The 54,238-nt window shown below is 35.2% G+C and carries 52 protein-coding genes; 8 read left to right on the top strand and 44 right to left on the bottom strand.

Translation table 11 applies throughout. The annotated features are described in order from the left end of the window. Positions 1–310: 310 nt before the first annotated feature. From RH95_RS06965 to RH95_RS06905, 12 genes are all read right to left on the bottom strand, one after another. The gene (locus tag RH95_RS06965; protein ID WP_001224320.1) at positions 311–1,246 is read right to left on the bottom strand and encodes a conjugal transfer protein; all 936 of its coding nucleotides are present in this window, start codon (positions 1,244–1,246) and stop codon (positions 311–313) included. Next, on the bottom strand, positions 1,243–2,238 hold the full coding sequence (locus RH95_RS06960; RefSeq protein WP_001842741.1) for a bifunctional lytic transglycosylase/C40 family peptidase: 996 nt from the start codon (positions 2,236–2,238) through the stop codon (positions 1,243–1,245). The genes RH95_RS06965 and RH95_RS06960 overlap by 4 nt, the downstream gene beginning before the upstream one ends. 2 nt (positions 2,239–2,240) lie before the next feature. Then, positions 2,241–4,418 carry a CD3337/EF1877 family mobilome membrane protein gene (locus tag RH95_RS06955; protein WP_000804748.1) on the bottom strand — a complete coding sequence of 726 codons (2,178 nt, stop codon included), beginning with the start codon at positions 4,416–4,418 and terminating at the stop codon, positions 2,241–2,243. 2 nt (positions 4,419–4,420) lie between these two features. Continuing rightward, entirely contained in the window at positions 4,421–6,868 is a 2,448-nt protein-coding gene (tcpF, locus tag RH95_RS06950; RefSeq protein ID WP_000331160.1) for a conjugal transfer ATPase TcpF, read from the bottom strand. After that, the gene (locus RH95_RS06945; protein ID WP_000723888.1) at positions 6,852–7,244 is read right to left on the bottom strand and encodes a conjugal transfer protein; all 393 of its coding nucleotides are present in this window, start codon (positions 7,242–7,244) and stop codon (positions 6,852–6,854) included. The genes tcpF and RH95_RS06945 overlap by 17 nt, the downstream gene beginning before the upstream one ends. An 88-nt stretch (positions 7,245–7,332) precedes the next feature. Continuing rightward, the gene (locus RH95_RS06940; protein ID WP_000342539.1) at positions 7,333–7,830 is read right to left on the bottom strand and encodes an antirestriction protein ArdA; all 498 of its coding nucleotides are present in this window, start codon (positions 7,828–7,830) and stop codon (positions 7,333–7,335) included. Between the two features lie 116 nt (positions 7,831–7,946). Next, positions 7,947–8,168: a hypothetical protein gene (locus tag RH95_RS06935; protein ID WP_001009056.1), complete on the bottom strand. Its 222-nt coding sequence runs from the start codon at positions 8,166–8,168 to the stop codon at positions 7,947–7,949. Positions 8,169–8,210: 42 nt separating this feature from the next. Beyond that, positions 8,211–9,416: a MobT family relaxase gene (gene mobT, locus RH95_RS06930; protein ID WP_000398284.1), complete on the bottom strand. Its 1,206-nt coding sequence runs from the start codon at positions 9,414–9,416 to the stop codon at positions 8,211–8,213. Positions 9,417–9,593: 177 nt separating this feature from the next. Continuing rightward, a complete protein-coding gene (locus RH95_RS06920; RefSeq protein ID WP_000813488.1) occupies positions 9,594–10,979 on the bottom strand; it encodes an FtsK/SpoIIIE domain-containing protein in 1,386 nt (461 codons plus the stop codon). A gap of 28 nt (positions 10,980–11,007) precedes the next feature. Next, on the bottom strand, positions 11,008–11,394 hold the full coding sequence (locus tag RH95_RS06915) for a YdcP family protein (protein ID WP_000985015.1): 387 nt from the start codon (positions 11,392–11,394) through the stop codon (positions 11,008–11,010). A gap of 15 nt (positions 11,395–11,409) precedes the next feature. Continuing rightward, on the bottom strand, positions 11,410–11,724 hold the full coding sequence (locus RH95_RS06910; protein ID WP_000420682.1) for a YdcP family protein: 315 nt from the start codon (positions 11,722–11,724) through the stop codon (positions 11,410–11,412). Positions 11,725–12,064: 340 nt separating this feature from the next. After that, the gene (locus tag RH95_RS06905; protein ID WP_010247058.1) at positions 12,065–12,538 is read right to left on the bottom strand and encodes a TetR/AcrR family transcriptional regulator; all 474 of its coding nucleotides are present in this window, start codon (positions 12,536–12,538) and stop codon (positions 12,065–12,067) included. Positions 12,539–12,846: 308 nt separating this feature from the next. On the opposite strand from RH95_RS06905, the gene RH95_RS06900 reads away from it, so the two are divergent. Together RH95_RS06900 and RH95_RS06895 are read left to right on the top strand one after the other, a co-directional pair. Beyond that, on the top strand, positions 12,847–13,203 hold the full coding sequence (locus RH95_RS06900) for a plasmid mobilization protein (RefSeq protein ID WP_000013547.1): 357 nt from the start codon (positions 12,847–12,849) through the stop codon (positions 13,201–13,203). A gap of 2 nt (positions 13,204–13,205) precedes the next feature. Continuing rightward, on the top strand, positions 13,206–14,537 hold the full coding sequence (locus RH95_RS06895; RefSeq protein WP_001018662.1) for a relaxase/mobilization nuclease domain-containing protein: 1,332 nt from the start codon (positions 13,206–13,208) through the stop codon (positions 14,535–14,537). Between the two features lie 68 nt (positions 14,538–14,605). Here the strand turns inward: RH95_RS06895 and RH95_RS06890 are convergent, their stop codons facing one another. The 26 genes from RH95_RS06890 to RH95_RS06770 all read right to left on the bottom strand — a co-directional run bounded on the left by RH95_RS06890 (position 14,606) and on the right by RH95_RS06770 (position 45,328). Beyond that, on the bottom strand, positions 14,606–15,265 hold the full coding sequence (locus tag RH95_RS06890; protein WP_000384996.1) for a single-stranded DNA-binding protein: 660 nt from the start codon (positions 15,263–15,265) through the stop codon (positions 14,606–14,608). Between the two features lie 40 nt (positions 15,266–15,305). Further along, a complete protein-coding gene (locus RH95_RS06885) occupies positions 15,306–24,023 on the bottom strand; it encodes a helicase-like domain-containing protein (RefSeq protein ID WP_010247056.1) in 8,718 nt (2,905 codons plus the stop codon). Positions 24,024–24,104: 81 nt separating this feature from the next. Beyond that, positions 24,105–25,136 carry a PDDEXK nuclease domain-containing protein gene (locus RH95_RS06880; RefSeq protein ID WP_001030694.1) on the bottom strand — a complete coding sequence of 344 codons (1,032 nt, stop codon included), beginning with the start codon at positions 25,134–25,136 and terminating at the stop codon, positions 24,105–24,107. Between the two features lie 28 nt (positions 25,137–25,164). Continuing rightward, complete coding sequence (locus RH95_RS06875; protein ID WP_000389423.1) at positions 25,165–25,344, bottom strand: AbrB/MazE/SpoVT family DNA-binding domain-containing protein; 180 nt, start codon at positions 25,342–25,344, stop codon at positions 25,165–25,167. Positions 25,345–25,424: 80 nt separating this feature from the next. Beyond that, positions 25,425–27,137 (bottom strand): DNA topoisomerase 3, encoded by a 1,713-nt coding sequence (locus RH95_RS06870; protein WP_007391818.1) that lies wholly within the window; start codon positions 27,135–27,137, stop codon positions 25,425–25,427. Positions 27,138–27,231: 94 nt separating this feature from the next. Then, entirely contained in the window at positions 27,232–28,776 is a 1,545-nt protein-coding gene (locus RH95_RS06865) for a CD1107 family mobile element protein (protein WP_000858450.1), read from the bottom strand. Then, on the bottom strand, positions 28,751–28,990 hold the full coding sequence (locus RH95_RS06860; RefSeq protein WP_000817944.1) for a hypothetical protein: 240 nt from the start codon (positions 28,988–28,990) through the stop codon (positions 28,751–28,753). The genes RH95_RS06865 and RH95_RS06860 overlap by 26 nt, the downstream gene beginning before the upstream one ends. Positions 28,991–29,001: 11 nt before the next feature. Further along, entirely contained in the window at positions 29,002–31,134 is a 2,133-nt protein-coding gene (locus RH95_RS06855) for a CHAP domain-containing protein (protein ID WP_000516790.1), read from the bottom strand. A gap of 3 nt (positions 31,135–31,137) precedes the next feature. Next, positions 31,138–33,567, bottom strand: coding sequence for a VirB4-like conjugal transfer ATPase, CD1110 family (locus RH95_RS06850; RefSeq protein WP_000653488.1), 2,430 nt, complete (start codon positions 33,565–33,567; stop codon positions 31,138–31,140). Further along, positions 33,479–33,868, bottom strand: a complete 390-nt coding sequence (locus RH95_RS06845; protein WP_000332203.1) for a PrgI family protein — start codon at positions 33,866–33,868, stop codon at positions 33,479–33,481. Before RH95_RS06845 ends, RH95_RS06850 begins: the two co-directional genes overlap by 89 nt. A gap of 3 nt (positions 33,869–33,871) precedes the next feature. Next, positions 33,872–34,135: a hypothetical protein gene (locus RH95_RS06840; RefSeq protein ID WP_000595841.1), complete on the bottom strand. Its 264-nt coding sequence runs from the start codon at positions 34,133–34,135 to the stop codon at positions 33,872–33,874. A 17-nt stretch (positions 34,136–34,152) separates the two neighbouring features. Next, complete coding sequence (locus RH95_RS06835) at positions 34,153–35,016, bottom strand: VirB6/TrbL-like conjugal transfer protein, CD1112 family (RefSeq protein ID WP_000466907.1); 864 nt, start codon at positions 35,014–35,016, stop codon at positions 34,153–34,155. A gap of 19 nt (positions 35,017–35,035) precedes the next feature. Next, entirely contained in the window at positions 35,036–35,251 is a 216-nt protein-coding gene (locus RH95_RS06830) for a Maff2 family mobile element protein (protein WP_000394208.1), read from the bottom strand. A 3-nt stretch (positions 35,252–35,254) separates the two neighbouring features. After that, positions 35,255–35,566, bottom strand: a complete 312-nt coding sequence (locus RH95_RS06825) for a hypothetical protein (RefSeq protein ID WP_000807037.1) — start codon at positions 35,564–35,566, stop codon at positions 35,255–35,257. Further along, positions 35,547–35,678 (bottom strand): hypothetical protein, encoded by a 132-nt coding sequence (locus RH95_RS09885; protein WP_019034762.1) that lies wholly within the window; start codon positions 35,676–35,678, stop codon positions 35,547–35,549. The genes RH95_RS06825 and RH95_RS09885 overlap by 20 nt, the downstream gene beginning before the upstream one ends. 53 nt (positions 35,679–35,731) lie before the next feature. Further along, on the bottom strand, positions 35,732–37,516 hold the full coding sequence (locus RH95_RS06820) for a VirD4-like conjugal transfer protein, CD1115 family (protein ID WP_010247013.1): 1,785 nt from the start codon (positions 37,514–37,516) through the stop codon (positions 35,732–35,734). Then, positions 37,513–37,998 carry a PcfB family protein gene (locus tag RH95_RS06815; protein ID WP_000606570.1) on the bottom strand — a complete coding sequence of 162 codons (486 nt, stop codon included), beginning with the start codon at positions 37,996–37,998 and terminating at the stop codon, positions 37,513–37,515. Before RH95_RS06815 ends, RH95_RS06820 begins: the two co-directional genes overlap by 4 nt. After that, positions 37,995–38,846 (bottom strand): ATP-binding protein, encoded by an 852-nt coding sequence (locus tag RH95_RS06810; RefSeq protein WP_000817919.1) that lies wholly within the window; start codon positions 38,844–38,846, stop codon positions 37,995–37,997. The genes RH95_RS06815 and RH95_RS06810 overlap by 4 nt, the downstream gene beginning before the upstream one ends. Continuing rightward, positions 38,843–39,622, bottom strand: coding sequence for a replication initiator protein A (locus RH95_RS06805; protein ID WP_010247004.1), 780 nt, complete (start codon positions 39,620–39,622; stop codon positions 38,843–38,845). Before RH95_RS06805 ends, RH95_RS06810 begins: the two co-directional genes overlap by 4 nt. An 83-nt stretch (positions 39,623–39,705) precedes the next feature. Beyond that, positions 39,706–40,011 carry a CD1845 family protein gene (locus tag RH95_RS06800; protein WP_023055163.1) on the bottom strand — a complete coding sequence of 102 codons (306 nt, stop codon included), beginning with the start codon at positions 40,009–40,011 and terminating at the stop codon, positions 39,706–39,708. After that, positions 40,004–41,560: a 23S rRNA (uracil(1939)-C(5))-methyltransferase RlmD gene (rlmD, locus tag RH95_RS06795; protein WP_010247000.1), complete on the bottom strand. Its 1,557-nt coding sequence runs from the start codon at positions 41,558–41,560 to the stop codon at positions 40,004–40,006. Before rlmD ends, RH95_RS06800 begins: the two co-directional genes overlap by 8 nt. Beyond that, positions 41,547–42,374: a CvfB family protein gene (locus tag RH95_RS06790; protein WP_010246999.1), complete on the bottom strand. Its 828-nt coding sequence runs from the start codon at positions 42,372–42,374 to the stop codon at positions 41,547–41,549. The genes rlmD and RH95_RS06790 overlap by 14 nt, the downstream gene beginning before the upstream one ends. Beyond that, complete coding sequence (locus RH95_RS06785; RefSeq protein WP_010246997.1) at positions 42,365–42,937, bottom strand: hypothetical protein; 573 nt, start codon at positions 42,935–42,937, stop codon at positions 42,365–42,367. Before RH95_RS06785 ends, RH95_RS06790 begins: the two co-directional genes overlap by 10 nt. Before the next feature lie 66 nt (positions 42,938–43,003). Beyond that, a complete protein-coding gene (locus RH95_RS06780) occupies positions 43,004–44,479 on the bottom strand; it encodes a VanW family protein (protein WP_235777718.1) in 1,476 nt (491 codons plus the stop codon). Next, complete coding sequence (gene nth, locus RH95_RS06775) at positions 44,391–45,035, bottom strand: endonuclease III (RefSeq protein ID WP_010246993.1); 645 nt, start codon at positions 45,033–45,035, stop codon at positions 44,391–44,393. Before nth ends, RH95_RS06780 begins: the two co-directional genes overlap by 89 nt. Positions 45,036–45,046: 11 nt before the next feature. Beyond that, positions 45,047–45,328, bottom strand: coding sequence for a DUF503 domain-containing protein (locus RH95_RS06770; RefSeq protein ID WP_010246991.1), 282 nt, complete (start codon positions 45,326–45,328; stop codon positions 45,047–45,049). A gap of 183 nt (positions 45,329–45,511) precedes the next feature. Here RH95_RS06770 and RH95_RS06765 point away from each other — a divergent pair, with 183 nt between their 5' ends. From RH95_RS06765 to RH95_RS06745, 6 genes are read left to right on the top strand one after another with little or no spacing between them, the layout of a single operon-like run. After that, positions 45,512–47,032, top strand: coding sequence for an ABC transporter substrate-binding protein (locus tag RH95_RS06765; protein ID WP_010246989.1), 1,521 nt, complete (start codon positions 45,512–45,514; stop codon positions 47,030–47,032). Then, positions 47,025–47,354 (top strand): ABC transporter permease family protein, encoded by a 330-nt coding sequence (locus RH95_RS09820; RefSeq protein WP_010246987.1) that lies wholly within the window; start codon positions 47,025–47,027, stop codon positions 47,352–47,354. The genes RH95_RS06765 and RH95_RS09820 overlap by 8 nt, the downstream gene beginning before the upstream one ends. Then, positions 47,345–47,965: an ABC transporter permease gene (locus tag RH95_RS06760; RefSeq protein ID WP_235777717.1), complete on the top strand. Its 621-nt coding sequence runs from the start codon at positions 47,345–47,347 to the stop codon at positions 47,963–47,965. The genes RH95_RS09820 and RH95_RS06760 overlap by 10 nt, the downstream gene beginning before the upstream one ends. A 1-nt stretch (position 47,966) precedes the next feature. Next, entirely contained in the window at positions 47,967–48,782 is an 816-nt protein-coding gene (locus RH95_RS06755; RefSeq protein WP_010246983.1) for an ABC transporter permease, read from the top strand. After that, on the top strand, positions 48,779–49,768 hold the full coding sequence (locus RH95_RS06750; RefSeq protein WP_010246980.1) for an ABC transporter ATP-binding protein: 990 nt from the start codon (positions 48,779–48,781) through the stop codon (positions 49,766–49,768). The genes RH95_RS06755 and RH95_RS06750 overlap by 4 nt, the downstream gene beginning before the upstream one ends. Continuing rightward, positions 49,746–50,525: an ABC transporter ATP-binding protein gene (locus tag RH95_RS06745; protein WP_010246978.1), complete on the top strand. Its 780-nt coding sequence runs from the start codon at positions 49,746–49,748 to the stop codon at positions 50,523–50,525. Before RH95_RS06750 ends, RH95_RS06745 begins: the two co-directional genes overlap by 23 nt. Before the next feature lie 45 nt (positions 50,526–50,570). On the opposite strand, the gene RH95_RS09815 is transcribed toward RH95_RS06745, so the two are convergent. From RH95_RS09815 to RH95_RS06720, 6 genes are all read right to left on the bottom strand, one after another. Further along, the gene (locus RH95_RS09815; RefSeq protein ID WP_235777716.1) at positions 50,571–50,735 is read right to left on the bottom strand and encodes a hypothetical protein; all 165 of its coding nucleotides are present in this window, start codon (positions 50,733–50,735) and stop codon (positions 50,571–50,573) included. Next, on the bottom strand, positions 50,726–51,073 hold the full coding sequence (locus RH95_RS06740; protein WP_010246976.1) for an acyl-CoA thioesterase: 348 nt from the start codon (positions 51,071–51,073) through the stop codon (positions 50,726–50,728). The genes RH95_RS09815 and RH95_RS06740 overlap by 10 nt, the downstream gene beginning before the upstream one ends. Continuing rightward, positions 51,054–51,977: a pseudouridine-5'-phosphate glycosidase gene (locus tag RH95_RS06735; RefSeq protein ID WP_026038608.1), complete on the bottom strand. Its 924-nt coding sequence runs from the start codon at positions 51,975–51,977 to the stop codon at positions 51,054–51,056. Before RH95_RS06735 ends, RH95_RS06740 begins: the two co-directional genes overlap by 20 nt. After that, positions 51,967–53,046 carry a carbohydrate kinase gene (locus RH95_RS06730; protein ID WP_026038607.1) on the bottom strand — a complete coding sequence of 360 codons (1,080 nt, stop codon included), beginning with the start codon at positions 53,044–53,046 and terminating at the stop codon, positions 51,967–51,969. The genes RH95_RS06735 and RH95_RS06730 overlap by 11 nt, the downstream gene beginning before the upstream one ends. Before the next feature lie 51 nt (positions 53,047–53,097). Further along, the gene (locus RH95_RS06725) at positions 53,098–53,700 is read right to left on the bottom strand and encodes a thymidine kinase (protein ID WP_010246970.1); all 603 of its coding nucleotides are present in this window, start codon (positions 53,698–53,700) and stop codon (positions 53,098–53,100) included. Positions 53,701–53,708: 8 nt separating this feature from the next. Continuing rightward, on the bottom strand, positions 53,709–54,238 hold a 530-nt coding region (locus RH95_RS06720), incomplete at its 5' end, for a peptidylprolyl isomerase (RefSeq protein ID WP_010246968.1).

The raw sequence follows: 54,238 nt of genomic DNA, 5'->3' as shown, positions 1-54,238 counted from the left end.
ACGTACTGTGTGCATAACCATAGGTATACAAAGCATACAGATATTCTCTGGATACTTTAGAATCACATGATAAAGGTATTCTTAAACTGGGTACAAAAAACTAAGCCCTCCTAAAAAAGGACATCCAATTATTTGTTCCCACTATCAAATTGACAGTTTATTTAAGAATACCTTGCCGCATATTTATTAACTCCTTTTAAATAGATACTTAAATAATAGCACGTAAGAGCATATTTGTAAAGGAATCTCCAATTTTTTATCAAAGAGAGTACGTGATTACAAAATAGCTGTAATAATGTACCAATATTTGTTATTCTATAATCTTCCAATTACTCCCGTTCTTTTCAAGTACCAAATCAAATTGAGATACCTGCGTTGCTTTGGTCTGCTGGTCGATATACTCCACTGTCAGCGATACCGTGACTTGATTATCCTTACGATTGTGAATAGGATTTACCAGTTCTTGAAAGATGTACTCTTTTCCGATTGGTTTTAATATCCCGTCATTCACATAGTAGGAAAGTTCACTGGCTGTCGCTGTAGGATAGAGCTTGAAGAACGTCGTTAAAAACTCATTGATTTCATTGGTTGTAATGGAATCAACCGTCCCCTCACTTTCAATGGCTTTTGGTTTATAACTTGATTTCTTAGGTATGTTGGTAATGGTCGGATTCTTAACCAGTACCATATTTCCAGAACCATCTACATAGACACTCACTATATAAGCAGAGTGGACGGTCTTTGTATTTTCTCCCTCTGTAATGAGCTGGTCTACACTGTAGGTTACATTAAACTCATTGTCGCCAGTTGGCTCTACCGTCCATATCTGAAATCCTCTTACAGAAGACGATACAGGAATATCTTTGCGTACTGTATCAACATTGAGAGCTTGAAGTTCATCTGTCAGATAGCCTTTTAGACTTTCCATTCGATTATCAATGGACTTATCGGATTGCTCCCATGAATAGTAGACTTTCGCAAAGTTCTCTACAAAATTTTCTACATGATGAGTATCAACGTATTCCTTTTCTATGATAGTTGTTTCGTGAATAGTATGAGTATCTATAGCTGTAAAGTGCTTGAATATCGCAAAGCTGAAACTAAGCCCTAAAAGTACCCACAAGGCAATCACAACCTTTTTATGAGGATTGACCTTATAGTAGACACGAGGTTTCTTTTCCTTTGGTATCTGTTTTTCTTTATTCTGATTTTTTCTAAATTTCATCATTAAATCTTCCTTTCTCATTGTTTGATTCGTCCTGCTCCCACTAAATGCTGTTGCCAGTAGGGGCTTGTTAAGTCGGCATAACCGATTGGGTCGCCTGCATGAAACATACGGTTATTGCCAAGGTATATCCCAACATGAGTAATATAAGAGCCAGCGTTATAGGTAGAATGAAAGAAAACCAAATCGCCAGCTTGTGCTTCCGATAGTGGGATATGCTGGGTCACATCATATTGCTGTTGTGCGGTTCGTGGTAAGTTAATTCCAGCTTTTCCATACGTCCATTGTGTCAGTCCGCTACAATCAAAAGAAGTAGTCGGGGAAGCTCCACCGTAAACGTATCGCCAGCCCTCATATTTCAGTGCTTCGTCCATGATGGCTTGTACCGTATCATCATCAAACTCTGTTGTGACAAGATACTGCGTTACCAGTTGCACATAAAACATATTGCCATAGTTGTATCGCCAGCCCCCATTGATAGGTATGGCTATGGGATTGGGGTAAGACACTTTTTCGCCACCTGAATACTCTTTTGAGAAACTTTGAGCCAGTTCAAAGGTATATTTATTTCCACGATTAGCCACATACCCTAAGAAACCACCACCATAATTGTAGGACTGGATAACCGATTCTAAATCTACACTGAGCCTTTCGCTACTGGCTAATAATTCACTGAAATACTTCACACCTTGCTTAATGGATTCTTCTGTACTCAATGAATTAGGTGGAAGACCGAGGGATTCCGAGGACTGCATAACATCTTCCGCAGTACCGCCCGATTCCACCTGTATAATCGCAAGAAGTATGTTGACATATTCTTCAACGCCATATTCTTTGGCATATTTTTCTACCATAGGCTTATGAGCCAGCACTTCTGCGGAAACATTCACACCTCCATAATGAATATTGGAAATTCCGCTGTCCTGTTCATCTGAAAATAAAATGGCAACAAACAGAAGCAGTGAGAAGACCATCAAGAATAATCCAGAACCACCAATCACTAAAGTTTTCAACTTCATGGTTTCTTACCGACTTTCTTAATGGTGGCGGTTTTGATTGGTGGTCTACTTCTTGTATTTTGTAGTGGTACTCTTTGAACAGTAGACGGACGTTCTTTTGTGATTGGACGTTGTGAAGTTCTATCTGCTGTAGTGGTTGAAGTTGCTGGCTTTTGAACGGTTTTTTCTTGAACGGTATTGCCTTGGCGTTCCACTTTTGGACTTGAAAAATCGGACTTAACTGCTGGACGCTCTTGTTTGGCTTGTTGAGATTCCTTATATGAAGTCTGAATATTAGACTGTTTTGAGGTCTGTTCATCATGATATTGTTCTTGTCTTGTAGTCGGTCTTTCATGAACAGAAGAAGCAGGCTGTTTTTTCTGTTTGACCTGTTCCATTTCAGAGCGACGCTTCGCAATGGTTTTTCGCCTTTGTTCCTGCTGTTCCTTGCGTCCACTGGCTCTGTCCGCTTTGGTTTGAGAAATACTACTGGTTAAATCACGGACATTCTCTTTTACTTTGGATTTTCCTTGATATACTGCATATCTTGCATTGGTCGGCAAATCTTTAACCTGTTCTTTCAAACCACTAGCAGTGTCTACCATTCTGTCTTTGGTATCAGCTACTGTACCGATGGTTTGACCGATACGTTTTCCAAGTGTTGATTTTTCCTTTCCGTCTGGTCGGGAGTGATCTGCTTGTGTCCTTGCAGAACTCCCCGAACCCGACTGTCCTTTTTTACCTGTAACAATGGCAGACCCAGCCCCTAGAGTAGTCATGGAACGTCCAAGTTTCCGCTGTAGACGGTGCATGTGAGCGTGCATAAGCATACGAGGTTTTCTCATCACACGACTTCCCACACTTTGAGAATCGTTACTCTGTAGAGAAAACATACTCATTAAATCGCCCAGCTTGAAGTAGATTCCTGCAAAGGTCACAATCTGTAGAAAAGCAATCAAAAAGAACGGATAACCAGCCGATAAGGTATAGAGCATGGTTGAAATACTAAATGCTGTCGTAATAATCAATGTGATTCCAGCTCGTGTCAAAATGGTATTAAAGAGCTTTGTTATGGCTCGTTTTGACATACCATCAAATGATGGAATCATACTTAAAATAAAGCTCACAGGCAGAAACATAGCATAGATGATAAAAAGTACCTGCGAGAAAATCATGATTCCTGTTAATAGGAATACAAATATGGAAATCCCAATATTGAAGACAAATAGGAAGAAGACTGTACCTAAACGGTTAATGGTCTTTGTAATGGTTAGATTGGTATTGCTTCTGTCTTCAATTTCTTCCGCAACAATTTTTTCTCTGTCTTCGCCATTGTTGGAATCTGGGCTGGTGGAGAGCAGGCTTTCCACACGGTCAATACCGATACTTTCAATGTCTGAACTGTTGTATTGAAGCAGTAGCCACGGTTGCTGAACCTGTATGGAAAACAGGCTATCTCTGATTAAGTCCACGCTGTCCTTGCCTTGACTATCGGAATGGGGCATGACAATCTTCGTGCCAAGTGATAAACTGGCATTACTGATGTCTGATGAAAAGTCATTGATTTTTTTAATGTAGTCGGGAGCGTAGGCAATAAAGGAAGCCGATAGGATAAACACCAGCACAAAATTCATAATGGCATGAATTGCCTTTGTGGTTTCTCTCTTTATCAGTCCCGTATAGGCAACATAAACCCCAAGAACCAAAATCAAGAGTAAGAGGAATCCAACATAGAAACCCTCTGTTGAAAATCCGTTTGCACTCACACCAGCTAAGGTCTGCATATTCTTACCAATGGAATCTGCTGTAGCGGAAATGAAGTCTAAGGAATAGGCTTCCTGTACTAAGTAACCTGTCGCATTGGAAACATACAAACTGATTGTCCAAATAAAATTGGTAATGGCATATAGTCCATACATGACCTGTTTTCCAATCCCGTCCGACCAGTTCCACGGAAGCCAGCCCCAGCTATTATCCACATAAAAATCCAGTTGATAGTTTTCAAGTGGGTATCGGCTGTATTCATTTGCCACATTGACCGTATCATCTACCAAGCCCGCAGCTTGAACCACCGTTCCCAGCATGGCTAAAAGAAAAATGGCAATCACAAGTGTGAAAGCCACTGTCATTGCCACTTTACCTAGACGTTTCAGCGTCCAGTTTGATTTTATTCTGTTTACTATTGATGGTTTCACATTTACACCTCTTTTCGCACAGGTGGTCTGGTATCAAAGGCATGGAGCAGTTCTTCAAATACAGGGTGGAACTGTATCACACCGACACGACCATATAAATCACTGATAAGGCATTGCCCGTTTTCCAAATCACGCAATCGCTTCTGATTGTTTTCGTCCTCTGGGTCTACACCAAAAAAGGCTAAGGTCTTTTTAATCTCGTTAAGGTCAGTGGAACGAAATGCAAATTTTAAGCCGAGGTTATTTTTCAGTTTTTCATCTAAGAGGTCGTCTGTATTTTGGGTCACGAAATATACCCCAGCGTTCATAGCACGACCAGCCCGAACCAGCTTCATAGATAGTGTTTTTCCTTGTGCTACCTGTAAAAAGCTCCATGCTTCGTCTAAATCTACAATCTTGAAAATGCTTCGGTCTGTATGGATAAAGTCTAAAGCAAAGGTACTAATGACAATCAGCATAGCAACGGATAAAAGCTCCATAGTGGTATATTCCTCAAAGGAAGTTTCCTTGTCGGGAAGTACCAAGTCCGCAACCTGTATAATGTTCAGTTGTTTTTCTAAGCTGATAGACTGCTCCACATAACCATTACTGAATAATAAATGTGCAAAGTCATAGTCTGTAAAACTTTCGATATGGTCGGCTATACTGGTACTTAGTGGCGTATTCTCAACCCGTAATTCCTCAATCACTTTCATCAACCCTCGTACTTCACTATTGGTTACTGCACGAATGGCTTTTCTAAGGATTGGGAAGCGTTCCCCATCACGAGAGGAAATCCCCGTAAGGAATGTCAGAATATCAATAGCCAGTGATTCAGAATCTTTGGGATTTTTCATAATCACATAAGGGTCAAGTAAGCCTTTGTTTTTCTCATCAGAAGTCAGAGTGACGATATTGATTTCATGGGAAATCTCTGGCAAGGTTTCTTTCCATCTGCCACGTTCTGCTTTTGGGTCTACAATCACTGCTTGTGCCCCATAAAGCACCGCATAATAGACGATAAGGTTATTCGCAAAGGATTTACCACCACCCAGCGAACCAACAAAAGCCGACGCTAACGCATTGGTTACTGAACCCTTAACCCCTTGACTGGCAAGAGCAGGTTTCAGATAGACATTGCGTCCAGTATCTAAGCTGTAGCCAACATAAATCCCCTCATTTTCCCCCAGCATTTGAGTAGCACCAAAACCTAAACCAGCGAGGAAATCAGAGGTCACGTATTGAATATAATCATTCATATAACGCTTGCTGGCAGGTAAAAATTCTTCATGTAAGCCGAGCATATCCCCAAATGGTCGTACCAGTTTTACGCTTAAATCGTCATAAAAATCTTTCACTTCATTACAACGACGTTTGAGTTCGTCAAGATCATTTGCTGATACCCTTACCACATAAGACAGCTTGTACATAGATTCCTTGCTTTGGTCTAAATTGGTTTCCAGCTCATTCACACTTTCCAGAGCTTCCGCCACATTGGAGCTGGTTTCATTATCACTTTGCCAAGCGTGGTTATCCAAGTCTTTCAGTTCTTTCTTTTTATTGCGGACAGTAGATAGGGCTTTACGATTCGCTACAATTTCCACATTCATTGACGTATCAATCGGGAATGTAAATTGCTGTTGCTGGTAGTAGAAGATTTCAGAGGACGGGAAGTCCAGTTCTCCGACAATGCTGTTAATGGTAAAGTAAGCTACATAGACGGTTTCATCTTCCTGCTGGATTTTCAAATATCGCTGTTTTTCTTCCACCAAACAGCGAGTAGGCTTAATCAAGTCATAGTATTTAATCAGCGTTTCATTATCCAGCTTTTTCTTTGATAGATGGTACTCATACTCTTCATAGGCAGTGCCTGTCTGTCCGTAAAGGTGTTCAATCAGATAGCCGAAGTCGTCCTTATCTAACCTGCGGATTTTGAAACGACGAGAGATTTTATTTTCTAAGAGCTTTTCCATCTTCTGAAAACGCAGGATTTCATCATTACTCATACTAACAAAATCGCCCATCAGCTTATGGTTCACATCATAGACAAAATCAGACAAAGCATTTTTTGCTTCAACGGTAAGACTTTTCATAGAAAACTCCTGATCGTTGAGAAGCAACTTAAAGCCGATAAAGAAACGGTAGTTCACTTGATTTTCGCCAATCATGGATATTAAAGCGTCTGTCTGTTGGTCGATTTTGTCATAGGCAACCGCTTTGAGCTTGCCAGTGACTTCATTTTTGGAACGCTCTTGTGCAGAACGTATGCTGGATTCTGTACTGATTTGTAAAGCATGAATTTTGCCATCACGATTTTGTGCGATAAGCTGTCTGAAAGAATCATGCACTTGTATTTTCTGTTCTGGACTTAGAAATGAGTAATTGTAAGGAACAAGCTCATAGTAAGCATAACATTCCCCGTCTTTATTCCAGACGAGATTGTTTTCAATGTATTTAATTGGATATGCCATAAAATTCACTCCTAACTGCTGTAATGGCTTCTTGTGGCTGGTTTCTGCCAAGCGTTACTTTTTTTCCTGCATAGGTCAGCTTTGGTCGCAGTGCATAAGCAATGACAGACTTCAAAAATCCATAAGGCTTTTTACCATCAAAAGTTTTTGTAGACATAAACCATGTGAAAGCCACAGGAATCCCAAAGTATTTGAGAAATGCTCCCTCTATCATGGAAAGAGGGGGCAAGTTGCCAAGTATCATCACTGCAAAGAGTGACACGACAAACCATGTCATTTGCGTAAAGGTTATGGGAAACGGAAGTCTAAAATCATTGATAGAATACAGTACCTTTTCCACAGACCAGATACTGGTATAGCTTCGTATTTTCTTCATGTAATCAATCCTTTCATAAAAAATAGGGGTAGCTGATTGAGCCACCCCGTAAAATAGAAAATCTGCCAGTAGTAATGTACCGACAGATTTAATAGACGATTTCAAAAATCCCATGATTGGTTGAGATAAACGTTCCTGAAAGGTCTAAATCCCGACCATAGGCTTGATAATCAATATAGTTTTGAAGACTAGCTGGTACTTCGCCTAAAGCACCCGTTTCTTCAATGTAGTAGCGTGCCACGTCATACATATCATCACAATCGGAATGAATGATAATATCCTCTTGATGTTCGCTTAGTTCTTCAATGCTTGAAAAATGAGTGAGCAGAGCAGATAGCTCCGATTGTAATTCTTCGGGTAATTCCGATACCATTTCCCATAGTCGATTGAGTTCGCCAATGGAAGTGTATTCGTCAACCGTAAAGGGTAACTCGTAGTCATGAATGGCGTATTCCTCATATTCATCATTCAAGCCGATTTTCTCTTTGACTTCCTCAAAGTCAATGGGAAAGGTAAACCACGCACCGACCAATTCGCCCTCATTGTATTTGCCTAAATTCGCAATATAGACTTGCATATCGTCCATATATTCACGTCCTTTCTTTGTAGAGATTCAAAAATCCCTACCGCACTTCGTTTGGTGTACCATTCCTTTGCGGAACATAAGAAAACCACTTATATTCCACAAAAGAACGGTTTTATTTAAGCACCAATAATGCGATTGAATAGCTCTAGTAAAATGTCTTTTACTCCAGCAGCGTTGAAGACTAAGCCAACCGCAATAATCGCAATAATTAAAAAGCCAATCAGTTTGCTAAACTCACGCTTGAAGCCAAGATACAAGCCAATCACAACGATTGCTAAAAGCACCAGTGATTGAGCGTTTGATAGAAACCAGTTATAAAGGTTTTGTCCAAAATTCATAAAAATGTTCTCCTCTCTATATTCAATGAATTTGTATTTGAGTTATTTTTTTGTTGTTATCACGTCCTGTTCTTTTACTGACTGTTGCTTCAAAATCTGCTTGTGTCGGTCTGTCAGTTTCGCATGGTCGAGAATGTCTTTTACAACCTGCGTCTGGTTGATTTCATCAAGTTTAATCGCAACCTTTAAGGTCGGGGCAACTTGATGAGATAGCCAGTTCAGCGTCCTTTGGAAGGAGTAAGGCTCTGGTTTTGTGGTTAGTTTTAATCGTTCACGATTGTTCCCAATAAACCAAGCCCATTCTTCATTCAGTTTCCAATCAGAACGAGGTTTGGAATCGTCTTTATCTACAAAACGGATATACCGATTGATAATTTTAAAGGCGGTATGCTCTGGATTGTCATAGACGAGTAAATCACGGACTGCATAATAGGCACGCTCATTTTTCAATCGAATCTCAAAACGGTTTTTTACTTCTGCGTCTTCAATGGGAATATCATTTTTCTTGTACTGCTCGTAGTCCTTTTCATAGATACAGAAATAAACTTCACTTTGTAATGAACCGATATAGAGGGTGTTTCCCATACATTCCTTTTCCTCTTTGCGTACCAGTTCGCCACTGCGATAGCTTTTAAAACTGCGGAAGACGGAGATACATTCTTCCTGTTGGCACTTTTCAGTGAGTACAGGGATATTCAAAATCCCTGTCTTATCGTTAATGGCAAGGTCAAGGCGTTTCATCACACCGCCAGCCACCAAAACGTCCATAAAGAACTCATACCAGCTTCTTTGTTGTGCCAGAAGATAGCTTTCAAATTGTCTGCACCCACGACCTTTCAATTCCACCAGAACTCCTTTGTCCAGTTCATGGGAGCAAAGGACGAATATGTCGCCTAAAGCATAATGCTCTGAATAAGAATAGAAACCATAGTCCTCATGAAGAAAATAGGACAGTTTCAGTTGTAAGATGTTTTCGACCACCTGCTGTACGTCTGTTGTCGGAAAGCGAATCCTTACATAATCAAACAGCATTTCAAGGGGAGCGTCGGGATTGAAGCGTTCCAGAGCTTCCCAAAGGGACTGCTGTAAATCCTCTGATGGCTTGACTTTTCCTGTTTCAATATCGCTTAGATACTGCCTTGTAATACCAGTCGCAACAGCTAAACGGTTTTGAGATAGTCCATAAGCCAAGCGTTTTTCTTTTAAATGCTGTAACCAAGTTTGTTCATTCAGTAAAAATCCCTCCAATCAAAAAGGCGTATGTCAACTTTTAAAGCCCATTTGACATACGCTGAAATTTTGTAAATCCCTTGTAACCAAAGGATTTTCTAATGTTTTTTTGACTGTTTCCTGTCGATTTGTACCCCCCTGTTAGATACGGGGGGTTAAGTGCTGGCGTGGCTATTGCCACACCAGCCAGCAAGATCAGTCCACACCTGCGACTTCCGCTTCGCACGTCGCCTGCGTGGACTGTCTGCTGTTGGATAACTTTTTAATTTCCTCCAAGAAATCATATCCTTTTGGTACAAGGGGAGTATAAAACTCTGATATGACACTTGTTCCTACATCAACATAGCCACGACCTTTGATTCGCTTTAAGAAGAAATCCTTTTGTACGTCACTGCCAAACATCATGCCATAGCCCATTTCAGACATACGACCTAAAGCCACTCTGAAATTAAACTGATCACGGATTCCGTCGCCTAAATATTTTGCGTCTGGACGTTGACAAGCCAGTATTAGAAAGAAGCCAGCTTGACGACCTAACATGACAATCTGTTTCAGCTTATTCATAACTGCGGTGTTTTCTTTTGTTCCCAGCATTTCCATGAAAGCGACGTATTCATCAAAGATTAAGAAGTGTGCCGGGAGACCTAAGTAAGCATAATTTTTGCCAGTCTTATAGTTCTTCATCTGCTTCATTTCCTCACTACGTTTCATCATTTCTTCATAGAATGTTTCAATGCAAGAAAGCAAGTCTTCTTTTCTATAGTAGACATTTGCCATCACAGAACCTAAGTCCGCAAGGTCAGCATTTTTCGGGTCAAGAATATACAGTTTTGAATCTGTATGAAGCAAGGCTTCAATCAGTGTCAGTATAAAGTAAGTTTTACCGCCACCTGTACCACCAGCAATCAACATATGAGGGAGCTTATCATATTCCCACCATACGTTTTTCATTAAGCGAAGTTTACCATCTTTAGCTTCTACTTCATCAATAGAAATACGACTGGCTATGGTGTCATAGAGCAAAGTATATTCCACATAGGAATCCTTTAACTCTTTATCCGTCAGCTCACAGTACAAGCCACTCTCTAATTTCTTTTCCAAGTGTAAGAGTTGGTCTTGATATTTTCCCAGCGTGATTTCCACCCGTATCTGTATCAAGCCATTTTTAAGTCGATAATACATTTTAGGGAAGTAGGTTATCTTTTCCTTTGTACGACCAGCACTATCTTTAAAGAAACCCTCTGTTTTGACCTGTTCAGATTCATACCACTTGTTTTCAAGTATCATCTTTGCCAGTTTTTGACGGTGGTAAAGTTGTTTAACCGTATCATAGCGAACCCGTTTGAATACAAACGCTACCAGCAAGCAGATAAGAATTGCGACACTGAAACTGATAATTAAATAGGGAATGTCAATCTTATCTGCTTGTGATAGGTTAAAATCCTGCCAGTTGATCTGCTGGATTGTCTTCACATGAAACAGTCCGACAACCAGCAGGAAAACAGGCAGGAGTGACGCTATCGTAAAATGAAAGACTAAATCTTTACCAGATGGGCGAATCCTTTTACCACGCTGTTTCATGCGAAAAAGTCTCCTTTCTACCTAGCGACTATTTGTCTTGTGTCGGTTCTTTCTTTGCTTGTGGTTGAGCTTTGAATGAACTAGAATCCTTTGTCAGCACAATATCGTCTGCCTTGATATACCAGTCAACATCTGCTCCTTGATAGGTGGCAGTAGCAACGGTGTCCGCAATGGGATTGATAAGTTCCACCCGTGCGTTATAATCAAACTCTTTCAAAGGCACGCTGGCAGGAATACTTACTTGAATCATGCGTCCTTGTCCTTTGGATTTTAAGTCATAGGTACGTTCCTTGATTTCATCTGAAACCGACCCGTCTTCATTTTGGATTCTCACTTCACGACGTAGAGCAGAGAATTTCAATTCTCCAAAAGTCGTGTCTTTATCTAATACAATGCCATTTGCTAATCTCATCATTTTTCCTCTCTTTCTTTATTCTTTTATCATGTCGTCAGCATGTAAAAGGTAATTTGTAAAACCACGAGTGCCGATTTTGTAGCCCTCTGCGGTAATACGTGGATTGACTAACTTCACACGTTCCTCAAAGCCGAAATGTTTTTCGCCAGCTTCAGCAGGAAGCACCACCACAATATCATCTGCTCTTTGAACATCAGAATAGAGATTATAGCTTCTTGATAAGACAGTTAGCCGTCCGTTGATTCTTCGCTGAACGACTTTATCCTCGCCAGCAAATTCTAAATTGCCGAATGTTTTTTCCATGTTGGGAATCACAAATTTAAGTTCCATATTTTTACCTATCCTTTCTTTTTTATTGGCTGAATGAATGTTTGATGGTCTTAAAGAGTGGGGAACGACCTTTTGATTCTTGATTTTTTGTTTTCATAAGTTCACTTCCTTTCAAAATCGGGTAAAAAAATAGACACCTCATTTTTTGAAGTGTCTACCTATTAAATATTCAAATTTTATTGGAAGTATCTTTATATCTTCACTTTTCAAGGATAAATCGTCGTATCAAAGCTCATTCATAAGTAGTAAATTAGTAGTAAATTGAGTGGTTTTGACCTTGATAAAGTGTGATAAGTCCAGTTTTTATGCGGATAACTAGATTTTTATGCTATTTTTATACTTAAATAATATGAAACGCTTTATGTCTATTTATATCTTCCTTTTCCACAAGAAGCTCTATATAATTATCATATTTCGTACCATATGATTTATATATTAAAAGATTAAATAAATCTTTTTTGCTAAACATATATAATGCAGATTCAATTGACCCTTCAATGTTAATTTTTGATAAATCTTCTCCACAATTTTTTTCTATATTTTGAAAAGATTCCTCTTCAAACTTGTTATAAAAACCCAAAAGTTCTTTTGCCAATGGATCAACTAAACTGATAAATAAATCTTCTTTGTCATTAAAATGCCTGTAAAAAGCACCCGTTGTAACTCCAGCATCTTTACAAATTTTTCTTAAATTAGCTCGTTCATATCCATCCTTCAAAAAATTCGCTTTACCACTATCCATGATTTTTTTATGTGTAAGCTCATATCCATTCAAATCTGCCATTACTCTGCCTACTTTCTCTTTACTGATCAATTTCCCGCCTCATCTTGATAACTTAGTTATCATTTTAATATTGTCGATCATGTATGTCAAGTATTTTCTGGAACTCTAATAAAAAAAATGGTACAATAAATACAAATAGTTTTATACACGCTTAATGCTTGCTACTCTAATTATTCTTTTGTAGCTTTTGTAGCTTTTGTAGCAAGCACAGTAAGTGTACGGACACTTACGGAAAATTGACGAAGCAGCCCTTGGGGATCTGCTTCTTTTTTTATCAATTTTTAGATTGTTAGGGAGAACCCTAAGACCCCGAAATACATTCAAAGGAGGAACTAACTATGGCAAATAGATTAAGAAACGAAAGACTTGAAATTAAACTAACTGAAGAAGAAAAGGCTCTTTTTGAAGAGAAAAAAAGACTTGCGAAGTGTAGAAACATGAGCCATTTCATCCGCAAATGCGTTTTGGAAAAGGAAATTTATCAAGTGGATTTAGAGCCTTTCAGAGATTTACAAGGCTTACTTTCTAATGCAACAAACAACATCAATCAGATTGCAAAGCGAGTAAATTCGACAGGTGTAATCTACAAAGAGGACATAGGTGATATAAAAAAAGAGATTGAACATTTCTCAAAAGAGCTGTGGCAAATTCATTCACTACTTCTGAAAAGAACATCTGAAACGGAAGGTGAATAATAATGGCTATTACAAAAATACACCCAATAAAATCGACTCTTAATCTTGCTATCGACTACATTGTAAATGGAGATAAAACAGACGAGCAGCTTTTAGTAAGCACTCATAAATGCCACGAATCAACTGCTCACACTCAGTTTTTAAGGACACGAAATGACGCAGGAACAAAAGGAACCGTTCTTGCAAGACATCTCATTCAATCCTTTTTACCGGGAGAAACAAGCCCTGAATTGGCTCACCAGATTGGTATGGAGCTGTGTAAAAAGATACTCAAAGAGGAGTACGAATTTGTCTTATCTACTCACGTAGATAAGGGGCATATCCACAATCACATCATCTTCAATAATGTAAATATGGTAACAGGTAGGTGCTACCAGTCTAACAAGAAAAGTTACCACCAAATCCGTTATCAGAGTGATAAACTCTGCAAAGAAAATAACCTATCCGTTATTGACGAGTTTTACGAAAGCTATAAGAAAAAATACAAGACTAACGGTAAATCTTGGTATGAAAATGAACAGGCAAAACATGGCACTTCTTGGAAAAGCAGGCTTCAATTTGACATTGACAGAATGATAAAACAGTCAAAGGACTGGGACGAATTTTTAAAGAAGATGGCTGATCTTGGCTATGAAATCAAATACGGTAAGCACATTGCTTTTAAGCCAAAAGATAAGGCGAGATTTACAAGGACTAAAACAATCGGAGAAGATTATACCGAAGAAAGATTAAAAGACCGCATTGCAGAAAGAGAGTTTATCAAGACTCCTGCCGTCAAAAAACGCATCAGCAATGTTATTGACATGAACACCAATGCAAAGGTAAAGGAAAGCAAAGGCTACGAATATTGGGCAACCAAACATAACCTTCATACAATGGCTGAGTCTGTTATTTATATCAGAGAACATGGCATTAAATCCGTTAAACAGCTTGACGAGTATATTCAAAAAGCAGCTGATGAAAGGCAAAATATACAAGAGAAAATCAAGTCTATTGATAAGGAAATGCAGAAGCTTTCCACCACTATGGAGCAAGTTCATACCGTTAAAAAATACAGAGCGTGCTACAAGGAATATACTGCTAATCCGTCTGACAAGGCATTTTTTGAAGAGTACAAAGCTCAGATTACCCTATATGAAAATGCTCTCTCAGAGCTTAAAAAATCCTATTCCAAACTCCCAAATTCAAAGGATATTTTAGCTGAACTTGATAAATTACAAGAAAAAAAGAACACCCTTATGCAAGAGTATTCTTCCTCAAAATCCACTATGGACGAGCTTTATAAGATACGAAAAAATTACGGAATCTACATGGGTAAGGAGATGGAGAGATAATCTTTATCTCCTTTTTTCGCAAATAAAAAAAGAGTCGGTGCAGTCCCAAGACCACACCGACCATAAATTTATCTCTCAGCTTCTTTTGATGTTTCTTTCTTTTCTTTAGGCTTTTCCTTATCTTCAGCCTGATATTTTTTGATAGCTCCAAGCACAGACTCTTTCTTTTCATCTCGACCTTTCATCTGTTCTTTTGCCTTTAAAAGCTTTGAAGAAAGTATCCTGATGTTAGTATGTTCCTTGCCGTTATCGTCAACGGAAGTTCTGATCTGTCCAAAGAGTTTTACAAAATCTCCCTGCTTAAAGTCTTTTGGAATATCACCCTTTTCTCCGTATGCGGAGCAATTATGATATACCTTATTGCCCTCATCATCTTTAGATGCCACAGAGAAGTTTACTACTTGAAAGGCTTCGCCGTTCTTATTTTCCCTTTCAACTACATCGATCTTTCCTACAATATTTCCAACGATATTGACAAGATTATCTTTCTCCTCTTGAACATAAGGAAGATTTTTAATCTGCCCCTGTTCTCTTAAATCTTCAATCATGTAATCAAATTCCTCATGCAGTAAATTAACGGTGTCATTGTCCATATAAGCCTCATAGAGCTTATCCAAAGCACTTTCATCGTTGATACCTTTTTCCATGCTGATAACCGCCTTAACAAAGTCCTTGTGATTATCACTTACCATATCTTCTATCTGATTTCTCATTGTTTTGTAATCCATGTTTTATCTCCTTTCATGGTAAAAGGGAGGTTTCCCTCCCTTATCGTACATATTCCTGTTCTTTTGCAGTTTGTTTTTCTTCTGTTTTACTTTCTTCCTGATAGGCTCTTATCTGTCCTAAGATAGATGGTTTATCACCCGTTTTCTGTGTGGCTTCCTCTTTGGTATGCAAATTATCTTCAACATCATAGGTTGACTCAAAATAATCGCTGTCCTTAAAGTCATTGTCGTATCTGTCAGCAATTCCATCATTATCAAGGTCTTTAGAAAGTGGATCATAGAAGTTACCTTCATCATCAATGTCCAGTCCCAGAGCTGCCTTTAAGTCCTCGGAATCCACATAGACTAAATCTTCAAAAGAGGATAGCTCTATTTCATTTTTCATATTCCTTAGAGCTTCATTTTCTCCTTTGTTTTCATAATCAAAACTCTCCGTTTTAATCGGTATATCTTCAATATACTGTGTCCATGTCTTATCCTCTAAGTTAAGCTCATATTGGATGCTGTGTCTTTCGTCAGGTGTATTGGTATAGGCGATGCCGATGTGCTTTAGATCAGGATATAGAGTATCAAACTCATCATAACTATGATTTTCTTCATACTCTCTGTTGCAGAAGTCAATGATGGCTCGTTTTACATCTTCTACAAGGGGATTATCATTTCTCTTTTCTTCCACTTCTCCCATATCAAGGAGCTTATTCAGTTCTGCCAAGCGAAGCACATTATCCTTTAGTTCATCAGCTTTTTCAAAAGGCTTTTGTAATTCCTCTTTGGCATTTTCAAGCTGTTCTTTTGTGCCGAGGAGCTTTTCTTCAAGCCTCTTTAATTTCTCAGGCATTTTCTCAAGAGCATTATCAAACCTTGTAATATTACCGTCCGCACTCGTTCCAAGCTCTCCTGAATGCTTTGCAGCACCGTTTAAGCTGAAGTTATGCTCATTGGTGAAGAAGTTGTAGCTTACCTCTAAGTCCATGTTTCTATACTTACCGATAACCTTGCTTTCATTGATTTTCACTTTAGAAATAGCTTCAAGCAACTTTTCTCCGGCTAACTTTTTATCTAATATCTTCTCACCACCGATAGTAATAGAAGTAAACTTTTCCTCTCCTTCAGCTTTTGCTTCTACATCTTTAATATCTTTCTTTACAGCCTCAATGAGTTTTTCTGTCCTTGCAATTTCTTCCGGATAGTTTTTAGCAACCTTATCCTCTAATCTGTAACGGTTGGACTTATAGTTTGCTTCAAGCATTTTAAGTTTTGTAACCTCATTATCCAAATCCATCTTTTCCTTAATCTTCGGATCACCTGTAGCAAGGGCTTTAATCTCTGCATAGTTTAAGCTGCTTTCGTCCACATCTTCCGCCACTCTGACAGGTGTTTTACTTGTCATAATCTGAGAAATGAACTTCTGTTTATTCTCGATGGTCTGCCAAAGGTACGCATCAAAGGTATTCTCCGTTACATATCTGTATATGCTGACTTCTTTGTTTTCATTTCCCTGTCTTACAATTCTGCCCGCACGCTGCTCAAGGTCGGCAGGACGCCATGGGACATCTAAATCATGAAGTGCAATCAGCTTGTTTTGCACATTCGTTCCGGCTCCCATTTTCTGTGTAGAACCCATCAAAATACGAATTTCGCCTTTTCTTACCTTTGCAAAGAGTTCATCCTTTTGCTTATCGGAATTTGCTTCATGGATAAAGGCTATTTCTTCTTTCGGTATTCCCATTGCCACAAGTTTTTCTCTAATATCATCGTAAATATTAAACGCTCCATCTCCTTTTGGAGTTGACATATCGGAGAAAAGAAGCTGTGTGGACTTATTTTCTTTTGTCTTATCCCAAATGGAAAAGACATTTTTCACGCACACATTGACCTTGCTGTCAGGATTATCCGGAAGCAGTGGATTGATTAAACGCTGATCTAAGGCGAGTTTCTTGCCGTCATTAGTAATCTTCAGCATATTATCTTCGTCAGGCTCTACTACCCTGTTTCTCACATCATCAGCTCTTTCCGATAAGCTCTTTAGGATTACCTTTTGCTCCTCACTTGGCAAAGTTTTAATAACTTCATAGTGTGCTTCAGGTGTTGGAAGATTTAGCATATCTGCTGTCTGAATATCCGCAACTTCTTTAAACATAGACATTAGTTCAGGAAGGTTATAGAACTTGGAAAATCTTGTCTTTACTCTATACCCTGTTCCCTCCGGAGACAATTCAAAAGCTGACTGCGTTTCACCAAAAGTAGAAGCCCAGCTATCAAAATGCTCCAAATTATTCTTTTTAAGGCTTTCATACTGAAGATAACGCTGCATAGTATAAAGCTCTGTCATCGAGTTACTGACAGGCGTTCCTGTGGCAAAGACAATTCCTTTTCCACCTGTCATTTCATCCATGTATCTGCACTTCATAAACATATCGGAGGACTTAAAGGCTTCAGACTGTCCAATACCTGCTACATTCCTCATTTTTGTGTAAAGGTATAGATTTTTGTAATTATGTGCCTCGTCAATAAAGAGCTTATCTACACCTAATTCTTCAAAGGTAATGACATCATCCTTCTTAAAATCATCGTTTAACTTTTCAAGCCTTGTTTCAAGTTTCTTCTTTGTCTTTTCAAGCTGTTTTACCGTAAAGTTTTGGTTTCTGTCATGCTTATATTCTTCTACATAGTTTATAATTTCATCAATCTGATCCTGAATATGCTTTTCCTGATATTCCTTACTCATCGGAATTTTTTCAAACTGCGTATGCCCGATTACAACGGCATCATACTCTCCTGTGGCAATTCTTCCGATAAATCTTTTTCTATTTTTCGGCTCAAAATCTTTCTTATCTGCAACCATAATGTTAGCTGACGGATATAGCTGCATAAACTCACGACCGATTTGACCTGTTAAGTGATTGGGGACAACAAACAAGGACTTACTGCACATTCCAAGCCTTTTACTTTCCATCGCAGACGCCACCATTTCAAAGGTCTTACCACTACCTACCACATGGGCAAGCAAGGTATTTCCTCCATAAAGGCTTCTTGCTATGGCATTTCTTTGATGAGATCTTAAATCAATTTCTGTGGTCATTCCCTCAAGGGAGAGCTTGCTGCCGTCATATTCTCTGTTACGGATAGAGTTAAAACGCTCGTTATATATCTTTACAAGACGGTTTCTTCTTTCCTGATCGTTAAATATCCAGTTCTTAAATTCTTCTTTTAGAAGCTCCTGTTTCTGCCCTGCAAGAAGCGTTTCCTTTTTATTTAATACAGAAGTTTTCGAGCCGTCCGGATTTACAATCTGATCAAATACCTTTGTTTCTTTTAAATTTAGAGCATCTTCAATCAGCTTATAGGCATTTACCCTTGAGGTGCCGTAAGTCATCTCTGCAAGGTCATTTCCTCTATCCCTGCTCTTTCCTTCTACATTCCATTCGCTTGTCAGATTTGAAAATTTAACCTTAATATCCCATTTGGCATATCCCGGAGTTTTAAGCGTTTCAAAGATGAATTTTTCAATATCCTTAATCGGTATCCAAGTAGCTCCGAGTCTTACATTGATTTCACTTGCTTCAAGCTCTTTTGGAAGAACTTTTATTAGCTCTGCCTTTTGGTATTCCAAACGGTTCATCTCATAGCTTATCAGCTCTTTTTCTTTGCCATCTTCCGCATAGCCAAGATGAGGCAACTCTCTTTCCGTTTGTCTTAGCTTTGCAAGATAGCTGTCTACAATAGCAATCTTATCTCTGATATTTCCGCTTAGGTACTCATTCTTTGTTACATAGCCGTACTTATATGAATTACTGCCGTTTGCACAGGCAAAAGGTAAATCTCCATCTTCAAGGTTAAAAGACAATGGTCTATAAAAGTTTTGTTCTTCTCTGATGTTTAGATAGATTTCCCCTCTAAGTTCTTCTATCAAAGTCGGTCTGTCTTTTCCTGTAAGGCTTCCCATATACTCAAAATCCACATATCCTTTTTCTGATACCGATAAAACAAGAGCTTCAAGGGAAGTGTCTACATGGTCGATAACCTTCGCCTTTGTGATTGTTCGCTTGGAGAAAATATCTCCCTTTGCTTTGAAGTTTTCTTCTTCATCAAGGATTTCAATGGAAGAAACAAGCGGGAAGTTGCTATCCTCTTTTAAGGCTCTGGTATTAGAAAGGTTGTTGACATATCCATGCTTCTTAGAAAAGCTGTCATAAATTTCATTTAGTTTTTCCTGAGCTTTCTTTACTTCATCATCTGAAAAATCTTCTTTCTGTTTGTAAATAACGTCCTTTAAGGCAGCATTTAACTCAAGATAGTCCTTAATCTTTTCCTTGTTTTTATCCGTTACTTCTTTCTTTACAAACAGGGAGTTTTCTCTGTAATAAACTTCATCATCAATAATGGTGTAGGAGAAATTCTTGACATCGTCCGTTGCGGGTATTGTGCTGATTTCATCATCAAGTAGCTCTATTTCTTCATAATTAGCATTTTTAGCGATTTCTTCGCTTGCTTTTGTCAGTAGCTCCTTTAAGTCTGTGTTTTCTTTTGGCAGGCAAGCTATTGTATTCCCAAATCTTCCGGATATTTCTTCCATAGAACCAAGCACCTGTTCAGGATGATCAACAAAGTATTTGTTATATAAAAGCCCGTTTTCATCTTCAGCAAGGTGAATCCAATCCTCATCCCTTTCTCTGATACTGTCCCTTTTCTTTAGGAAGATAATATCTGAGGTTACTTCTGTTCCTGCTACGCCCTTAAAGGTATCGTTCGGAAGTCTTATCGCTCCTAAAAACTCTGCTCTTGCTGCAAGGTAGCGTCTTACACTTTCGTCCTTTTTATCCATCGTTCCGCTTGATGTAATAAAGGCAATAATACCTCCGTTTCTTACTTTATCAATGGACTTGGCAAAGAAATAATCATGGATAAGGAAGTTATTTTTGTTATACTCCCTGTCATTTACCTTATATTCTCCAAAGGGTACATTGCCGATAATCGCATCAAAGAAGTTATTTGAAAAGGAAGTTTCTTCAAGCCCCTTAATCTGTATATCACTTTCAGGGTATAAGAGTTTTCCAATTCGACCGCTTACTGAGTCAAGCTCTACACCATAAAACTTAGACTTGTTCATTTCATCAGGGATATTGCCTATAAAGTTCCCTATTCCCATACTTGGCTCTAAAATGTTTCCCTGTTTAAATCCCATATCCAAAAGTGTCTTATACACTCCGTCAATCACTGTTTTCGGTGTGTAAAAGCTCGTTAAAGTAGATTCTCTTGCAGCTTCATATTCTGCCTGCGATAAGTTCTCTTTTAGAAAGCTCCTTACTTCTTTCCACTGTCCGCCTTTTTCTTCATCGAATACATCAGCAAGTCCTCCCCAGCCAACATACCTTGCTAAAACTTTCTGAGCGGTAATATCTAAATCTCTCTCACCTCTTTCAATTCGATTTAACATCGAGATTGCTTCAAGGTTATTGTTTAATCTCTCACTTGGAGATAACTTGTCAGGTAGCGTTTCTTCTTTAATTTTGAAGTTATGAGCTTCTGCTTTCTTTATTTCTACTTCTTCAGTAGTCTGCTCTGGATGTTTATATGTTTGATTTTGAAATACCCTCTCAAGGTCGCCTTCCAGACGATAAGGAATCACATCGGAGCCTGTTATCATACCGCCAAGATATTCTGTATTGTCCTTAACCGTTACCGTCTTTAGGTTATTTCCCATATCATCAAAGCGTGTGATGGTATAGTCTTTATCCTTGTATTTGACTTCATCTCCGACAATAAAGTTCGGTCTTTCAAGGCTTATCTGCTTCATAAGATCCTCATTATCTGTAAAGGCTACAATCGGAATTTGATGATTGCCTTGCCTTACAGGATCAAGCCACAAGTCATTTTTTCCTGTGATTTCATTTTTAGAAATTTCTCTGACTTTGTATTCTTCATGATGAAAGTAGACGGTATCACCTGCTTTAACTGCAAAATCCTCTAAAGGGATTTCCTCTTTTTTATTCAGTTCTACTTCTTCTCTTTCTTTGAGGTAATCAAATAAGGTAGCTTGAACTGTGTCAGCCCTTCTAACTTCTTCTGTTTCTTCAGGTGCTTCAAGTTCTTCTTCTACAAAGCTAAGTTCTCCATTAAAGACAGACTGAAGCTCCTGCTCATCCATCTGCTTTTTAAGTTCTGTATCTTTCAGCTCTCTAAAGGTCTTTGGAAAATCTTCTAAAATAAGCCTTTGGGCATTTAATTCCTTTAGTTCTTCAAGATTAAAATATCCCCATTCAGGTTCAATCCCAAGTACCAGTCCAAAGGCATCGCCACTTTCCCTGTCATATTCCGTCATATACCAAGTCCAATTAGAACGGAAAGGAATGATATATGCAGCATGAACCTCTTTATCCGCTAATGCTACATCCTCCTGTGCGTAAAGCTCCGGCACTCTTTCAAGCATTTCATCGGTCATTAAGTTTTCAGGAGCATCTTTGGAATAATATTGTGGTTCTTCAATCTTTGACTTGTTTTCTGTTTCCTTTTCTTCAAGATAAAGATTTTTAGAAAACAGCTCGTCGATATGCTTTGCAACACTTGTCCAAGTAAGAAACACATCATTACAATCATTTTTCTGTAATTTAAGTCCCTTAGCATCGTGCCATTCATCACTTCCCATTGCTCCGGAAACAGCATGGGAATGTCCTCCAATTCCATATTCGTCTTTTAAGAAATTCGCTTTTTCCTGAAGCGTATGATTTTCTTTAAAAAACTTGGTGATTCGTTCTTTTCCTCTATCAACGCCACTTCCTCTTGAAAGACTTTCAAGGACTTCATCTTCTGTAATAAAGGACTTTACCTTCGGAAGTTCTGTCAAATTGGTGCTATATTCCTTTCGTGGCAGCTCAAGTTCCTGTAATTTCTGATAAAGGCTATCTACCTTGTGATAGTGAAACCTTAGTACATTCCTATTTTCTTTATATCCTGCTATAAATCTGTCATATTCTCTGATTGTTTCTTTCAGATACTCAGGATTTTTTAATGCTTCAGATAATCTTTTTGTTTCTTCCGAAAAGCCCCCACCTCTTTCAAAAAGTTCAAAATATCCTTGCTCTTTTCCTTCTTCACTTAAATCATGAGATAGATACCATAGAGATTCTGAAATCCGATCTCTTTCATAATCAAGAGCTTCAAAAAGCTCTACATTTGTAGCAAATTCCCCACTATTAAGAAGTTCATTTATCCTCTTTGCAGCATCATTCCAGTTTAAGACCTGCGTATCATCTTCTCTTGCAGAAGTTCCATAGGCTAAATGAATGCCTTTATCCGAATACCAGGAAGATACTTCTCTTTCATCAATGTAAAACCCGTTTCCGCCTTTAAAGGTATCTTTGAGGTATTCTCCCAATTCTTCTACTGTTTTTTCTTTGGAAAACTCAGCAATAACAGGAAGTCTGCCGCCATCGTGATTTCCTCCGTTAATAAGGACGGTATCTATATCATTCTCAGTTAGCGGAATCGTAAGGCGTGTCTGTCCATAGGAGTTTTCTGGTAAAGAAAAAGAAGCCTTTTCAGCTTCTCTTATCTCTACATCAATATTTTCTCTTAACCTTCTACTATTTCCTTGATCGTCATCTCTTTCAAAGCTGAAATCATTGCTTTGTACTGTGGATTGCTCTCTCCCTCTATCTTCCAAGCTGCCATCAGCTTCGGCTTCTCTCTTCTCATAAACTCTATCGCCTGTTTCTGAATGTCCATCAGGTGTCCTGTCAACTTCTTCTCCTTGTATAGATCTACTAACATCTCGAAGTTGCTCTGCTCCTCGCTCTGTGAAAGAAACTCCAGCCTCATCACTGCGTAGGTCGGATTTGGATACTTCCTTATGAAGTCCGTCTCTTCCTCCAAGCTGTTTAGCGTATTCTCCCTGATTTTCTCTATTATCTCGTCTGTACTCTCCATTTCGGAGAACTCGCCCGTTTTCATTTCTTCCCTGATCATCTCGTCGAAGTACATATTCTTCTACCTCCTCCAATTCTTCTTTAATCTTATTATATCCCGCTTCTTTTCCTCTTAAAACTTCTTTTTGCAGCTCAAGTTCTTTGCTTTTTTGAATGGTCGCATCAATAATCTTTCCGCTAATATCCGATACGCTTTCACCAAGACTCATTAGAGATATGCTGTCAAGTCTTTGAAAATTCTCTCTTAAAAGCTCATAATCTATCGAATAATCTAACTTAAATCTTGATGCTACCGCATAGCTTACCGAGTCCCTTACAAACTTTGTAAAGGATATTCTATCCTCATCCGCTATTCTAAGTTCATTCATTAAGGTATCTATTTTTTCATCACCGTAGAGTCTGCTTAAAGAAAAGATGTTTTCAAGTGTGCTTTTACTTTCCTCATAGCCCTCGCTTTTTATCATTTCCTTTAACACATCTTGATGATTTTCTTTGTCAAACTTCCAAAGATTTACTTCGTTGACATCTCTGTTTCTTGAAACTGTCTGACCTATATCAAAAATATAGTCCACTTTCTTGAATGTGCCATAGTCCTCTAAAATGGGGATACCTTTCTGTCCTCGCATTACTGTTCTATTAAAACGTTCCCTCCAGTAGTCAAACTTGGCACAAGCTATTGCTTCAGGATTTTTATCATAGATACTTAATTGACTTCTAAAGTCATATCTTTGATTGTTTCCGACAACCTTTAAGAGCTTCAGATACTCTGCTTCACTATGAAGCACATCTTGTTTTATAAGCTCCAAAATGTTATGAAAATCATTTATTCGCATTTTTACCTCCTTCGTTTTTCCAAACAAAAAAGGCGGTTAGATTTTACTCTAATCACCTTTTACGCATTATATTATTAAATTTTATTCGTTTGTTTCTTCCGCAATATCTACATATTCTTTTAATTTTCGTTGCAACAAATTCTTATCTATCAGTTTTAATGTATACTCCGATACCATTGTAGGCGAAAGACTTCTACTTAATGCAAATTCTACTACCTCATCATCTTTTGAAGCACAAAGGATTACTCCTACGCTTGGATTTTCAGTTTGTTTCTTTACTTCTCTATCCAGTGCTTCTAAATACAGGTTCATTTTTCCGATATATTCCGGCTTAAACTCTCCAATTTTTAATTCAAATGCAACTAAACAAGATAGTCCCCTATGATAGAACAACAAATCTACATAGTAATCATGATTGCCAACCTGTACCCTATACTCATTACCTATAAAGGAAAAATCTTTCCCAATCTCTAAAATAAAGTTCTTCAGATTCTGGAGAATTGACTTCTGAAATTCTCTTTCATTTCCAATCTTGGGAGCATCAAGAAATTCTAAAACATAACTGTCCATAAACAAATTATGCGTCTCTTGTTTTGCCCTTTGTATAGCAGGCAAATCGTTACTATTTGAAAGCATATAACGTTCATAATAGCCACTGTCCATCTGCCTTACCAACTCTCGGTGAGTTAGATTCTCCTTAATTGCTAAGTTAATGTAGAATTCTCTTTCTTCTTTACTTTTAGATCCTGACATTATTTTCAAATGATTAGACCAGCTCAATTGTGTCAACAACGTTGACACTTTTTCATCATCCTTATATAGCTCATAGAATTGCCTCATTCTATAAAGCCCCCTACGGGTAAATCCTTTTAAATCAGGATAATTTTCAGAGAAAAAATCGGCAACATTTTCCACAAAATTTGACCCATAACCTGCTTCTTTACTTTTCTCACTTATATACTTTCCCACTTCCTGATACATCAAAATCAATTCTTCATTGACTTTTCTATAAGCACGATCCTTTGCACTTTCGACAATCTTAACAATATCATCAAACTGATGATTATCTTTTCCAATATCTGTATTCTGCAATACCATCTTATCCTTATTCATTGTTTCACCTACCTCTAAAAACGTGCTGTTATTTTTTAATGTTTTCTTCAATAAAAGCCTTAGAATTTTGAATTTGCACTTTATCTTTATTAACTACAAAAGTAACATAATCTCCATTTTCTAAATTTAAAAGTTCCCTTATCCTTTTCGGAATAGTAACCTGTCCTTTTGCCATAACTTTTGCAGTATCCATAAATATATCTTCCATATTTACTTCCTTTCGCCCTACTTTTCCTACAAAATTATAGCACTTTTGGAGTATTTTTTCCACTCTGAATTAGTTATCTCTTACTTACTATATGTCAGAACAACCTCTTTTATTTCATTTTCAATTGCTTCTAAAAATTCTTCCTTTGAAGATTTCCCTTTGGCAATATCCGCTAATTCCATTTCCCACTTTGCAGTTGTTTCCGCTGACTTAAAGGTATCGGATACTATTGTTACAAGGCTGATCCCCTTATGCGTGGCAATCAAATTTTTCTTATCTCTTTCGACAAAACCCTTATAGATTAAGTTTTCAATAATTCCTGCCCTTGTTGCAGGTGTTCCAAGTCCCTTTCTTTCCACTTCTACACCTTTTTCTAAGGCTTCATTTCCTGCAATCTCCATAGACTTTAGAAGCGTATCTTCAGTGAAGTGTTTCGGTGGTTGAGTAAATTTTTCTTTAATCTCTTTATTTTCAATACTTAAAACATCACCGATACTTACATCAGGAAGCTCTATGAACTCATTCTTCTTGGACTTGTATTCTTTAAGGTATTTGCTAAAGCCCTCGTCTCTAATTACCCTTCCTGAACTTGTAAATTCAAATCCGTCAAATTCAGCTACAATCTTTGTTGTGTTTTCGACTAATGGATAGCCTACACTTGCGTGAAGCTTATTAGAAATAAGCCTATATACCTTCGCTTCACTATCAGGGATACTCGATAAATCTTCACTTAACGAGCTTACTGTCGGAATAATAGCGTGATGATCCGTAACATTTTTTGAGTTAAATACCGTCTTGATACGCTCTGTATCAAAATCATTTTTTCCTAAAATGTTATTGACCGTACTTACAATCATATCTTCCGTTAAGCATCTGCTGTCTGTTCTTGGATAGGTAATTAGTTTCTTTTCATACAGGCTTTGAGCATAATCAAGCGTCTGCTTTGCTGAATATCCAAAATATTTATTACACTCTCTTTGAAGTGTTGTTAGATCAAAGGGTAAATCCGGCTTTGTAATCTTTTCTTTTTGAATGACATCAGTTATTTCAATATTATCGCCTATTAAATTAATAAGCTGCTCTGCGGTTATTTCATCACCAATTTTGTCTGTCGATAATGTAAAGCCGTTCATAGAAAGCTCTACGGTGTAGTATTTTTCTTTCTTAAAATTATTTATTTCTTCATCTCTTTTTACAATCATGTAAAGCGTTGGGGTTTGCACTCTCCCGACACTGTAATTTTGCTTATACAGGCAAGAATATAGCCTACTGATATTCATTCCGACAAGCCAGTCTGCAATAGCTCTTGCCTGTGCCGATTCAAAGAGCTTATCGTAATCTTTGCCATTCTTTAGATTGGAAAATCCCTCTTTGATAGCACTATCTTCCATTGACGAAATCCAAAGACGCTGCATTTTCTTTTTGCATTTAGCTTCGTTATATACCAGTCGAAAAATACTTTCTCCTTCTCTTCCCGCATCGCACGCATTGATAACTGTATCAATCTCCTTATCATTCATCAGTTTTTTAAGGATATTAAACTGCTTTTTTGTAGCCTTTGCCACTTCAAATTTGTACTGCTTCGGAATAATCGGCAAATCCGATATATTCCACTTAGCGTATTTTTCATCATAAGCGTCCGGATTTGCCATCTGAATTAGATGGCCTACGCACCAAGATACCTTATATCCATTTCCCTCATAGTATCCATCTTTCTTTTTTGTAGCTCCTATTACCTTTGCAATTGATATAGCTACACTCGGTTTTTCTGCTATCACAAGTATATGTTCCATGTATATTTTTCCTCCTGCTTTCATTGTAAAAGGGCGAAAGATTTTACTCTCCCGCCCTGCGTTTGCACCCATAACAATATATTTTAAGATGCATTTATTCTTCATCATAAGCTTCTGTTTCTTCTGCTTCTCCTATTTCTTGCTCACTTTCTGCTTCCGAAAAGAAATCATCATCTTCTTCCTCTAATGATTCAAGCTCCTTATCCTCTTTCTTTTTTACGACCTTAAAGTAATAACCTGCTCCTAATGCTCCGCCTATAACAAGAAGCAGAATAATATATGTTCCTAAATTACTCTTTTCTTCTTTTTTCTCAGGCTTTACTTCTTCCTTAGTTGGCTCCTCTTTGCTAATCTCCTGCTTCGGAGCTTCTTTCTTTTCAACCATATTTAGAAGATCATCTTCAGATACTTCCGTTAAAAGCATTACATTTTCTTGTGTCTCATCGTGGTTGATGATGAGATGGAAGGTCTTACCGTTTTTCGTTTGAAAGGTAATAAACTGTCTTGCATCAGCAGAATACAGATCTGTTTCTTTGTTATCACCGCTATCCCCGTGATGAATTGGATAGTCCTTATTCGCATTGTCCTTATTTTCCGTAACGGTTCCTCTTGCCTTTGACGGAGCAGAAGCTACTCCCTTATTGGTATTTACAGTCTTACTTGTCCCGTCCATAGATGAATCCTGATTGTTATTGGCAGGAGCTTTCGGTGTCAGCTTATTAGGATAGCGAATATCTTTCTCTTTCGTTTCAGAATTACTTGTATCTTTTACAGTATTTTCTGAACTCGCCTGTGTAGTTGTGCTTTTTCCTGTATTGTTTACAGGTGTTTGATTTGAAATGCCTGAGTTTTTCTTAATTCCGGAAATAGGACTGTTCAGTGCAGGCGGATTAGATATTACGGGAGCCTTGTTTGCTTCATTTGCCTTTTCCTCAAGCTCTTTAATCTTTTTATTCAGCTTATCCATTTCCTTCTTCATTTCTTCTGATAAGTCCCTATTTTCCTTATCTTTTTTCATTTTTTCTTTCAAGCTTTCAATCTGGGCTTCAAGTTCTTTGATTTTTTCTTTCTGATTATCGCTTAATTTGTCTTTATCCTTCATTTCGCTATTTAACTTATCAAGTTTTTCCTGAAGCTCCTTAGCATCTTTTTCCATTTTGAAAATATCATTTTTAGAAAGCTCTGTCTGCGTTGATTTATCTTCCGTCTTTGGAGTTTTCGTCTGCGAGCTTTCATCCTGTTTCGGCTTTTCTTCTTCTGTCTGAGTCTCTTTATCTTTAGCCTCAGTCTTTGCTACCTTTCGGATAATTTCATCATTTCCATCGCCTTTTACTTCATAAAATAGAAACTCATCAATAAATTTCATATTATCAGGGAGCATCGGCAGATCACCGCTGTCAAGAAGCTGTCCTTTCTCAGCCTTTATCTTTTCTTCCTTATAAACTTTTTCATCTTCAAAGATATACTTTACATTTACTTCCACTTGTGTTTGGACAGCTTTATCGCTTGTAGGTGCTTCCGTTAAGCTTTGCTCATGAGCATAAACAACTGTCCAAAGACCCAAAAGGCAGCTTATACTTACAACGACTGCAAGTGCTGCTGTCCAAAACTTCTTATTCTTTTTCCAACTGGTTTTCATTTGACTTCTCCTTTTTCATTTCTACTCTTTGTCTGTTTACCTTTGCCATCAAATCACTGATTGTAATGTTGTTCTTTCTGCAAATGGCAATGATTTCTTCGTTTTCAAGTTCTTCTTCACGAATAAATAAAGGCTCCAATTCTTCATCAATCAAAGCCTTTTTATCCTTCAACTTCTTTATTTTGTTTTTCACTACCGTTAATTCTCGTTTCACATTGTTACCTCCTATTTCTTTACGTTTGGTGGGAATCCAAATCCTACGGGATGATGCTTGCAGAAAGACGCAATCCAATTGTCTAAAGTGGTTACTCTTATTCGTCCAATATTATCCATAACTTTACCATCTCCAATATAAATTCCTACATGACCATAGGTAAGTCCTGCTGTGCTTCCACTACTACTGCTTTCCACCGCTACAAGCATTCCCACCTTGAGTTTTGACCTGTCTGATGTAAAAGTATAGTTTCTGTACATATCGCAGGCATTTCCGCCAATATATCCAAGACCTGCATTTTGATAGACCTGTGAAACCCACATGGCACACCAGCCTGCACCCGGAGATGGCGTGATGTATGCAGCATTAACAATCTTCTTTTGAACTTCACTTGATGCTTCATACTCAACTCCACCACCTACGCCACCATTTGCACTGATAAGGTCAGAATTTCCAAAGGCTTCTCCCATATTTCCTTGTGCAAGGAATAAGGCTTCATAGTGCTTTAAGTTATCGGGATAATCAGCAAAGACCTTTCGGATAATGCTGTCCATCTCTTTTTTATGCAGCGTTACAATGAGCTTTTTATACTCATAAGGTTCTTCATGACTTTCGGTATATTCGTTGCCATCTTCATCGGTATAGGTGTCTGTAACTGTCCTGTATCTGATTTCAACTTCTTCCCTATATTCAAGGTCATACATGGACTCAAACAATTCTTTTAATATGGATTCTACTTCCGATACACTCTTTACCTCTCCACATCTTGATGTAATATAGGATAAAAGCTCATGGACATTATGACCAATATACTCTGTATTATTTAAGATGTACTCGTCATAGCCGGGATAGTTATTTTTGACATGATCAACCTCATTTTGAAGCTCACTCTCCATAGCAGAAAAGCTCTGATTGATTTCATTTAGGACATTTGGCTTTGACAAATAGCTTGTTGTAAGAATAGAACTTGTGGAGTTCATAAAGCCTGTCATTCCCGTTCCTGCAAAGTTGATAAAGAAAGTTCCCAAAATAATAAGACCTATGAAAATAATCATAAGTCCCTTTGCTTTTCTTAATATAAATCTCTTTGAGCCTTTCAACGAGCCAATGAGGTTTTCTTTAATCCGATCTCTGAGCCTTGACTTATTCTCACGACGAATGGCTGCCTTTACCTGATTTTTCTTTTGAAATCTTTTATAGGCATTTGCTCTTTTATATTCATTCGTCTTTTTCAGGTTCTCTTTGGCATCACGAAATTCAAGCTTCGATTTTCGCTTCCTGATTTTATAATCCTTATTTGTAAGATCGTATCCTTTCTTCGCCTTTTTCTTATCAGAATATTTCTTTATGCCATGAATGAGTTTCGAGCTTGCGTCCGCTGTCTTTTCTCCTGCCTCTACCCCTTTATTTTCATCACTTCCATGAGAAAGATAATCCCTTACGGTTTCACTTCCTTTGGCAAGTCCTGAAAGGGCAGATACCTTTACCATATCTTTCTTTAGCTTTTTCCTCTGCTCTTTAGAAAGGCTACTATAAACTTTTTCGCTTGCAGCATCTTTTCCAGTCTTTTTACCTTCAGATTTATTTCCCTTTGACACATCTTCTTTTTTTCTTGTATAAAGGCTTTCGGTGTAGTTTTTCCTCTTATACTTTCTCTTTTTAGCCTCATGAGTTATAGAGGAACTTCCAAAAAACTCATCTTTTTTATGGAGATTATCATCCACATCATAGGTCGATTCAAAGTAGTCGCTGTCCCTAAAGTCATTATCGTATCTGTCTATAATCCCGTCATTATCAAGGTCTTTTCCTAAAGGATCATAGATTTTTCCATCCTTTACCTCCGTAATATAATCCGATCTTCCTGTTTCACTTACAGCAGCTATACTATCCTTATCAGAAGCTCTATATCTTGCATTTCTCTTGGATGTTCCATAAGCCTTTTCATTATCAGAACTTACCTTGTTTATTTTCTTATGAACCTTGTCCTGAAATCTGTCTTTGTCATGGACGATTTTTCCTCTGTAATCATCGTTGTGCTTTAGCTTACTTTCTTCAGATGTAGTGAATGTTTCACTATGGATCATTTCTCTTTCAAGACTTGCCTTATGCCTTTCCCTAAAATCCTTTTTCAGCTTTTTCCCCATAGGCTACCTCACTTCTTCAGGCTTGGTAGTCATCTTCTGATAGAGAATTGTATCTTTCGGGAACTTATCAAGGAAAGGAACAATGGTATTTCCAAAGAACAGTAATCCCTCGCCCTCATTTGAGTTGGTAACATATCTAAGCTGAGGAAGTGAGATTTTAAGTTTTCTTGCTAAAATTTCTCTGTCTCCTGACGCTTGATTTAGCATTAAGACAAAGTCGGTATTATCAAAGATATTTTCAATTTCCTTACTCATAAGTAGGTCTTTGACATTTTGCGTAATACCCGTAGGGATACCTCCCCACTTACGAAATCTTTTCCAAATCTCTACCGAATACGATGCTGTCTGTTCATCTTTTAGCAGCAAGTGGAACTCGTCGATATAGTACCTTGTAGCCTTGCTTCCTCTATTTTGAGATACTTTATTCCACACCTGATCCTGTATAACAAGCATTCCTATTTTCTTTAGCTGACTTCCAAGCTCTTTAATATCAAAGCACAGGAGTTTCTTATTTAAGTCCACATTTGACCTGTGATTAAAAACATTAAGGGAACCTGATACATAGATTTCCATCTCCGTTGCCAGCTTTTTACCGACCTTTTCTTCCTGTCCTTTTAACATATCGTATAGGTCTTGCAGTATTGGCATATTGTCAGGAGTTGGATTATCAAAATACTTTTCGTAAATCTTAGGTAAGCACCTGTCTATAACGGACTTTTCTTCTGCCGTAAGACCACTGCCGCCTACTACAAGCTCCAGCATACTCATAATGAAGTTTGCTTTGTCTTTCAGTGGCGCATCCCCATCGCCATAGTTCATATTTATATCAAGGGGATTCAGGTAATCTTTGGACTTACTGCTGACTTTAATGACTTCTCCATTAAATTGTCTTACAAGGTTTCCATACTCTCCTTCTGGATCGCAGATAATCACATCATCGTCCGTTACTAAAATTGCATTTGCCATTTCTCTTTTAGCACTAAAGGATTTACCACTTCCAGGAGTTCCGAGGATTAGACCGTTTGGATTTTTGAGTTTTTTCCTATCTGCCATAATCAGGTTATGGCTTAAGGCATTTAGTCCGTAATAAAGACTGTTACTTGAATTGATAAAAAGCTCCTCTGTGGTAAAGGGCATAAAAACTGCCGTAGATGATGAGGTTAGTCCTCTATCTATCTCAATCTTGTTTACGCCAAGAGGTAGCACGCTGATAAGTCCTTGTTCTTGCGTATGGTCAAGTCTTTTCAGCTTGCAGTTATGCTTATTTGCAATGGAACTTATCTGAGAGATTGTGTTATCAAGCTTTTGCACCGTTTTTGCAAAGTTCATAAAGACGATACTTACCACAAACATTCGTTCATCTCTTGTCTGCAAATCTTTTAAGAGACTCTTTACATCTTCTCCATAGGTGATTAAGTCCGATGGAAGAATGTCCATATCATAACCGCTTCTTACCGCTTTCTTATTTTCCTCAATTTTCATCTTGTCAATATCGGTATTTTTTCTCTTTACCATTTTAATAGCTTCCGATTGGTCGATTGCCTTAATATGAAAGGAAATATTGATGTTATCATCAATATCCAAAAACTCGGCAAGCATACGGTCTGAAAGCTCGCTGGCAAGAATTTGAAAATGGCTGACTGCCCCGATAAATTTTCCAAACTTAAAGTACCTTGAAGGCGTGAAGTTAAATTCATCAGGTACAATGTATGTTTTAGTGCTTTCCCTTTTCCTCAAATTTTTGTATGAAAACTCAAAGGTCTTATTGGGATTTAATATATCGTGAAGAATCTTGAGTCTTTCTTCCCCACTTAAACTTTCCGCACGAACTCCCATACTCTTTAGATTAGATAATATATCTATCTCCAGTCTTTCAAGTTTTGATGTTGCCTGCTCTAAATTATCCGCTTCTACTGTAAAGGTTACATACTTTGATTTTTTCAGTCCATTATTTCCCTTTACAATCTGACTTTTAAGCATCTCTCTAAACTCAAGACGTATATCGTCAAAACCGTCCTTTTTATCTGGTATCTGAATTGCCGACTTCATTTCTTCGTTTCGTCCAAGTTGATTGATATATGAAAACTCAATACTGATACTTGGATCAAAGGAGTTTAGAAAATTTGCAAACTGATTAAAAATAAGATCCCTATCTTCATCTAAAGCAAGTTGGTAGTTAATATCCTGAAAGGCTATGCTTTTACTAAAGTGCTTTTCGTCAAGCTGACATATACCACTTTTTAAGAGTCTATGATAGGGAATGGTATCTTCGACAGTATATCTTTTTGGTTCTTTTCTAAAAATAAGGTCAAGTAGCCCGCCTTTATCTTTTTTAGATTTTCCCTTATTTTGCTTTAAGTCCTGTCTTTGACTTCTTAACATCTTTTTGTTTTGTTCTAACTTTACCTGCTGAATCTTTCTTTTGTCTTTCAAGGTAAACCTCCTTTCTCACTCTTTTTTGTGGTTGATAAAACTTATGAAGGTAAATATATTTAAAATATTTCTCAAATGTCAGTCCGTCCTTTTCAAAAAGAGTGATGAAAAATATAGGGAGTGTGGACACAATGAGAAATATGACGGCTATATCATTTGGAACAACCTTTCGCATAAATAAATAGACTGGTAGTCCTACCAGTCCTGCGAGTGTGAAACCTATCATCTGCCTTTTGGTTAAGTTAAAAGCTACCTTTGTTTTTACCTTCTTTAGGTCTTTTGGGATTGGTACATACGCCATAACTTACCTCCCATCTTCTTTTTCTTTTGAAAGCTCCGCCATGTGTTCATATACAGAGCCGATTTCTTCCTGAATGCTTTCTATCTGTTTATCTGTATTTTTGTTATATCTTTCCTGCAAAATACAAAAGTCATTATGGCAGCGACCGATGTCTTTTGTTCTTTCTTCCAAGTCATTAATCTTGCTAAAAAGTTTGATTCTATCAATCACCGCTATAACACCTGCTCCGATTACTACTGATGTAAATACTGTTTTTCTTTTGATCATCCTATCCTTCCTTTCTGTTAGTGTGCATTTAATACGCTTTTGGCCAGAGTTCCGCTCTTTAGCATCATTAACCCCAGCAAAACCGCATATCCAAGTATCGTCATGGTACTTGTGTGTATATCTGTTATCTGTATTGTCTTAACTAATACTGCGTATATTCCAAGACAAACCATTAAAAAGAGTCCTTGTAGCCCAAGTGCAAATAGTCCTTTGATATAGTTTGTTCCAATTTGTCCCCACTCTTTGTTTCCCATTGTGGCAAATGGAATGGCTGAAACCGATGAGTAAACATAAATCTCAAACATTCTTCCGTAAACCACAAGCATGATTACAATGGAAATTACCTCTATGGCAACCTTTATGAGTGAGGTTTCAAAGAGAATCATGACAAGCTCTCCAAGCCCCTTTTCTTTTAAGGTATCCATCATTGCCACTATCTGATCTCCGGAAACGGTGGCAGAGGTATTTATCACCCCTGCCGCCTTATTTACCATATGTTGTGCCACATCAAAGACTGCCATTGAAAACTCAAAAGCATGAGATACTAACCATACAGCAATCCACATCTTGATGATGTACTTAAAAAATTCAAAGGTATCTGTATCGTGCATATTGTTCTTTTGCATTACCATATTGATAAGCTCAATACAAAGGACTGCTGTGATGATTAGTCCCGCTATGGGAATAATGACGGAATCGTTAATGCTTTTGATAAAGGCAAATACATCTCCGTTCCACCCCATGGGAGTTTTTCCTACATCTGTTGCAACTGCACCAACTTTATCGTTGATGTCAAGAAACATGGACTCTAAGTTTGCTTGGATACCGCCCAGTAGAAGTTCCTTAAAAAATTCTTCTATCTTGTCGAATATTCCAAACATCTAAGCTCTCCTTTTCTTCTTACTTGAGTACATTGGCAAGTAGCGGAATCAGCTTAAGTCCGATAAGGACAATACCGCCTCCTGCCATAAGCTGCTTAATACCTTGAGATTTTGCACCCGGATTGTCATTCCCATAACCTTCCATCAGGTTGATAACACCCCATGCTCCAAGTCCTGCACCTACTGCCATTACCAAAATCTTTAATACATTAACTGCCTGTGTAAAAAATTCCATAATTTATTCCTCCTCGCTTTCTTCTTTCTTTTCAATCTTGTTATATGACTTCACTACAAAGTTTTTGTAAGTCTTTCCCTCTTTTTCACGCTTCTTAAAGTAACCAAAGATATGAATCAAATCGCCTTTTTCAAAGTCCTTTGCTTTCTCCGATTTTTCTCCATAGGCGGCACAGTTGATATACTCCTTGCCTTTCCCGTACTTTTTTACAAGCGTGAAGTTTGCAACCTCAACAGTTTCTCCCTCTTTGTCAAAATTTGAGAAAGTGGGCTCTGCCAATAAATTGGCATTGATGTTAATCATTTCTTGCTTCATTAAAAATTTCTCCTTTTCTTTCAATAAAAAAGCGATTGGAGTTTTTTCTTTTCCAATCGCTAATGCTCATCCTATTTACTTTTTTCTTAGTGGGACTTCGTATTCTTATCATCTTACCTCCTGGCTTTGAGTAATAAAAAAGCAGCAAATCTATGTTCTTTAGACTTACTGCACTCTTGTAATAACTGTTTCCCTATTCAGCTTTGCTTTTCCTTTTCGCTTCATATAGCTTTCTATGTCAAACAAATTTTTCTTGTCATAGTCCTCAAGCAGCTTATAGTTCTTGTGTTTTGTAATATCGAATTTATCTGATAGAAAAGGTCTGACACCACGAAGCTGAAAAATACATTTACCGCCGTCCATGACCGTAATTTCATCTTGGCTCATAAGCTCCTTACCTGTCTTTTGATAATTAAGTCCAAAACTCTTTTGATTACTCCTTGTTTCCGATGTGTTGTAAAGGTCAATGGTTTCTTTACCAAGCGTTTCAGAAAGCTCTTTAAGTGTTGTTTTCTCCTTTCCACCAAGAAATAAAGTGCTATCACAGTTGCCCACGATTGTGTCAGCATTATCTTTATAGATTGCCTTTAGCTGAGATTGTGCTTGAAGAATTATACTCGCTGATATTTCTCTGGAACGGATTGTCGCTATCAGTTTTTCAAACTTTGGAATTAAGCCGATGTTTGCAAACTCGTCAAGTAGGCATCTTACATGAACAGGTAATCTTCCTCCATACACATCATCTGCCTTATCACATAACAAGTTAAATAGCTGAGAATACATAATAGATACCACAAAGTTAAAAGTATCATCTGTATCGGAGATGATAACAAAGAGTGCTGTCTTTCTATCTCCCAGTGTATCAAGCTCAAGTTCATCTTCACTCATTAGTTCTCTTAGCTCTCTTATGTCAAAAGGTGCAAGTCTTGCTCCACAAGATATTAGAATTGACTTGGCAGTTTTTCCAGCAGCCAATTTGTACTTTTTATATTGCTTCACCGCAAAGTGTGTCGGTTCTTTCTTTTCCAATGCTTCAAAGAGTCTATCAATCGGATTCATGTAGGTTTCATCATCTTCTCTTACCTCTGAAGCGTCTATCATATCAAGTAGTGTTGCAAAGTTCTTTTCTTCTCTTGGAGCTTCATACCAGATATATCCGATAAGTGCTGTATAGTAGAGTTTTTCAGCTTTCACCCAAAAATCCTCACCTGCTTTTTCTCCCTCGCCCTTCGTGTTTGCGATAATTGTCTGAACAAGCTTTAGAATATCTTTTTCAGAACGAATATATGCGAATGGATTGTACTTCATAGACTTTTTGAAGTTTATGGTATTTAGAATTTTAATCTCATAGCCATTATCTTCAAGCATCTTGCCACACTCAAGGACTATTGTTCCTTTAGGATCGGTTACACAATAGCTACTGTGCATTTGCATTAAGTTCGGTTTTACATAAAATCTTGTCTTTCCGGAGCCTGAACCACCTATAACCAAAACATTTTTATTTCTTGCATACTTTGGATTAGCTGGTCTGCCGTTCATAGTTAATCGTTCTGTTTGTGTAAGTAAGATATTGTTCTGGAACTTTTCATCCATATACGGTTCTATATCTTTTCTCGTTCCCCATCTTGCTGAACCATACTCTTTTCCCTGTCTGAACTTTTTTGCATTTTTGCCTTTGCTGTAGACAATGAATTTAATTAAAGCTGCTACTCCTGCACCAATTAAAATATCCGTAGGATGAATACTTGGAAGAAAGCTCATGGTGTTAAGCTCTAATATCCCTTGAAAGATTTTGTCTATTACATCGCCACCAGTATAAGCTCGTACATGGTGAGAGAAGATATTGCCAACATAGAAAAATGCAAGGTAGGGAATGTTCTGCTTTAGAAACTTTGCCTTATCCTGCACCTTAAACAAGCCTTTGATGTCCTTTAGTATTTTCTCTATCATAGGCTCTGCTCCTTTTGCTTGTTCTTGATTTTATCTTTAGAAACAGAATTTTTAGCCATCTCCTTAAACTTCTCAATGTTTTTATGAATAGATTCTTTCCTTTCCGTTTTCTTTTCTGATTCTGAAAGGGCGTGCTTAAATGCTTTGTCCATCACTTTCATATCTTTTGCTTGAAAGAACACTGAGTATTTACCTGATTCTTTATCTTTCATTACCGAAAACTTAACTCCATATCTGTTCAGTTCTTTTTTCAGTTCCTTCAATTCTGTTTCTTCTACTGGTATCTCTTCAAGCTGTCCCTTTTTAACCATATCTTTTAGTTTTACTTCATTCCCTTTACTCCCAACGAGCTTTTCAAGTCCACCGATTTTTTCTGATTCTTTCAGTAACTTCCTTATCAAATCCAAAAGTATCTTGCTTGTTACTTTGCCGGCTCTCACTTCCATGTTGAGCGTTTTTCTTGCAATTTCTTCATTGATCAAGTCCTTTCACCTCCGTTCAGTAATCTATCTTTATTGCGAGTTAGCTTATCTCTTTGAATAAACTTTCTGAAATCCTCGCCTACAACCATAACGGGAATACACATTTCAATAATTCTTGAATAGATTCTTTGATATTCAACACTGTCCTTGCAGTTTTGAATTGTGTCGTAGGAAAGATTTGTTGTGAAAATTGTTGGTTTCTGTTTTAAGTACCTGCTATTGACAATGTTATATACCTGCTCTTTAGCATAGCTTGTATCCCTTTCAATTCCCAAGTCATCTAAAATAAGAACGGAAGTATTTACAAGGGATTCAATATATGCGTTTTTATCAAAGTCAAAGCTGCTTTTTTGAAGTTCATTGATAATCTGTGCGAAATTTCTAATCTTAACACTTATTTGATACTGTTCAATAAGGCTATTTGCAATGGAGCAGGCAAGATAGGTCTTTCCGCTTCCTACAGAGCCATAAAAGAGAAGTCCGATATTTTCTTTTTTCATTTTCTCATAATCTTCTACAAAATTCTTTGCAATCATGAGGCTTTGATTTTCTTCTCCCTGATAATTTTCAAAGGTATATGACCACTCCCTCATGGAATTGAAGCAGGTTCTTTTTAACCTTTCAATTTCCATCTGTTTTTCTCTTCGTTTCTTTTGTTGCTCTATTTCTCTATCGCATTTACAAGCTACCCTTAATATCATTTTATTCCCGAAAAATTCCATTACATCACCGTCTTTTCTTTCGTGGCAGACTTTACAATAGGCGTGTCCATCTTTGATATACTCTTTTTCAGAATCATAGGCAAATTCTACATCCTCTATCATTATTTTTCCCAATTCTCTTTTCATAAATGTTCTCCTTTGTTATATTCTTCCCATGTCGGGACATTTGATGTTTTCGGCTGCTTGCTTTTGCCCTGATCTTTATAAAACCAAGAAAGGATCGTCGCTTTATGGTCTTTATAGATCTTTCCGGTACTCTTGATATATGCAGATAAGCGTTCAATGTAATTATCAAGCTGTGCATTTAGTTTGATTTGTAAATCAGAAATATCTTCATCAGTTAAAAATACATTTTGAAATGTTCCAAGTCCGTTTTCGCAAAAACTATATTCTCTCTTACTATACTTACTCTTATTATTCTCTATATAGTTAGAGTTAACATTTTTAACTTCCTGAAGTTCATTTTCTTTACTTCTGAGGTCAACATCTTTTACTTCTGAAGTAAAGTTTTTTGACTTCTGAAAGTCATTTCCTTTTGCTTGAAATACACTCATAAAGTCTTTTACATAAATGATATTAGGTTTTCCAAGTCCAAGCCTTACTCTTTCAATCAGTCCGATTCCTTTTTTACTGTCTAACTCATCCAATGTTTTTATGGCTGTTGGCTTTGAGATATTTCTTCTTCTCATAATTTCTTCGACGGTAAAATAGATAAATACTCTGCCTTCCTTGTCTATCCATTTATTTTTAAAGGACATTCCTGTACGCTTTAGAAGCATAGAGTATAGGATAATTGCTTCTGCCGATAACCCCTTAAATTCTTCTCCATCTACTAATATTTCAGGCACTTTCAAAAAGTTAAATCGCTCTGCTTCTCTGTTATAGAAATAGTCAAAGTCCATCGCTTCACCTCCTCTCTTAAAATTTGCAAAGAAAAAGACGATAGTTTTTCTATCGCCTTTGGTTACCATTTTGATGAAATTTTTTAAATTGATTTTATCTCTTCATTGATTCCCTGAAAGAATGCTATAACGGTTGCTCCAATCATCGGTACGCCGTATGGACTAACTAAAAATCCGATAATCAATGCTTCGATTCCGATGGTAACTTCTTTTTGTAAGAAAGATGCTATTGCTCCAAATATGCAAAACATCATCAGCAAATATAGCAGTGCCGTTCCTATTCCGAGTAAGAATGTCAGAAATGCAGTGAGAATACTAAGCAGGAAGCTGATTGGGAAAAAGATTATTTTTATTGTCCATCTCATAAAATATCTTCCCTTTCTATTCAATCATTTTGAAGTGTCTCAAGGCATCCATGATAGCTTCTTCTTTTTCAGGTGTACACTGTGGAATAATTTGTTTCTCCTTTTTAGACTTGTTGTAATGTTCTCGTAATTCTATTCCACATTTCCTTTTTATCTGTGCAATATATAATGTCGGAACTTTTAATTCAAATTTATTCCAAACATATTCTTTGATTTGAGCATATGTTGCCTTACTTTCAGCACTTGTCAAATCAAGCTCATCCAGCTCAATTTCAATATTTATATGCTTATCGACATCAAGTTTGGACAAAAGTGCTACCGTCTCCGCATGAGCAGTTTCTGGAAATAGGTTTACTAATGATACTTTTTCTACTTTATAAACTTCCTTTAAGGACTTTAAATCTCTTGCTTGTGTTGCTGGATTGCAAGATATATAAACTATTCTCTCCACTGGATTTTCTTTTAAAAAGTTTACTAATTTTTCATCTAGCCCTTTTCTTGGTGGATCTACTATTATTTTATTTGGCGATATTCTTTCTTCATGCCAAAGTCTTTCTATTATATCCTCTGCTGCACCTTTTGCAAACCTTGCTTCTATTTTATTGTTATCTGCATTTTTACGAGCATTTTCTACGGCACTTTCTACTATTTCTATTCCTATTACTTCTGCACCCTTTTTGGCAACTGAAAGTGAAATTGAGCCAACTCCACAATATAAATCAAAAATTTTATCATCTTCTTTTATTTCTAAATATTCAATTGCTTTCTCATAAAGTTTTTCTGTTGCACTTCTATTTATTTGAAAGAAAGATTGTGGTGAAACTTTGTAATTTAAATCTAATATTTTTTCTTCAATATAGTTTTCTCCATAAATTTTTTCAAATTCCCTTGAATAATGTTTATCGCTTGAGTTGTAATTTAAATATATTGACTTTACTCCAGAGTCTATCAAATTTGATAAAATAGACTTTATTTCTATCTTTCCTTTTTTTGAAACTAATATTAAAAGAACTTCATCTTTATAATTGGTCCTTATCCCAATCCCCTTTAATTCTTTTAAATTTTTATAATTTTTCATTATTCTTAGAGCTTTATTTGCAGATTCTTTTTGCATAATGCAGTCGTCTATTTCAACTATATTTTTTGAATTTTTTTCGTATAGACCGATAATTCCATCTTTTACTTGAAATTGCATATTATTTCTATAATGAATTTTTTCATCTGAATCTATTACTTCTTCTACTTTTAAATCAAGGCCTGCAATTTTTTTTAAATTCTTATTTACATTTCTTTTTTTCCAATTGAGTTCACTTTCGTCTTTATAGGTTAAAAAATCACAACCTCCACACTTTTTAAAATAAGGACAGGGGCTACTTACTCTGTCCTTTGATTTTTTTATAATTTTTAAAATTTTTCCTTTATAAAAGTTTTTCTTTTTCTTCGTAATAATAAATTCAACTTCATCGCCAATTACTCCTCCATTTAAAAATACTGGAACTCCATTTATTTTTGCTATCCCAAGTCCTTTGAAGTCAAAATCTGTAATCTTAGATCTGTATTTATTTTCTTCCATGCTTTAACTCTATCTTTGTATCATAAATGTTTATAATTCTATTTTTATATAAGTTTCCAACAGCTCTTTTATAAGCCTTTTTGCTAAGTCCTGTCAAATCTTTTATAAGTTCTTTGTCAGATTTATCCCCAATTTCTAGAACTCCGCCATTTTCTTCTAAAAGTTCAAGAATTAAATCACTGTCTGCATCAATTTGTTTATATGCCTTTTGTCTAAGAGTTAGTGTAATAAATCCTGTTTGTAATATTCTTTGAACTCTAGCTTCTACTTCATCACCTATTTTATAGATTCCCTTTAATTCCTCTTTTGGTATCATTCCGTCATATTCATTTTCAATTGCAACAAAAGCTCCTTTATCTCCAATGCTATATATAGTACCCTTTACTATATCATTTATTTTATAATTTTCATTTGTTTTTAGTTTATTTTTTATATTCATAGTAAGAGCTAACCTGTCACTTTTGTCGTGATAAAGGTATAAAAGATATTCATTTCCAACAGTAAGTCTTCCGTAGCTTTCTTTAAATGGAAGAAATATATCCTTGCCAATACCATTGTCCACAAAGTATCCTACTTTTGCTTTATCAACTACTTTTAATTTTTTTAAATCTCCAACTTCTGCGTATGGTTTTTTTAATGTCGCTTCAAATTCATCGTGAATATTGTACACAAAAGCCTCGACTTCTTCTCCTACTTTTAATTTTTCTCCTTCACTTTTACTTAGTCTAACTCTATTCTTTTCTTCATCTTCTAAAAATATTATGCCATCTTTTTTAGACGCAACTTTTAATTTTTGTACTTTTCCTAATTCCATGTTTTCTCCTCAATTATTTTTTTACCAATATCAGTAGTTTCTTCATACAAATCGTCGATTATTCCATAATCTATATTTTTTAAAACATCTATGCCATAATAAATAAAACAGGGACATTTTAATAAATTTAAAAATATTTCGTATGCCTTTTTGACTTCTACTAAATTATAATATTTAGTAAGAAGTATTCCAAATTTTACACACTCTTCAACATTAGAATCGCGCATAAGTAATATAGAAAGCCCTACCAATTGTGACTCATCAAACTCTATCTTTTGAAGTAAATAAGTTAAAAAATTCCTTTCAGATTCGATTGCCCTATTATTTTCAAAAAATTTTTCAAATTCGTCAATTGCTTCTTTTTTATTTATATAGTAATCATCAACAGCCTTGTTAATCTCTTTTGTATTAATGTAATTTATTTTTAGATTGCCTTTTGCAATAGAAAGTTCATAACTTCCATCACTTAGTTTGATTTCACTACTTTCATTTAAATTAAAATTATTTTCTATCAAAACTTTATAAATAGACTTTTCCTTTCTAAATCTCTTTAATATTTTCATATAGCTATTCTATCACAGAATTAATTTTTTTTATATTGTACAAAAAAATAAGAGCCTAAGCCCTTATTAATCTTCATCATTCTCATCACTTTCATTTCCCGTTCCAACTACAACTATTTTATCTTTTGGAACATAATAAGATTTAGAAATTTGTTTTTTATCAATTACTTTACCATCTTTTAAGATTTCTTTATAAGTTTTATATGAATATCCCTTGCCTCCACTTTGTTTCACAATTGATTCTCCATCTGAAATATCATCAGAATAAATTGTATTTACATCAGGAATTATTGTTTCTAAAAGTTCTGGAATAATTTTTACTTCATAATCTCTATCTTTTCCATTTCCCAAAACTTTAAAGTCAAGTTTTTCTCCATTAGCTTGGGATAATATTACTATGGGATTATTTGTATTATTTTTAAATTTTAAATCTTTATAACCACTTGCTACGGCAGCATCAGTCCCCAAATCAACATAACTTATAGGCCTAGAATGATTGTGCCTTTCAATTATTTCTAAATCAGATAAGATAAGAGAGTTGTAAAGAGTTGTCGAAACTTGACAAATTCCACCACCAATTCCGCTCTCATATTCACCACCAACAATTACAGTTGCACTTTTAAAACCATTTTCAGCAGTGATTTCTCCAACTACATCATTAAAAGAAATTTCATCCTCTGGACTTAATTTTAAATTATTAAATTTTGAAGCTGCAAGTTTAATATTATCTTTTCTATTTTTTATAGATCCAGAATAATCAGTTTCAAAATCCCCCAAAAGTTTATCTATACCATTATAATAACTTGATGTAATATTTGGGTTGCTATCATAAACAGGAAGCTCAATTTTTTCTTCCTTCAACATATCTAAATTAATTAATTTTTTTGTTTCATCTAAATCCAAATATCTTCCAATTTCTGATTTCTTTACAGTTACAGTTTTGTCTTCATTTATTATTATCTTTGCATCTACTGGCCTTTTATATATTTTTTCAGAAAGATCTTCAACGACTTTATCTCTTTTTGAAATATTTATATTAGTATCAGCAATAATATTTTTTTTAACAATACTACTTTTTATAATCTTAAAATAATTTGAAAATAAATTATCTCCTCTTCCATAAGAATAAGCTTCATTAACTGCCTTATTTAAATCAAGATTATACCCGAAATTCTTTAGAGGAATACAAAAGTTTTCTTCTCCAACATAAAAATCAATGTTTTTATTATTTATAATGACATCCATTTCTTTTTTTACTTTTGACAAAGCTTCTTTTTTTGATAAATTAGAAACATCAATATTTTCTATTTTTACACCCTTATGAATATTAGGATTTACATACTCCTTTGTAAAGTAAATTATAGATAAAAATATTATCATCAATATGACAGAAATTGTTATTAAAAATTTTTTATCTATATCAAATAATTTTGTATTAAAATTTTCCACTTTATTAAACTTCCTCATTATAATATCTACAAATTTTATTAATACTACACATTTCACAATTTGGATTTCTAGCAGTGCAACATCTTCTTCCATGAAAAATAAATAAATGATGCGCTTTAGTCCACCTATTTTTATCAATCTTATTTTGAAGAGCTTTTTCGGTATTTTCTACATTTTTTTCACTTACAAATCCAATTCTATTAGTGACTCTAAAAACATGAGTATCAACAGCAATAGCTGGAACTCCAAAAGCAGTTGATGCAACAACATTTGCAGTTTTTTTTCCAACTCCTGGAAGAGTCATTAACTCTTTAATAGTTTTTGGAACCTGTCCATTAAATTCTTCTATAATCACTTTTGATGAAGCTTTAATATTCTTTGCCTTGTTCCTATACAATCCACATTCTCTTATAAGATTTTCTAAAGTTTCTATATTCATATTGGCAAAATCACTAGGTTTATTATATTTTTTAAAAATCTCATTTGTAACTTTGTTTACCCTTACATCAGTACATTGAGCAGATAAAATTGTTGAAACTAAAAGCTCAAAAGGACTCTTATGAACAAGTTCACAATGCGCATCGGGATAAGTTTTTTCTAAAATATCTAAACATTTATCTGCTTCATCATGAGTTAATAAATTTTTCATTATTCACCATCTTATAAAATTTCTTTTTCAATATTTAAAATTTCAATTTCTTCAAAGTTATCTATAAAATTTATTACTTTTTCTAAAGTTCTATCCACAACTTTTTTGTTATTTGACACAGTTGTAAATCCTATAACAGATTTTTGCCACTTGTTATTTTCAGACACTTCAGCAATTGAAATATTAAATTTATTTTTTGACTTTTCAATAATACTTTTTAAAATAGTTCTCTTATCTTTTAGAGAACTTGCTCCGTAAATAAATATCTCTAAAGTACATATTCCTATTATCATAATAATTATTATAACATGAATATATAATTCTTTATATTTTAATTTGAATTTTGAACTTATAGAATTTAAATTATTTTTACACTATAAAATATTAATTTTACTTAATTAAATGGAATTTAATCTAATTATATGATATATTTTAATCGCGGTAATTGCCGCAAATAAAATATTTTAGGAGGAATCATGAAAAGGATTACTTTAGTCTTAACTTTTTTTCTAGGAGTACTACTTCTAGCAGGTTGTTCCAATTCAAAGGACAAAGCAGGAGATAGTGATAAAAAAAGCGAAGAAAACACACTAAGAGTAGCGATGGCTACAGAAATTGATTCGTTAGATCCATTTAAAATGACAGCTGGTGACACTGAAACTATTATGGATCAAGTTTTTGATGGATTATTCGATGTAGACACTAAAGGGAGTTTGGTTCCTGATTTAGCAGAGAGTTATTCTGTTTCAGAAGACGGAAAAACCTATGACTTTAAGTTAAAGAAGGATGTTTACTTTCACGATGGTAAGAAATTTGGTGCTGAAGATGTTTTATATACCTACGATGCCATGGCAGGTTTGACATCAAAGGAACCTCTTTCATCAAAATTTTCAATTATTGATAAAATTGAAGTTATTGATGATTTAAATATTAGAGTTCATTTAAAGGAAAGACAAAATGGATTCATATATTTAACTTTAAGACCAATTGTTGAAAAAGATTATAAAGATAACGGAACTAAACCAATAGGCACAGGTCCTTATGAATTTGTTTCTTACACTCCAGGAGAGGGTTTAAAGCTTAAAAAGTTTGAAAACTATCACAAAAAAGATCATATAGCTTATTTTGAAAATGTTGAAGTAATAAGAATTACTGACAGACAAACTATGATAATGGCACTTAAAAATAAGGACTTAGATTTAGCTGATCGCATTTCATCAGAGGAAGCAGATGAACTTAAAGATTCTTGTAATATAAAAAGTTTTCCACAAAATCTAGTTCAAGTTATGGGTTTAAACAACAATTTTAAAGCTTTCCAAGACAAAAATGTAAGACTTGCATTAAATTATGCAATTGATAGAGATGAAATCATAAAAAGCGCCGCAGAGGGAAATGCTACAAAACTATTTTCTTCTTTTTCACCTGCTTTAAAAGAATACTTTGAAGATTTAGGAGAATATTATCCTCACGATGAAGAAAAAGCAAAAGAACTTTTAAAAGAAGCAGGTTATGAAAATGGACTTAGTTTTAAACTAACAGTTCCAAGTGATTATAAATATCACATGGACACAGCTGAACTTATCCAATCTCAACTAGAAAAAGTTGGCGTAAATGTTACTATCGATCCTATTGAATTTTCTACTTGGCTAACTAAAGTTTATAAAGATAGAGATTATGAAGCAACAGTTGTTGGATTTATAGGATATCTTGATCCTGTTCAAATTTTAGGAAGATACACTTCTGAAAATGAAAAGAACTACATTAATTTCAAATCAAAAGATTTTGATGTTGCCATTTCTAATGCAGAAAAAGCTTCAACAAAAGAAGAAGAAATTAAAAATATTAAAGAATCACAAAAAATTTTAGCAGAAGAAGCTGCATCTGTTTTCATAGCAGATCCAGACAACAATCAAGCACTCAGAAAAGGACTTACAGGTTTAAACCAATACCCTATTCAAAAATTAAATCTTGAGGATGTAAAATTAGAAAATGAGTAAAATTTTCATTAAAAAGCTTATTTCCCTTTTTATTACACTATTTTTTGTAAGTCTAATAATTTTCTTTGTATTTCAGATTCTACCCGGAAATCCAGCAGAAATTATATTAGGAACAGAAGCGGATGAAGCTCAAGTTCTGGCTCTTGAAAAAGAGTTGGGACTTGATAAACCTATACTAGTAAGATATGGCAATTGGATAAAAGATATTTTAAGATTTAATATGGGTACTTCTTTAAAATATCAAGTTCCTGTAAAGGAGCTTTTTTTTAAGAAACTTCCTGTAACTTTATATTTAACTTTTTTTCTTTATTTTTGTCTTTAATAATAGCAATTCCCTTGTCTATTCAAATAACTGCAAAGTCTGATAAATGGTATTCTTCTATTATTACAGCCATAACACAACTTGGAATTTCAATTCCATCTTTTTGGCTTGCTTTTCTACTTATTTATCTATTTGCTGTTAAACTTGGATGGTTTAAAACTTTATCTTACAATGCAATGAGTGGTAGCTTTTTTCAAAAATTGTATAAATTCTTCTTGCCATCTCTTGCAATAGCAATTCCAAATATTGCAACTATTATAAGATATATGCAATCTGCAATTTTAGATGAAATTAATAAAGATTATGTAAGAACTGCAAGGATGAAAGGTCTTCTTTTGAAGGATATTTTGTACAAACACGTCCTTAGAAATGCTCTAGTTCCTGTCATTACAATTATTGGCATTAGCATAACTTCCAGTGTTGGCGGAAGTTTAATAGTTGAAAATGTATTTTCACTTCCAGGAATTGGATCATTAATTGTTCAGTCGATATCATCAAGAGATTTCCCTTTAATACAATCAGTTGTTTTTGCTGTTGCTTTTATGGTAATCTTTATAAACTTAATTATAGATATACTTTATAGAATTGTAGATCCTAGGATTAGAGGTTAATATGATACGAGAAAATAAACTTTCAATTAATATAGGAAAATTTATCTTAATTATGTACTTTCTTATTTTTATTATTTCCATCTTTTGGACTCCTTTTAATCCAAACGAAATTGTTACAAGTGAAAAATTCTTATCACCTTCACTAACTCACCCTTTTGGAACTGACAATATGGGCAGAGATATTTTATCTAGGATAATGGAGGGTACTAAGATTACAATTTTACTTTCCTTTGGGACAGTATTTTTTGCACTTATTTTTGGATCTATTATTGGAGCGTCGGCAGGTTATTTTGGTGGAAATGTAGATGAAATTCTTATGAGATTTATCGATTCATTAATGGCTTTCCCAGGAATTTTATTTGCAATGATGCTTGTTTTTATATTTGGTGCAGGTATTTTAAACACAATTATAGCAATTGGAACAATGTCAATTCCCTACTTTGCAAGAGTAGTTAGAAGTGGATTTCTGCAAGTGAAAGAATCTGCCTTTGTTAAATCTGCAATTGTAAAAGGTGCTAGCCCATTTTATATCGCAAAAAATCATATTTTCCCTAATATAAAAAATCAACTTATGGTAGCAATTATTTTATCAATATCTTCAGCAATATTATCTGAAGCAGGTCTTTCTTATTTAGGCTTAGGAGTTCGCCCGCCTCACCCTTCTTGGGGAAGAATGCTAAAGGAATCTCAATCTTATTTTTCGCAGGCACCTTGGTATTTTATCTTTTCAGGACTAAATCTTTCACTTTTAGTCCTTGGTTTTACACTTTATGGAGAAAGTTTTAGAAATAAAAGACTTAAGGAGAAAAAAGCATGAACAAATTATTAGAAGTTAAAGATTTGACTGTTGCTTTTAAATTAAATGATGCGTTAAAAAATGCAGTGAATCATATAAGTTTTGACTTATATGAAAAAGATTTTGTTGGACTTGTTGGGGAAAGTGGATGCGGCAAAACTGTTGCAACACAAACAATTTTAGGAATTCAAAGCCTTGATGCTAATATTTTATCAGGTTCATGCAAACTAAAAGATAAAGAAATTTTAAATATATCTGAAAAAGAATGGCAAAAATATAGAGCAACTTGTATTTCAACTATATTCCAAGAGCCAGGCTCTGCACTAAATCCACTTCAAAAAGTTGGAAAACAAATAGAAGAAGTTTTAAGAATTCATTATAATTTTTCTAAAGAAAAAAATAAAAAATTAGTATTAAAAACTATGGAAAAATGTGGTTTGAGAGATTCTGAAAACATTTATAATAAATATCCTCACGAATTATCTGGAGGAATGCAACAAAGAATAGTAATTGCCATGAGTCTTATTGCAAATCCTTATGTTTTAATAGCAGATGAGCCCACAACAGCACTTGATGCAAATATAGGAAAACAAATAATCGAACTTTTTATGGAAATTAGTAAATTATACGACGGTGCAATACTTTTTATTTCTCACGATTTAAATTTAATTGAGAAAATCTCTAAAAGAATTTTAGTAATGTATGCTGGTAGAATTGTGGAAAGTGCAAATACTAAAGATCTTTTAAAAAATCCACTACATCCTTACACAAAGGCTCTTATAAAAGCTGTTCCTTCTTATAAAAAAAGAGGAGAAAAACTTTATAATATTAGAGGAAAAGTCCCTGCACTTAAAAATAGAAACAATGAAGGTTGTCCTTTTTGGGATAGATGTGATTACACAAAAGATATTTGCAAAATAAAGTTCCCTGAAAGCACCAATTTTAATGGTCACATTGTCAATTGTCATTTATACGGAGATGAAAATGCAAGAGTTATTAAAAATTGAAAATATTGGAAAAACTTTTAAATCTTCTTCTTTATTTTTTCGCAAAAAAGAAAATATTGCATTAAAAAATATTAATTTTTCTATCTATAAAGGTGAAATTTTTGGACTTGTTGGAGAAAGTGGATCTGGAAAAACTACTCTTTCAAATATAATTCTAAAACTTTTAAAAGAAAGTGAAGGCAAAATTTATTTTAAAGGAAAAGATATTTCAAAGTTTTCTAAGGACGAACTATTTAATTATAGAAAAGAAGTTCAGATAGTTTTTCAAAATCCTTATTCTGCACTGAACCCCAAAAAGACAATTGGATTTTCACTAAAAGAGATTTTAAATATTCATAATTTATACACTGAAGAAGAAAGAGATAAAAAAGTTTTAAAAATTTTAAAAGATATTGAGTTAGAAGAAGATGTCTTAGAACAATATCCAAGCAGTCTTTCTGGTGGTCAAAAACAGAGAATTGCCATTGGACAAGCTTTAATTATTAATCCAGAATTTCTAATAATAGACGAAGGAGTTTCGGCACTAGATGTAAGCATACAAGCACAAATTTTAAATTTAATAAAATCTTTGCAAGAGAAATATAACTTTACTTGTCTTTTTATTTCTCACGATTTAAATGTTATTTCTTATTTGTGTGACAGAATTGGAGTACTTCTAAATGGAGAACTTGTAGATTTATTTCAAACTGAAGATTTAAAAAATTCTAATCGAAATGAATACACAAAAAAACTTTTTTCTTCAATAAAATTTGATTAATAAAAAATAAAGCTGCAAATAACATTATTACTTACAGCTTTATTTTTATTTTAAAAATTCTCTTATTCCGCTATTATTTCTTCTTCTAATTTTATTTATTTCTCTTCTACTTTCATATCCTTCAATTATTTTTTTCTCTTCAAGAGTTTCAGGTTCAATAAGAGGTATCTTACCAGCTTCAGTCCCCTTGCACTTAAAAGTTAAAAACAAAATGCTGCAAGTTCCATCTCTCCTGTCATTGATTCTTCTTTTACAAATTTTGTAAATACTTCTACAGAAGTATTGCCAACACCTGATATATATGTTGTCGCCGTTAAAAAATCACCTTGATTTATTGGTCTAACAAAATTAAAACTATCACATGAAATAGTTGCAACTTTTCCTCTAGTATGCCTTATTGCACAAGTTCCAGAACTGTGATCTGCAATTTCAAAAAGTCTAGGACCGTACATTGTGCCACCAGTATTTAAATCAGTAGGCATAACTCCATAGGTAAAAACAACCTTTGACTCTGAAACTTTTTTTGAATTAGTAAAGGTATTTTGCAACTTCAGCACCTAACCTTGCGTTATTTTTTACTAAAGCAATATTTGATTCAAGAGATTTTCCATCAGTTACCTCCAAAACTTTTGATAATAAAAAAGGTGTTGTTTCTTTTCCATGAATTTCCTTTTCTTCTGCCTCTACAAGAGCTTTTTCTATTGCTTCATTAATTTTTTCTTCATCCATAGAATCTTTTTCTGGGATTGGATTTGTAAGAAGTATTCCACCACTTAGTCCAAGATTCCATTGTGTATTTGCCACATCTGCTGCTTCCTTTGGATTTTTTATATTATAATCAACTTTGAATTCACTTTTTCTTGTAAAGAAAGCAGGCATATAATCTGTTTGATATCCAAATACTGGCACACCCTTTGTTTCAAGATACTCAAGTGTATGACCAATGTCAAGGATTGATTTACAACCTGCGCATACAATCATTATGTCATTTGACGCAAGTTCTTCAAGATCTCTTGAAATATCAAAGGTAACCTCTGCATTTCTGTGAACTCCTCCAAGTCCACCTGTCACAAAAATCTTAATTCCAGCAAGTCTTGATGCAATAATTGTTGATGCAACAGTTGTAGCTCCATTTAGTCCCTTAGATACAATATATGCAAAATCTCTTCTTGATGTTTTTATAATATCCTCTGATGTTGCCATGAATTCTAATTCTTCATCTGTTAATCCAATTTTTATTTTTCCGCCAATAATAGCAGTTGTTGCAGGAACAGCACCATTTTCTCTAATAATTTCTTCACAAGCTTTTGCCGTTTCAATATTTTGTGGATATGGCATTCCATGTGAAATAATTGTAGATTCAAGAGCAACTATTGGCACTCCATCTTCTCTTGCCTTTTTAACTTCATCACTGTATTCAACATATTTTTTTAACATTTCACTATTCATCATGCATCTCTCCCTTTAAATTATTTTCATTTAACTCTCTTGAACATGAATTATGACTTTTAAGTGTAATTCTAGCTGCACACTCTGCAGATAATAATCTCTTTTCAGTTTCAAAATTATTGTAGAGTCCATAGGAATACCCTGCCATAAAGGCATCACCTGCTCCACTTGCACTTACAACATCAACTTTTTTTGACTCTTTTTTTGTCTTAAAATTCTTATCAAAATAATAAGAACCATTGCTTCCATTAGTTATAACAAGACTGTTAAGACCCTCATTTAACAAAGAATCTCCTAATTTTTCAATTTCTCTTGTTTCAATTCCAACCAAAGCTTGTGCTTCATAAATATTTACTTTTAAAAAATAAATTTTGTCCAGTAAATTTTTTATTTTCATCACTTTTCTTGTGGAAACTCCATCAATTAAAAACTTGCCTTCTATATTTGTTAGCAAATAATTTAAAGTTTCTTCCTCTAAATTTGTATCTACAATTGTAAATTTTGCATTCTCTATTATCTTTTTATTTTTATCGATGTAATTTTTATCTATATTTTTTATTAGATCCATATCGCTTACAGCAACATACATATCTTTAGATTCATCTAAAATTGCAAGATAATGTGGTGTAATACCTTCAGTTATCAAAACTTTGGATACATCTACATTTAATGAATTAAGTTCTGACAAAATATTTTTTCCTGCATCATCTTTCCCAAGAACAGAAAGAAAAGTTGTACTCACACCCAATCTAGTAAGATTCTCACAAATATTTCTTCCAACTCCACCACTTGAATATTTAATTTTTCCAGGATTAGAATCCTTTCCTCTTAAAATATCAAAGGAGTAGCCTGTTATATCCATGTTACATCCGCCAAAAATTGCTACATAATTATCCTCTCTTAAAATATAACCCCTGCCAAGAATATAACCTGATGTGACCAAATTATTTATATGAGCAGAAACTCCAGGCCTTGTTATATTAAGTTCATCAGCAATTTCTTGTTGTGATATTCTTGGATTTTTCTTTATTAAATTTATAATTTCCCTTTCCCTTGGTGTCAAAAAAATCACCTCTAATCATTTAATTAGATTGTAATCAAAAGATTAGAGGTTGTCAATAATTTATAAAAATTTTTCTTGATTTTCTTTTAATTTATCTTCGTGAATCGCTTCAATATAACAATTTCTACAAAGTGGTTCATATTCTTCAACAGCTCCAAGTTCAACTCTCTTGTTGCTTTTTATTTTTCTATGAGAAACCCATGCATCTGTTCCGCATCTTTTGCATACTGCATGATGCTTATTTAAATAATCAACCTTAGGCATTATCTCTTTTACAATTTCAAAAGGTCTTGCCATGTAATCCATATCAAGTCCTGCCATTACAACAGTAATACCCATTGAAAGTATTTTTTCTAAATTTTTAATAACGACTTCTGGCTCGTCATTTAAAAATTGTATCTCGTCAATTCCTATTACTTCAGGTAAATTTTTCTTTGCAAAATCTAAAATTTCTCCAATTGATTCAACTTCAATAGCATCTAAAGAAATTTTATCATGAGTAACTATTTCAGACTTTGCGTATCTTTTATCCACAATCGGTTTAAAAGCAACTACTTTATAATTTGCAATAGAAAATCTTTTTAAGTCTTTTTCAAGAGAACTAGTTTTACCCGAAAACATAGAACCTGTGTGTAGAATCATTCTGCCTTTATACTGATGCATATTAACTCTTAGCCTCTATATTCTTCAATTAAAGCTTTTTCTATTACAATATCATCTAGTGGCTTATCCATAAAATCAATTTTTGATTTTGCAATATCGTCAACTACATCCATTCCATCAAAAACTTGTCCAAAAACTGTGTGTTTGCCATCTAGCCAAAATGCTCCTCCAAATTCTTTGTAAGCATTCCTAATTTCCTCTGGAAATCCACTTTTATCACCATCTTCTTCCCATTCAGAAATAATATAATCGGGAATTTTATCTCCTTGAACTATAAAAAATTGTGATCCATTTGTATTTGGTCCAGCATTTGCCATAGAAACAGCTCCCCTAAAATTTCTAAAATTAGGATGGAATTCATCATCAAAAGATTTTTTCCATTTACTTTCTCCGCCACGACCAGTTCCCGTAGGATCTCCACCTTGAATCATAAAATTTTCTATGACTCTATGAAATATAATTTCATCATAATATTTATCTTCTATAAGTGAAATAAAATTTTCTACTGCAAGAGGTGCTGCCTCATCAAATAATCTTA

Origin of the sequence: Peptoniphilus rhinitidis 1-13 (assembly GCF_000246925.1) — a bacterium.
In the GTDB taxonomy this organism is placed as follows: domain Bacteria; phylum Bacillota; class Clostridia; order Tissierellales; family Peptoniphilaceae; genus Peptoniphilus_A; species Peptoniphilus_A lacydonensis.
This window is presented reverse-complemented; position numbering and strand designations above follow the sequence as displayed.

Coding starts and splice junctions, on each gene's coding strand:
- RH95_RS06965 (WP_001224320.1), bottom strand. CDS start 1,246: ATGAGAAAGGAAGATTTAATGATGAAATTTAGAAAAAATCAGAATAAA.
- tcpF (WP_000331160.1), bottom strand. CDS start 6,868: ATGGCATATCCAATTAAATACATTGAAAACAATCTCGTCTGGAATAAA.
- RH95_RS06945 (WP_000723888.1), bottom strand. CDS start 7,244: ATGAAGAAAATACGAAGCTATACCAGTATCTGGTCTGTGGAAAAGGTA.
- RH95_RS06940 (WP_000342539.1), bottom strand. CDS start 7,830: ATGGACGATATGCAAGTCTATATTGCGAATTTAGGCAAATACAATGAG.
- RH95_RS06935 (WP_001009056.1), bottom strand. CDS start 8,168: ATGAATTTTGGACAAAACCTTTATAACTGGTTTCTATCAAACGCTCAA.
- RH95_RS06920 (WP_000813488.1), bottom strand. CDS start 10,979: ATGAAACAGCGTGGTAAAAGGATTCGCCCATCTGGTAAAGATTTAGTC.
- RH95_RS06915 (WP_000985015.1), bottom strand. CDS start 11,394: ATGATGAGATTAGCAAATGGCATTGTATTAGATAAAGACACGACTTTT.
- RH95_RS06910 (WP_000420682.1), bottom strand. CDS start 11,724: ATGGAACTTAAATTTGTGATTCCCAACATGGAAAAAACATTCGGCAAT.
- RH95_RS06900 (WP_000013547.1), top strand. CDS start 12,847: ATGGCAAATAGATTAAGAAACGAAAGACTTGAAATTAAACTAACTGAA.
- RH95_RS06895 (WP_001018662.1), top strand. CDS start 13,206: ATGGCTATTACAAAAATACACCCAATAAAATCGACTCTTAATCTTGCT.
- RH95_RS06890 (WP_000384996.1), bottom strand. CDS start 15,265: ATGGATTACAAAACAATGAGAAATCAGATAGAAGATATGGTAAGTGAT.
- RH95_RS06885 (WP_010247056.1), bottom strand. CDS start 24,023: ATGCGAATAAATGATTTTCATAACATTTTGGAGCTTATAAAACAAGAT.
- RH95_RS06880 (WP_001030694.1), bottom strand. CDS start 25,136: ATGAATAAGGATAAGATGGTATTGCAGAATACAGATATTGGAAAAGAT.
- RH95_RS06875 (WP_000389423.1), bottom strand. CDS start 25,344: ATGGAAGATATATTTATGGATACTGCAAAAGTTATGGCAAAAGGACAG.
- RH95_RS06870 (WP_007391818.1), bottom strand. CDS start 27,137: ATGGAACATATACTTGTGATAGCAGAAAAACCGAGTGTAGCTATATCA.
- RH95_RS06865 (WP_000858450.1), bottom strand. CDS start 28,776: ATGAAAACCAGTTGGAAAAAGAATAAGAAGTTTTGGACAGCAGCACTT.
- RH95_RS06855 (WP_000516790.1), bottom strand. CDS start 31,134: ATGGGGAAAAAGCTGAAAAAGGATTTTAGGGAAAGGCATAAGGCAAGT.
- RH95_RS06845 (WP_000332203.1), bottom strand. CDS start 33,868: ATGGCGTATGTACCAATCCCAAAAGACCTAAAGAAGGTAAAAACAAAG.
- RH95_RS06840 (WP_000595841.1), bottom strand. CDS start 34,135: ATGATCAAAAGAAAAACAGTATTTACATCAGTAGTAATCGGAGCAGGT.
- RH95_RS06835 (WP_000466907.1), bottom strand. CDS start 35,016: ATGTTTGGAATATTCGACAAGATAGAAGAATTTTTTAAGGAACTTCTA.
- RH95_RS06830 (WP_000394208.1), bottom strand. CDS start 35,251: ATGGAATTTTTTACACAGGCAGTTAATGTATTAAAGATTTTGGTAATG.
- RH95_RS06825 (WP_000807037.1), bottom strand. CDS start 35,566: ATGAAGCAAGAAATGATTAACATCAATGCCAATTTATTGGCAGAGCCC.
- RH95_RS09885 (WP_019034762.1), bottom strand. CDS start 35,678: ATGATAAGAATACGAAGTCCCACTAAGAAAAAAGTAAATAGGATGAGC.
- RH95_RS06820 (WP_010247013.1), bottom strand. CDS start 37,516: ATGATAGAGAAAATACTAAAGGACATCAAAGGCTTGTTTAAGGTGCAG.
- RH95_RS06810 (WP_000817919.1), bottom strand. CDS start 38,846: ATGAAAAGAGAATTGGGAAAAATAATGATAGAGGATGTAGAATTTGCC.
- RH95_RS06805 (WP_010247004.1), bottom strand. CDS start 39,622: ATGGACTTTGACTATTTCTATAACAGAGAAGCAGAGCGATTTAACTTT.
- rlmD (WP_010247000.1), bottom strand. CDS start 41,560: ATGGAAGAAAATAAATACAGATCTAAGATTACAGATTTTGACTTCAAA.
- RH95_RS06790 (WP_010246999.1), bottom strand. CDS start 42,374: ATGGAATTAGGAAAAGTACAAAAATTAAAAGTTGCGTCTAAAAAAGAT.
- RH95_RS06785 (WP_010246997.1), bottom strand. CDS start 42,937: ATGAAAATATTAAAGAGATTTAGAAAGGAAAAGTCTATTTATAAAGTT.
- RH95_RS06780 (WP_235777718.1), bottom strand. CDS start 44,479: ATGGAAGAAGATGTTGCACTGCTAGAAATCCAAATTGTGAAATGTGTA.
- nth (WP_010246993.1), bottom strand. CDS start 45,035: ATGAAAAATTTATTAACTCATGATGAAGCAGATAAATGTTTAGATATT.
- RH95_RS06770 (WP_010246991.1), bottom strand. CDS start 45,328: ATGATAATAGGAATATGTACTTTAGAGATATTTATTTACGGAGCAAGT.
- RH95_RS06765 (WP_010246989.1), top strand. CDS start 45,512: ATGAAAAGGATTACTTTAGTCTTAACTTTTTTTCTAGGAGTACTACTT.
- RH95_RS09820 (WP_010246987.1), top strand. CDS start 47,025: ATGAGTAAAATTTTCATTAAAAAGCTTATTTCCCTTTTTATTACACTA.
- RH95_RS06755 (WP_010246983.1), top strand. CDS start 47,967: ATGATACGAGAAAATAAACTTTCAATTAATATAGGAAAATTTATCTTA.
- RH95_RS06750 (WP_010246980.1), top strand. CDS start 48,779: ATGAACAAATTATTAGAAGTTAAAGATTTGACTGTTGCTTTTAAATTA.
- RH95_RS06745 (WP_010246978.1), top strand. CDS start 49,746: ATGCAAGAGTTATTAAAAATTGAAAATATTGGAAAAACTTTTAAATCT.
- RH95_RS06735 (WP_026038608.1), bottom strand. CDS start 51,977: ATGATGAATAGTGAAATGTTAAAAAAATATGTTGAATACAGTGATGAA.
- RH95_RS06725 (WP_010246970.1), bottom strand. CDS start 53,700: ATGCATCAGTATAAAGGCAGAATGATTCTACACACAGGTTCTATGTTT.